The organism is Paracoccus zeaxanthinifaciens ATCC 21588 (assembly GCF_000420145.1).
GTDB classification, from domain to species: Bacteria; Pseudomonadota; Alphaproteobacteria; order Rhodobacterales; family Rhodobacteraceae; genus Paracoccus; species Paracoccus zeaxanthinifaciens.
Window position 1 is genome coordinate 1 of sequence record NZ_ATUJ01000016.1, and the last position, 52,531, is coordinate 52,531.

67 protein-coding genes and 3 tRNA genes are annotated in these 52,531 nt (G+C 66.0%); 49 read left to right on the forward strand and 21 right to left on the reverse strand.

All coding sequences use genetic code 11. The annotated features are described in order from the left end of the window. The 21 genes from F804_RS16525 to rpmD all read left to right on the forward strand — a co-directional run. The coding region (locus F804_RS16525; protein ID WP_022708207.1) for an EF-Tu C-terminal domain-related protein at positions 1-234 on the forward strand (234 nt) is incomplete at its 5' end. 269 nt (positions 235-503) lie between these two features. Beyond that, on the forward strand, positions 504-812 hold the full coding sequence (gene rpsJ / locus F804_RS0113130) for a 30S ribosomal protein S10 (RefSeq protein ID WP_022708208.1): 309 nt from the start codon (positions 504-506) through the stop codon (positions 810-812). 10 nt (positions 813-822) lie between these two features. Continuing rightward, positions 823-1,683: a 50S ribosomal protein L3 gene (rplC, locus tag F804_RS0113135; protein ID WP_022708209.1), complete on the forward strand. Its 861-nt coding sequence runs from the start codon at positions 823-825 to the stop codon at positions 1,681-1,683. After that, positions 1,683-2,303: a 50S ribosomal protein L4 gene (gene rplD / locus F804_RS0113140; protein WP_022708210.1), complete on the forward strand. Its 621-nt coding sequence runs from the start codon at positions 1,683-1,685 to the stop codon at positions 2,301-2,303. The genes rplC and rplD overlap by 1 nt, the downstream gene beginning before the upstream one ends. After that, a complete protein-coding gene (locus F804_RS0113145) occupies positions 2,300-2,596 on the forward strand; it encodes a 50S ribosomal protein L23 (RefSeq protein WP_022708211.1) in 297 nt (98 codons plus the stop codon). The genes rplD and F804_RS0113145 overlap by 4 nt, the downstream gene beginning before the upstream one ends. Positions 2,597-2,692: 96 nt before the next feature. After that, positions 2,693-3,529: a 50S ribosomal protein L2 gene (rplB, locus tag F804_RS0113150; RefSeq protein WP_022708212.1), complete on the forward strand. Its 837-nt coding sequence runs from the start codon at positions 2,693-2,695 to the stop codon at positions 3,527-3,529. A 3-nt stretch (positions 3,530-3,532) separates the two neighbouring features. Then, a complete protein-coding gene (gene rpsS, locus F804_RS0113155; protein ID WP_022708213.1) occupies positions 3,533-3,811 on the forward strand; it encodes a 30S ribosomal protein S19 in 279 nt (92 codons plus the stop codon). Between the two features lie 5 nt (positions 3,812-3,816). After that, on the forward strand, positions 3,817-4,197 hold the full coding sequence (rplV, locus tag F804_RS0113160; RefSeq protein WP_022708214.1) for a 50S ribosomal protein L22: 381 nt from the start codon (positions 3,817-3,819) through the stop codon (positions 4,195-4,197). Further along, positions 4,197-4,913 (forward strand): 30S ribosomal protein S3, encoded by a 717-nt coding sequence (rpsC, locus tag F804_RS0113165; RefSeq protein WP_022708215.1) that lies wholly within the window; start codon positions 4,197-4,199, stop codon positions 4,911-4,913. Before rplV ends, rpsC begins: the two co-directional genes overlap by 1 nt. Positions 4,914-4,925: 12 nt before the next feature. Continuing rightward, complete coding sequence (rplP, locus tag F804_RS0113170) at positions 4,926-5,339, forward strand: 50S ribosomal protein L16 (protein ID WP_022708216.1); 414 nt, start codon at positions 4,926-4,928, stop codon at positions 5,337-5,339. Between the two features lie 192 nt (positions 5,340-5,531). Beyond that, positions 5,532-5,738: a 50S ribosomal protein L29 gene (rpmC, locus tag F804_RS0113175; RefSeq protein ID WP_022708217.1), complete on the forward strand. Its 207-nt coding sequence runs from the start codon at positions 5,532-5,534 to the stop codon at positions 5,736-5,738. Positions 5,739-5,749: 11 nt separating this feature from the next. Next, positions 5,750-5,995, forward strand: coding sequence for a 30S ribosomal protein S17 (gene rpsQ, locus F804_RS0113180; protein WP_022708218.1), 246 nt, complete (start codon positions 5,750-5,752; stop codon positions 5,993-5,995). A gap of 77 nt (positions 5,996-6,072) precedes the next feature. Next, positions 6,073-6,441, forward strand: a complete 369-nt coding sequence (gene rplN / locus F804_RS0113185) for a 50S ribosomal protein L14 (protein WP_022708219.1) — start codon at positions 6,073-6,075, stop codon at positions 6,439-6,441. Continuing rightward, positions 6,441-6,746, forward strand: a complete 306-nt coding sequence (gene rplX, locus F804_RS0113190; protein WP_022708220.1) for a 50S ribosomal protein L24 — start codon at positions 6,441-6,443, stop codon at positions 6,744-6,746. The genes rplN and rplX overlap by 1 nt, the downstream gene beginning before the upstream one ends. Next, complete coding sequence (gene rplE, locus F804_RS0113195; protein ID WP_022708221.1) at positions 6,746-7,306, forward strand: 50S ribosomal protein L5; 561 nt, start codon at positions 6,746-6,748, stop codon at positions 7,304-7,306. The genes rplX and rplE overlap by 1 nt, the downstream gene beginning before the upstream one ends. A 19-nt stretch (positions 7,307-7,325) precedes the next feature. After that, positions 7,326-7,631, forward strand: a complete 306-nt coding sequence (gene rpsN / locus F804_RS0113200) for a 30S ribosomal protein S14 (RefSeq protein WP_022708222.1) — start codon at positions 7,326-7,328, stop codon at positions 7,629-7,631. Positions 7,632-7,639: 8 nt separating this feature from the next. Further along, a complete protein-coding gene (rpsH, locus tag F804_RS0113205; RefSeq protein ID WP_028725974.1) occupies positions 7,640-8,038 on the forward strand; it encodes a 30S ribosomal protein S8 in 399 nt (132 codons plus the stop codon). Between the two features lie 10 nt (positions 8,039-8,048). Then, the gene (gene rplF / locus F804_RS0113210) at positions 8,049-8,582 is read left to right on the forward strand and encodes a 50S ribosomal protein L6 (RefSeq protein WP_022708224.1); all 534 of its coding nucleotides are present in this window, start codon (positions 8,049-8,051) and stop codon (positions 8,580-8,582) included. A 12-nt stretch (positions 8,583-8,594) separates the two neighbouring features. Beyond that, on the forward strand, positions 8,595-8,954 hold the full coding sequence (gene rplR, locus F804_RS0113215; RefSeq protein WP_022708225.1) for a 50S ribosomal protein L18: 360 nt from the start codon (positions 8,595-8,597) through the stop codon (positions 8,952-8,954). Positions 8,955-9,077: 123 nt separating this feature from the next. Then, positions 9,078-9,674 carry a 30S ribosomal protein S5 gene (gene rpsE, locus F804_RS0113220; RefSeq protein ID WP_022708226.1) on the forward strand — a complete coding sequence of 199 codons (597 nt, stop codon included), beginning with the start codon at positions 9,078-9,080 and terminating at the stop codon, positions 9,672-9,674. A gap of 10 nt (positions 9,675-9,684) precedes the next feature. Next, the gene (gene rpmD / locus F804_RS0113225) at positions 9,685-9,870 is read left to right on the forward strand and encodes a 50S ribosomal protein L30 (RefSeq protein WP_022708227.1); all 186 of its coding nucleotides are present in this window, start codon (positions 9,685-9,687) and stop codon (positions 9,868-9,870) included. Positions 9,871-9,937: 67 nt separating this feature from the next. Here rpmD and F804_RS0113230 read toward each other — a convergent pair whose 3' ends face one another. After that, positions 9,938-10,534: a hypothetical protein gene (locus tag F804_RS0113230; RefSeq protein ID WP_022708228.1), complete on the reverse strand. Its 597-nt coding sequence runs from the start codon at positions 10,532-10,534 to the stop codon at positions 9,938-9,940. A gap of 212 nt (positions 10,535-10,746) precedes the next feature. Between F804_RS0113230 and rplO the strand changes: the two genes are divergently transcribed. From rplO to F804_RS0113320, 18 genes are all read left to right on the forward strand, one after another. After that, positions 10,747-11,223, forward strand: coding sequence for a 50S ribosomal protein L15 (gene rplO / locus F804_RS0113235; protein ID WP_022708229.1), 477 nt, complete (start codon positions 10,747-10,749; stop codon positions 11,221-11,223). A 108-nt stretch (positions 11,224-11,331) separates the two neighbouring features. Continuing rightward, positions 11,332-12,702, forward strand: a complete 1,371-nt coding sequence (gene secY / locus F804_RS0113240) for a preprotein translocase subunit SecY (RefSeq protein ID WP_028725975.1) — start codon at positions 11,332-11,334, stop codon at positions 12,700-12,702. A gap of 99 nt (positions 12,703-12,801) precedes the next feature. After that, positions 12,802-13,392: an adenylate kinase gene (locus F804_RS0113245; RefSeq protein ID WP_028725976.1), complete on the forward strand. Its 591-nt coding sequence runs from the start codon at positions 12,802-12,804 to the stop codon at positions 13,390-13,392. Positions 13,393-13,547: 155 nt separating this feature from the next. Beyond that, entirely contained in the window at positions 13,548-13,916 is a 369-nt protein-coding gene (gene rpsM, locus F804_RS0113250) for a 30S ribosomal protein S13 (RefSeq protein ID WP_022708232.1), read from the forward strand. Between the two features lie 12 nt (positions 13,917-13,928). Beyond that, positions 13,929-14,318: a 30S ribosomal protein S11 gene (gene rpsK / locus F804_RS0113255; RefSeq protein ID WP_022708233.1), complete on the forward strand. Its 390-nt coding sequence runs from the start codon at positions 13,929-13,931 to the stop codon at positions 14,316-14,318. 115 nt (positions 14,319-14,433) lie between these two features. After that, positions 14,434-15,450 (forward strand): DNA-directed RNA polymerase subunit alpha, encoded by a 1,017-nt coding sequence (locus tag F804_RS0113260; RefSeq protein WP_022708234.1) that lies wholly within the window; start codon positions 14,434-14,436, stop codon positions 15,448-15,450. 118 nt (positions 15,451-15,568) lie between these two features. Beyond that, positions 15,569-15,982 (forward strand): 50S ribosomal protein L17, encoded by a 414-nt coding sequence (gene rplQ, locus F804_RS0113265; RefSeq protein WP_022708235.1) that lies wholly within the window; start codon positions 15,569-15,571, stop codon positions 15,980-15,982. Positions 15,983-16,304: 322 nt separating this feature from the next. Continuing rightward, the gene (locus F804_RS0113270) at positions 16,305-16,916 is read left to right on the forward strand and encodes a helix-turn-helix transcriptional regulator (RefSeq protein WP_022708236.1); all 612 of its coding nucleotides are present in this window, start codon (positions 16,305-16,307) and stop codon (positions 16,914-16,916) included. Between the two features lie 62 nt (positions 16,917-16,978). Next, on the forward strand, positions 16,979-17,569 hold the full coding sequence (locus F804_RS0113275) for an acyl-homoserine-lactone synthase (protein ID WP_022708237.1): 591 nt from the start codon (positions 16,979-16,981) through the stop codon (positions 17,567-17,569). 51 nt (positions 17,570-17,620) lie between these two features. Then, complete coding sequence (locus F804_RS0113280; RefSeq protein WP_022708238.1) at positions 17,621-18,937, forward strand: replication-associated recombination protein A; 1,317 nt, start codon at positions 17,621-17,623, stop codon at positions 18,935-18,937. Between the two features lie 31 nt (positions 18,938-18,968). Continuing rightward, complete coding sequence (gene crcB, locus F804_RS0113285; protein WP_022708239.1) at positions 18,969-19,343, forward strand: fluoride efflux transporter CrcB; 375 nt, start codon at positions 18,969-18,971, stop codon at positions 19,341-19,343. Next, positions 19,340-20,389, forward strand: coding sequence for an RluA family pseudouridine synthase (locus F804_RS0113290; RefSeq protein WP_022708240.1), 1,050 nt, complete (start codon positions 19,340-19,342; stop codon positions 20,387-20,389). The genes crcB and F804_RS0113290 overlap by 4 nt, the downstream gene beginning before the upstream one ends. Further along, the gene (locus F804_RS0113295) at positions 20,386-21,042 is read left to right on the forward strand and encodes an HAD-IA family hydrolase (RefSeq protein WP_022708241.1); all 657 of its coding nucleotides are present in this window, start codon (positions 20,386-20,388) and stop codon (positions 21,040-21,042) included. The genes F804_RS0113290 and F804_RS0113295 overlap by 4 nt, the downstream gene beginning before the upstream one ends. Next, a complete protein-coding gene (locus F804_RS0113300; protein WP_022708242.1) occupies positions 21,039-21,752 on the forward strand; it encodes an ATP12 family chaperone protein in 714 nt (237 codons plus the stop codon). Before F804_RS0113295 ends, F804_RS0113300 begins: the two co-directional genes overlap by 4 nt. Positions 21,753-21,921: 169 nt before the next feature. Further along, a complete protein-coding gene (locus F804_RS0113305) occupies positions 21,922-22,947 on the forward strand; it encodes an amino acid ABC transporter substrate-binding protein (RefSeq protein ID WP_022708243.1) in 1,026 nt (341 codons plus the stop codon). Between the two features lie 132 nt (positions 22,948-23,079). Continuing rightward, entirely contained in the window at positions 23,080-24,336 is a 1,257-nt protein-coding gene (locus tag F804_RS0113310) for an amino acid ABC transporter permease (protein ID WP_022708244.1), read from the forward strand. 1 nt (position 24,337) lies between these two features. After that, positions 24,338-25,792 (forward strand): amino acid ABC transporter permease, encoded by a 1,455-nt coding sequence (locus tag F804_RS0113315; RefSeq protein WP_022708245.1) that lies wholly within the window; start codon positions 24,338-24,340, stop codon positions 25,790-25,792. Positions 25,793-25,802: 10 nt separating this feature from the next. Continuing rightward, complete coding sequence (locus F804_RS0113320; protein WP_022708246.1) at positions 25,803-26,591, forward strand: amino acid ABC transporter ATP-binding protein; 789 nt, start codon at positions 25,803-25,805, stop codon at positions 26,589-26,591. A gap of 67 nt (positions 26,592-26,658) precedes the next feature. Here the strand turns inward: F804_RS0113320 and F804_RS0113325 are convergent, their stop codons facing one another. From F804_RS0113325 to rpmH, 10 genes are all read right to left on the reverse strand, one after another. Beyond that, on the reverse strand, positions 26,659-27,177 hold the full coding sequence (locus tag F804_RS0113325; RefSeq protein ID WP_022708247.1) for a SixA phosphatase family protein: 519 nt from the start codon (positions 27,175-27,177) through the stop codon (positions 26,659-26,661). 72 nt (positions 27,178-27,249) lie between these two features. Continuing rightward, positions 27,250-28,149 carry an acetylglutamate kinase gene (gene argB, locus F804_RS0113330; protein ID WP_028725977.1) on the reverse strand — a complete coding sequence of 300 codons (900 nt, stop codon included), beginning with the start codon at positions 28,147-28,149 and terminating at the stop codon, positions 27,250-27,252. Between the two features lie 62 nt (positions 28,150-28,211). Next, on the reverse strand, positions 28,212-28,862 hold the full coding sequence (gene yihA, locus F804_RS0113335; protein WP_022708249.1) for a ribosome biogenesis GTP-binding protein YihA/YsxC: 651 nt from the start codon (positions 28,860-28,862) through the stop codon (positions 28,212-28,214). After that, entirely contained in the window at positions 28,859-29,617 is a 759-nt protein-coding gene (locus F804_RS0113340; protein WP_022708250.1) for an MOSC domain-containing protein, read from the reverse strand. Before F804_RS0113340 ends, yihA begins: the two co-directional genes overlap by 4 nt. Next, positions 29,617-31,449 (reverse strand): membrane protein insertase YidC, encoded by a 1,833-nt coding sequence (gene yidC / locus F804_RS0113345; protein WP_022708251.1) that lies wholly within the window; start codon positions 31,447-31,449, stop codon positions 29,617-29,619. The genes F804_RS0113340 and yidC overlap by 1 nt, the downstream gene beginning before the upstream one ends. A gap of 120 nt (positions 31,450-31,569) precedes the next feature. Continuing rightward, the gene (locus F804_RS17030; protein WP_022708252.1) at positions 31,570-32,862 is read right to left on the reverse strand and encodes an EAL domain-containing protein; all 1,293 of its coding nucleotides are present in this window, start codon (positions 32,860-32,862) and stop codon (positions 31,570-31,572) included. Between the two features lie 58 nt (positions 32,863-32,920). After that, positions 32,921-33,808: a tRNA 2-thiocytidine(32) synthetase TtcA gene (gene ttcA / locus F804_RS0113355; RefSeq protein WP_022708253.1), complete on the reverse strand. Its 888-nt coding sequence runs from the start codon at positions 33,806-33,808 to the stop codon at positions 32,921-32,923. Then, complete coding sequence (gene yidD / locus F804_RS0113360) at positions 33,792-34,058, reverse strand: membrane protein insertion efficiency factor YidD (protein WP_022708254.1); 267 nt, start codon at positions 34,056-34,058, stop codon at positions 33,792-33,794. The genes ttcA and yidD overlap by 17 nt, the downstream gene beginning before the upstream one ends. Beyond that, on the reverse strand, positions 34,055-34,396 hold the full coding sequence (gene rnpA / locus F804_RS0113365) for a ribonuclease P protein component (RefSeq protein WP_028725979.1): 342 nt from the start codon (positions 34,394-34,396) through the stop codon (positions 34,055-34,057). Before rnpA ends, yidD begins: the two co-directional genes overlap by 4 nt. Positions 34,397-34,509: 113 nt before the next feature. After that, a complete protein-coding gene (rpmH, locus tag F804_RS0113370; protein ID WP_028725980.1) occupies positions 34,510-34,644 on the reverse strand; it encodes a 50S ribosomal protein L34 in 135 nt (44 codons plus the stop codon). A gap of 253 nt (positions 34,645-34,897) precedes the next feature. On the opposite strand from rpmH, the gene F804_RS0113375 reads away from it, so the two are divergent. The 3 genes from F804_RS0113375 (at position 34,898) to F804_RS0113385 (ending at position 36,764) form a co-directional block, all read left to right on the forward strand. Continuing rightward, entirely contained in the window at positions 34,898-36,316 is a 1,419-nt protein-coding gene (locus F804_RS0113375; RefSeq protein WP_022708257.1) for a sensor histidine kinase, read from the forward strand. A 97-nt stretch (positions 36,317-36,413) separates the two neighbouring features. Further along, positions 36,414-36,490 (forward strand) — tRNA-Arg (locus F804_RS0113380). 197 nt (positions 36,491-36,687) lie between these two features. After that, positions 36,688-36,764 (forward strand) — tRNA-Arg (locus F804_RS0113385). 118 nt (positions 36,765-36,882) lie between these two features. On the opposite strand, the gene F804_RS0113390 is transcribed toward F804_RS0113385, so the two are convergent. The 3 genes from F804_RS0113390 to F804_RS0113400 form a co-directional block, all read right to left on the reverse strand. Beyond that, complete coding sequence (locus tag F804_RS0113390) at positions 36,883-37,824, reverse strand: class I SAM-dependent DNA methyltransferase (RefSeq protein ID WP_028725981.1); 942 nt, start codon at positions 37,822-37,824, stop codon at positions 36,883-36,885. A gap of 99 nt (positions 37,825-37,923) precedes the next feature. Continuing rightward, positions 37,924-38,013 (reverse strand) — tRNA-Ser (locus F804_RS0113395). Positions 38,014-38,054: 41 nt separating this feature from the next. Then, the gene (locus tag F804_RS0113400) at positions 38,055-38,558 is read right to left on the reverse strand and encodes a hypothetical protein (RefSeq protein ID WP_022708259.1); all 504 of its coding nucleotides are present in this window, start codon (positions 38,556-38,558) and stop codon (positions 38,055-38,057) included. 115 nt (positions 38,559-38,673) lie between these two features. Here F804_RS0113400 and F804_RS0113405 point away from each other — a divergent pair, with 115 nt between their 5' ends. Continuing rightward, positions 38,674-39,084, forward strand: a complete 411-nt coding sequence (locus tag F804_RS0113405) for a SufE family protein (RefSeq protein ID WP_022708260.1) — start codon at positions 38,674-38,676, stop codon at positions 39,082-39,084. Here the strand turns inward: F804_RS0113405 and mnmA are convergent. Further along, positions 39,056-40,228 (reverse strand): tRNA 2-thiouridine(34) synthase MnmA, encoded by a 1,173-nt coding sequence (gene mnmA, locus F804_RS0113410; RefSeq protein WP_022708261.1) that lies wholly within the window; start codon positions 40,226-40,228, stop codon positions 39,056-39,058. The two genes, F804_RS0113405 and mnmA, sit on opposite strands and share 29 nt — an antisense overlap. Positions 40,229-40,385: 157 nt before the next feature. Between mnmA and sciP the strand changes: the two genes are divergently transcribed. The 4 genes from sciP to recG all read left to right on the forward strand — a co-directional run bounded on the left by sciP (position 40,386) and on the right by recG (position 45,832). Continuing rightward, positions 40,386-40,682 (forward strand): CtrA inhibitor SciP, encoded by a 297-nt coding sequence (sciP, locus tag F804_RS0113415; RefSeq protein WP_022708262.1) that lies wholly within the window; start codon positions 40,386-40,388, stop codon positions 40,680-40,682. Positions 40,683-40,762: 80 nt separating this feature from the next. Further along, complete coding sequence (gene ctrA, locus F804_RS0113420) at positions 40,763-41,473, forward strand: response regulator transcription factor CtrA (protein ID WP_022708263.1); 711 nt, start codon at positions 40,763-40,765, stop codon at positions 41,471-41,473. A gap of 85 nt (positions 41,474-41,558) precedes the next feature. After that, positions 41,559-43,739: an NAD-dependent DNA ligase LigA gene (gene ligA / locus F804_RS0113425; RefSeq protein WP_022708264.1), complete on the forward strand. Its 2,181-nt coding sequence runs from the start codon at positions 41,559-41,561 to the stop codon at positions 43,737-43,739. Then, positions 43,736-45,832 (forward strand): ATP-dependent DNA helicase RecG, encoded by a 2,097-nt coding sequence (gene recG, locus F804_RS0113430; protein WP_040596050.1) that lies wholly within the window; start codon positions 43,736-43,738, stop codon positions 45,830-45,832. The genes ligA and recG overlap by 4 nt, the downstream gene beginning before the upstream one ends. Before the next feature lie 297 nt (positions 45,833-46,129). Here the strand turns inward: recG and F804_RS0113440 are convergent, their stop codons facing one another. Then, entirely contained in the window at positions 46,130-46,567 is a 438-nt protein-coding gene (locus F804_RS0113440; RefSeq protein ID WP_022708267.1) for an iron-sulfur cluster assembly scaffold protein, read from the reverse strand. Between the two features lie 90 nt (positions 46,568-46,657). Here F804_RS0113440 and hisI point away from each other — a divergent pair, with 90 nt between their 5' ends. Further along, positions 46,658-47,014: a phosphoribosyl-AMP cyclohydrolase gene (hisI, locus tag F804_RS0113445; protein ID WP_022708268.1), complete on the forward strand. Its 357-nt coding sequence runs from the start codon at positions 46,658-46,660 to the stop codon at positions 47,012-47,014. On the opposite strand, the gene gluQRS is transcribed toward hisI, so the two are convergent. From gluQRS to F804_RS0113460, 3 genes are all read right to left on the reverse strand, one after another. Next, positions 47,011-47,838 (reverse strand): tRNA glutamyl-Q(34) synthetase GluQRS, encoded by an 828-nt coding sequence (gene gluQRS / locus F804_RS0113450; protein WP_022708269.1) that lies wholly within the window; start codon positions 47,836-47,838, stop codon positions 47,011-47,013. The two genes, hisI and gluQRS, sit on opposite strands and share 4 nt — an antisense overlap. After that, positions 47,820-49,157: a methylenetetrahydrofolate--tRNA-(uracil(54)-C(5))-methyltransferase (FADH(2)-oxidizing) TrmFO gene (gene trmFO, locus F804_RS0113455; RefSeq protein WP_022708270.1), complete on the reverse strand. Its 1,338-nt coding sequence runs from the start codon at positions 49,155-49,157 to the stop codon at positions 47,820-47,822. Before trmFO ends, gluQRS begins: the two co-directional genes overlap by 19 nt. Before the next feature lie 122 nt (positions 49,158-49,279). Then, positions 49,280-49,909 (reverse strand): 50S ribosomal protein L25/general stress protein Ctc, encoded by a 630-nt coding sequence (locus tag F804_RS0113460; RefSeq protein ID WP_022708271.1) that lies wholly within the window; start codon positions 49,907-49,909, stop codon positions 49,280-49,282. A gap of 244 nt (positions 49,910-50,153) precedes the next feature. Between F804_RS0113460 and F804_RS0113465 the strand changes: the two genes are divergently transcribed. Next, entirely contained in the window at positions 50,154-51,062 is a 909-nt protein-coding gene (locus tag F804_RS0113465; RefSeq protein ID WP_022708272.1) for an acyltransferase family protein, read from the forward strand. On the opposite strand, the gene F804_RS0113470 is transcribed toward F804_RS0113465, so the two are convergent. Both F804_RS0113470 and F804_RS16535 read right to left on the reverse strand, forming a co-directional pair. After that, positions 51,059-52,228, reverse strand: a complete 1,170-nt coding sequence (locus tag F804_RS0113470; protein WP_022708273.1) for an alpha-hydroxy acid oxidase — start codon at positions 52,226-52,228, stop codon at positions 51,059-51,061. The genes F804_RS0113465 and F804_RS0113470 overlap by 4 nt on opposite strands. Positions 52,229-52,258: 30 nt before the next feature. Next, positions 52,259-52,507 carry a hypothetical protein gene (locus F804_RS16535; RefSeq protein WP_022708274.1) on the reverse strand — a complete coding sequence of 83 codons (249 nt, stop codon included), beginning with the start codon at positions 52,505-52,507 and terminating at the stop codon, positions 52,259-52,261. Positions 52,508-52,531: the final 24 nt, after the last annotated feature.

The window sequence follows — 52,531 nt, forward strand, 5'->3', positions numbered from 1 at the left end:
GGCCGCCACACGCCGTTCTTCGCGAACTACCGTCCGCAGTTCTACTTCCGCACGACGGACGTGACCGGCACCGTGACGCTGCCCTCGGGCACCGAGATGGTGATGCCGGGCGACAACCTGAAGTTCGAAGTCGAACTGATCGCCCCGATCGCGATGGAAGAGAAGCTGCGCTTCGCCATCCGCGAAGGCGGCCGCACCGTCGGCGCAGGCGTGGTCTCGAAGATCCTCGCCTGATCCCGACCGGGACATCGCGTTACAGGGGGCCGTCCGAAAGGGCGGCCCTTCTGCATTCGACCACCCCCGCGGGGACTTGACCGGAAGGGGCGGGGCCTGTAATGGGGCTCATCTCTGTCATCGGTCTTTCCGAAAGGCCGAATCGGTAGATTTATGTCGGGCCGCCATCCTACGGGGCGGCCTGCATTTTTTATATACGGTCCGAAGCTGGCGCCGCATGGTGCGCCGTCAGCCTCTCGACTGGAACTCCCTGCAAGAGGGATGTGACGATGCAAAATCAGAATATCCGCATCCGGCTCAAGGCCTTCGATTACCGGGTTCTGGACGCCAGCACCCAGGAAATCGTGAACACGGCCAAGCGCACCGGTGCGACTGTTCGTGGCCCGATTCCGCTGCCGAACAAGATCGAGAAATTCACGGTTCTCCGTGGTCCGCACATCGACAAGAAGTCGCGCGACCAGTGGGAGATCCGCACGCACAAGCGTCTTCTCGACATCGTCGACCCCACCCCGCAGACCGTGGACGCGCTGATGAAGCTCGACCTGGCTGCCGGCGTGGATGTCGAGATCAAGGTGTAAGGAGGCAATCATGCTGCGTACTGGTGTTATCGCCAAGAAACTGGGCATGACGCGTCTCTTCCTGGAAGATGGCCGTCAGGTTCCCGTCACCGTCCTGCAACTGGACGGACTGCAGGTCGTGGCTCAGCGTACCGCCGATCGCGACGGTTATACCGCCGTTCAGCTGGGCGCCGGTGAAGCCAAGGCCAAGCGCACGACCGCCGCGATGCGCGGTCACTTCGCGAAGGCCTCGGTCGCGCCCAAGCGCAAGATCGCGGAATTCCGCGTCGCCGAGGAAAACCTGATCAACGTCGGTGAAGAGATCACTGCTGACCACTATTTCGAAGGTCAGTTCGTGGACATCGCCGGCACCTCGATCGGTAAGGGTTTCGCGGGTGCGATGAAGCGCCACAACTTCGGTGGTCTGCGCGCCTCGCACGGCGTGTCGATCAGCCACCGTTCGCACGGTTCGACCGGCCAGTGCCAGGACCCCGGCAAGGTGTTCAAGGGCAAGAAGATGGCAGGTCACCTGGGTGCCGTTCGCGTCACCACGCAGAACCTGCAGGTCGTCCGCACGGATGCCGACCGTGGCCTGATCATGGTCAAGGGCTCGGTCCCGGGCTCGAAGGGTGGCTGGGTCACCGTCAAGGATGCCGTCAAGAAGGCCATCCCCGAGAACGTGATCTATCCCGCCGCGCTGAAGTCGGCTGCGGATGAAGCGAAGCGTCTGGCCGAGGAAGCCGCCGTTCAGGCAGCAGCCGAGGAAGAAGCCGCCCGCAAGGCCGCCGAGGCCGAGGCAGCTGCTGCCGAGGAAGCCGCGCTGAAGGAAGCCGAAGCCTCGATCGAGGCCGACAAGGCTGACGGCGACGCCGCGCCCGAAGGAGACAAGTGATGAAACTCGATGTGATCAAGCTGGACTCCGGCAAGGCCGGGTCGATCGAGCTGGCCGACGAGATCTTCGGGCTGGCGCCGCGCGGCGACATCCTGCAGCGCGTCGTCCGCTGGCAGCGCAACAAGGCGCAGCAGGGGACCCACTCGGTCCTCGGCAAGTCGGACGTCAGCTACTCGACCAAGAAGATCTATCGCCAGAAGGGCACCGGCGGCGCACGCCACGGTTCCAAGAAGGCCCCGATCTTCCGTCACGGTGGTGTCTACAAGGGTCCGACCCCGCGTTCGCACGCCTTCGATCTGCCGAAGAAGGTCCGCGCCCTGGGTCTGAAGCACGCCCTGTCGGCGAAAGCCACCGCAGGCGAGCTGGTCGTCGTCGAGGACCTGAACCTCGCCGAAGCCAAGGCCAAGGCCGTCGCCAAGACCGTCAAGGAAAACGGTTGGAAGCGCGTCCTGGTCATCGACGGTGCCGAGGTGAACGAGGGCTTTGCCCGCGCCGCCCGCAACGTCGATGGTGTGGACGTCCTGCCGTCGATCGGCGCCAATGTGTATGACATCCTCAAGCGTGATACGCTGGTGATCACGCGCGCGGGTGTCGAAGCTCTGGAGGCTCGCCTGAAATGAGCGCGAAACCCGAACAGTACGACGTGATCGTCAAGCCGATCATCACCGAAAAGGCCACGCTGACCTCGGAGAACAACGGTGTTGTCTTCCAGGTCGCGAAGGACGCGAGCAAGCCGCAGATCAAGGATGCGGTCGAAGCTCTGTTCGGCGTGAAGGTGAAGGCGGTCAACACGACCATTACCAAGGGCAAGACGAAGCGCTTCCGCGGCCAGCCCGGCCGTCGCAGCGACGTCAAGAAGGCCTATGTCACCCTCGAAGAGGGTAACACTATCGACGTGTCCACCGGACTCTGATAGTAGGTCGCGAATCTGCGGCCCCGGCATTGTCCGGGGCCGTCGATCTTTTGGACGAAACGGACCACCAGGTCCAAAGCAACGGAAGACAGAAAGATGGCATTGAAGTCGTACAAGCCGACTACGCCTGGCCAGCGCGGGCTGGTTCTGATCGACCGTTCGGAGCTTTGGAAAGGTCGCCCCGTCAAATCCCTCACCGAGGGTCTGACGAAGAAGGGCGGCCGGAACAACACCGGACGTGTCACCATGCGCCGCAAGGGCGGCGGGGCGAAGCGCCTTTACCGCATCGTCGATTTCAAGCGCACCAAGCTGGATGTCGCTGCGGTGGTCGAGCGTATCGAATACGATCCCAACCGCACCGCGTTCATCGCGCTGATCAAGTATGAAGACGGCGAGCAGGCCTACATCCTGGCACCTCAGCGTCTTGCAGTCGGCGAGAAGGTCGTCGCCGGCAAGAAGGTCGACGTGAAGCCGGGCAACGCCATGCCCTTCAGCGGCATGCCGATCGGTACCATCGTCCACAACGTCGAACTGAAGCCCGGCAAGGGCGGTCAGATCGCGCGTTCGGCAGGTACCTACGCACAGTTCGTCGGTCGTGACGGTGGCTACGCACAGATCCGCCTGTCCTCGGGCGAGCTGCGCATGGTCCGTCAGGAATGCATGGCCACCATCGGTGCCGTGTCGAATGCCGACCACTCGAACCAGAACCTGGGCAAGGCTGGCCGCAACCGTCACAAGGGCATCCGCCCGAGCGTCCGCGGCGTCGCCATGAACCCGATCGACCACCCGCATGGTGGTGGTGAGGGCCGTACCTCGGGCGGCCGTACGCCGGTCACTCCCTGGGGTAAGGACACCAAGGGCAAGAAGACCCGTTCGAACAAGTCGACCGACAAGTACATTGTCCGGTCGCGTCACCAGAAGAAGGGGCGCTAATCTATGGCACGTTCTGTTTGGAAGGGCCCCTTTGTTGACGCCTATGTGCTCAAGAAGGCGGAAAAGGCTCGTGAGTCGGGCAAGTCCGACGTCATCAAGATCTGGTCGCGTCGTTCGACCATCCTGCCGCAATTCGTCGGCCTGACCTTCGGCGTCTACAACGGGCACAAGCACATCCCCGTTGCGGTCAGCGAAGAGATGATCGGCCAGAAGTTCGGTGAATACTCGCCCACGCGCACCTATTACGGTCACGCGGCGGACAAGAAAGCCAAGAGGAAGTAATCGTCATGGGTAAGGAAAACAATCCGCGCCGCGTGGCGGAGAACGAGGCCTTCGCCAAGACGAAGATGCTTCGCACCTCGCCGCAGAAGCTGAACCTCGTGGCTCAGCTGATCCGTGGCAAGAAGGTCGACAAGGCCCTGGCCGATCTGACCTTCTCGCACAAGCGCATCGCGATCGACGTGAAGAAATGCCTTCAGTCGGCCATCGCGAACGCCGAGAACAACCACGGCCTCGACGTCGACAACCTGATCGTCGCCGAAGCCTGGGTCGGCAAGAACCTGGTGATGAAGCGTGGCCGTCCGCGGGCACGTGGTCGTTTCGGCAAGATCATGAAGCCGTTTTCGGAAATCACCATCAAGGTGCGCCAAGTCGAGGAGCAAGCGTAATGGGTCAGAAGGTTAATCCGATTGGCATGCGCCTCCAGGTCAACCGCACCTGGGACAGCCGCTGGTACGCCGACGACAAGGAATACGGTAACCTGCTTCTTGAAGACCTGAAGATCCGGGACTTCATCAAGAAGGAAGCCAAGCAGGCCGGCATCAGCCGCGTCATCATCGAGCGTCCCCACAAGAAGTGCCGCGTGACCATTCACGCAGCGCGTCCGGGTGTGATCATCGGCAAGAAAGGCGCGGACATCGAAGTCCTGCGCAAGAAGCTGTCGAACTTCACCAGCAGCGACGTGAACCTGAACATCGTCGAAGTCCGCAAGCCGGAAGTCGATGCTGCCCTGGTCGCGGAATCGATCGCTCAGCAGCTCGAGCGTCGTGTCTCGTTCCGTCGCGCCATGAAGCGCTCGGTCCAGAACGCGATGCGCATGGGCGCCCTGGGCATCCGCGTGAACGTCGCCGGCCGTCTGGGCGGTGCCGAGATCGCACGCACCGAGTGGTATCGCGAAGGCCGTGTGCCCCTGCACACCCTGCGCGCCGACATCGACTATGCACTGGCCGAAGCCTCGACCCCTTACGGGATCATCGGCGTCAAGGTGTGGATCTTCAAGGGCGAGATCATGGAACATGATCCCTCGGCCCGCGAGCGCCGCGCTGCCGAGGCTCAGGAAGGTCCGGCACCCCGCGGTCCGCGCCGTGATCGCGACGCCCGGTAAGGAGTAACGAACATGCTGCAACCGAAACGGACCAAGTTCCGCAAACAGCACAAGGGCCGTATCCACGGCGCTGCGAAGGGTGGTTTCGACCTGAACTTCGGCTCGTTTGCGCTGAAGGCCATCGAACCCGAGCGTGTGACCGCGCGTCAGATCGAAGCGGCCCGCCGCGCGATCACGCGTCACATGAAGCGTCAGGGTCGTGTCTGGATCCGCATCTTCCCGGACCTGCCGGTTTCGTCGAAGCCGACCGAAGTCCGTATGGGTAAGGGCAAGGGCTCGATCGATTTCTGGGCTGCCCGCGTCCACCCGGGCCGGATCATGTTCGAGATCGACGGCGTGAGCGATTCCATCGCGAAGGAGGCCCTGCGCCTCGGCTCGATGAAGCTGCCGATCAAGACCCGCATCGTCGCGCGCGAAGACTGGTAATCCGGGTTCCGCGAACGAAAGGGATGGCCCCGCCGAGCGATCGGTGGGGCTTTCTTCTGCCCGGCCGCCCTTAGGGGGTTGTCAAAAGGGCATTCGGCCTGTATGCGCAGGCCTTCATCACGAAACTCCACCGGAATCAGGGTGGCCCTGGATGCCAGGGGCTCTCCGGTGATGTTGAAAGGAAGAAGCGTCATGGACGCCAATGAACTGAGCACGAAGACGCCCGATCAGCTGCAGGAACAGCTGGTTGCGCTGAAGAAGGAAGCGTTCAACCTGCGCTTCCAGCAGGCCACCGGCCAGCTCGAGAACACTGCCCGCATGCGCACCGTCCGTCGCGACGTCGCACGCGTGAAGACCATTCTGAACCAGAAAGCGGCTGACGCCGCGGCCTCGAACTAAGGAGCCGATCCATGCCCAAACGCATCCTGCAAGGCAAGGTCGTCTCGGACAAGAACGACCAGACCGTGACCGTTCTCGTCGAGCGCCGCTTCAAGCACCCGCTGCTGCACAAGACCGTGCGTCTGTCGAAGAAGTACCGCGCGCATGACGCGGAAAACCAGTTCAAGGTCGGTGACACCGTTCGCATCGTCGAATGTGCCCCGGTCTCGAAAACCAAGCGTTGGGCCGTCCTTACGGACGAAGCCGTTTCGGCGTAAGGTCCATCCGTACTGATCAGTCATGATCGAAACCCTGGGGCCGGCAAGGCCGGTCCCCAAAGGTCGGGAGAAACCAAATGATCCAGATGCAGACCAATCTGGATGTTGCTGACAACTCCGGCGCCCGCCGGGTTCAGTGCATCAAGGTCCTGGGTGGTTCGCACCGTCGCTATGCGTCGGTGGGCGACATCATCGTGGTGTCCGTCAAGGAAGCCATCCCGCGGGGCCGGGTCAAGAAGGGCGACGTCCGCAAGGCCGTGGTCGTTCGGACCGCCAAGGAAGTGAATCGCGAAGACGGCACCTCGATCCGCTTCGACCGCAACGCCGCCGTCATCCTGAACAACCAGGGTGAGCCGGTCGGTACCCGTATCTTCGGGCCGGTCGTCCGCGAGCTGCGCGCGAAGAACTTCATGAAGATCATCTCGCTTGCGCCGGAGGTGCTGTAATGGCTGCCAAGCTGAAGAAGGGCGACAAGGTCGTCGTGCTTGCCGGCAAGGACAAGGGCAAGCAGGGTGAAGTGACCGCGGTGTTCCCGAAAGAGAACAAGGCGATCGTGGACGGCGTCAACATGGCCATCCGTCACCAGCGCCAGACCCAGGCCAGCCAGGGCGGTCGCGTGTCGAAGGCCATGCCTATCGACCTGTCGAACCTGTCGCTGATGGACGCGAACGGCAAGGCAACCCGCGTCGGCTTCCGCGAGGAAGACGGCAAGAAGGTGCGCTTCGCCAAGACCACGGGAGACGTGATCTGATGCTCGACGCAACCAAGTACACGCCGCGTCTGCGCCAGCAGTTCCGCGACACCGTCCGTGCCGCTCTCAAGGAAGAGTTCGGCTACAAGAACGACATGCAGATCCCGCGTCTGGACAAGATCGTCCTGAACATGGGCGTCGGCGAGGCCGTCAAGGACACGAAGAAGGTCAAGCAGGCCGCCGAGGAGCTGTCGCTCATCGCGGGTCAGAAGGCCGTCGTGACCAAGGCGAAGAAGTCGATCGCAGGTTTCCGCGTTCGTGAGGAAATGCCGCTCGGCACGAAAGTGACCCTGCGCGGCGACCGCATGTACGAATTCCTGGATCGCCTGATCAACATCGCAATGCCCCGCGTCCGCGACTTCCGCGGCGTGAAAGGCACGTCGTTCGACGGCCGCGGCAACTATGCGATGGGCCTCAAGGAGCACATCGTTTTCCCGGAGATCAACTTCGACAAGGTCGACGAAGTTCTGGGGATGGACATCATCATCTGCACCACCGCGAAGACCGACGCGGAAGCGAAATCGCTGCTGAAGCATTTCAACATGCCGTTCACCAGCTGAGTCGCGGAGGGAAAGAGATATGGCTAAGAAATCCATGATCGAGCGCGAGAAGAAGCGCGAGCGTCTGGTTCAGAAGTACGCCGGCAAGCGTGCTGCCCTGAAAGAGGTCATCAATGACCAGTCCCTGCCGATGGAAGAGCGTTTCAAGGCTTCGCTGAAGCTGGCTGAACTGCCGCGTAACTCCTCGGCGACGCGTCTGCACAACCGGTGCCAGCTCACCGGCCGTCCGCACGCGTATTACCGCAAACTGAAACTGTCGCGGATCATGCTGCGCGAGCTCGGCTCGAACGGTCAGATCCCCGGCCTGGTCAAGTCCAGCTGGTAAGGGGCAAAGTGATGATGAACGATCCTCTCGGCGATATGCTGACCCGCATCCGCAATGCGCAGATGCGTGGCAAATCGACCGTCCGCACCCCGGCCAGCAAGCTGCGCGCCTGGGTCCTGGATGTCCTTCAGGGTGAAGGCTACATCCGCGGCTATGAAGAAGTGACGACCGAAACCGGCCACAAGGAGCTGGAAATCGGTCTGAAGTACCACGACGGCACCCCGGTCATCCGGGAACTGTCGCGCGTCTCGAAGCCTGGCCGTCGCGTTTACACCGGCGCCAAGGAAATCCCGCAGGTCCGTCAGGGTCTGGGCGTCTCCATCGTCTCGACCCCCAAGGGCGTCATGTCGGATGCAGCGGCTCGCAACGCCAATGTTGGCGGCGAAGTCCTCTGCACCGTATTCTAAGGAGGGCGGAATGTCTCGGATTGGTAAGAAACCGGTCGAACTGCCCAAGGGTGTGACGGCCGAAGTCAAGGGCCAGACGGTCGAAGTGAAGGGCCCGAAGGGCACCCGCAGCTTCACCGCGACGGACGACGTGACCGTTGCCCTGGAAGAGGGTGCCGTCCGCGTCACCCCGCGCGGCCTGTCGAAGCGTGCTCGTCAGCAGTGGGGCATGACCCGCTCGATGATCGAGAACCTGACGGTCGGCGTCTCGGAAGGCTTCAAGAAGGAGCTCGAGATCCAGGGTGTCGGTTACCGCGCGCAGATGCAGGGCAAGACCCTGAAGCTGTCGCTCGGCTATTCGCACGAGGTGAACTTCGAGACGCCGGAAGGTGTCACGATCACCGCGCCGAAGCAGACCGAGATCGTCGTCGAAGGCATCGACCAGCAGCTGGTCGGCCAGGTTGCGTCGGACATCCGCGAGTGGCGCCGCCCCGAGCCCTACAAGGGCAAGGGCATCCGCTATAAGGGCGAGTATGTCTTCCGCAAGGAAGGCAAGAAGAAGTAAGGGGCGCGAGAAATGGCACTGAAAAAGCAAGAGCTGTTCCAGAAGCGCCGCCTGCGCGTTCGGAACAAACTTCGTGCGATGTCGAACGGCCGTCCGCGGCTGTCGGTCCATCGTTCGTCCAAGAACATCTCGGTGCAGGTCATCGACGACGTTCGCGGCGTGACCCTGGCCTCGGCCAGCACGCTGGAGAAGGACTTCGGCCTGTTCGGCAAGAACAACGTCGAGGCTGCGGCCAAGATCGGTTCCGCGATCGCCGAGCGTGCGAAAGCCGCCGGCATCGAGGAAGTCGTCTTCGACCGTGGCGGCTTCATCTTCCACGGCAAGATCAAGGCCCTGGCCGATGCTGCCCGTGAAGGTGGTCTGAAGTTCTGATTTTGCGGGCGGCGCGGGGTCTTCCTCGCGCCGTCCCGATGATCCGGGGGCCGCGCCGTCATGGGGCGGCCCACCTGGATTGAAACCAACGGCGCCTTTGCGCCAGCTGATAAGGAAAGCCTTATGGCAGAACGTGAAAACCGCCGGGGCCGTCGCGAAGATCGCGAAGAGACTCCGGAATTCGCCGATCGCCTTGTTGCGATCAATCGTGTGTCGAAGACGGTCAAGGGCGGTAAGCGCTTTGGCTTCGCGGCTCTGGTCGTCGTCGGTGACCAGCGCGGCCGTGTCGGCTTCGGCAAGGGCAAGGCCAAGGAAGTCCCCGAGGCGATCCGCAAGGCGACCGAGCAGGCCAAGCGCAACATGATCCGCGTCCCGCTGCGCGACGGTCGCACGCTGCATCACGATATCGAGGGCCGTCACGGCGCCGGTAAGGTGATCATGCGCACCGCCGTTCCGGGTACCGGGATCATCGCGGGCGGCCCGATGCGTGCCGTCTTCGAGATGCTGGGCGTCCAGGACGTCGTCGCGAAGTCGCAGGGTTCGCAGAACCCCTACAACATGATCCGTGCAACCCTGGATGGCCTGAAAAAGGAAGCCAGCCCCCGTTCGGTCGCGCAGCGTCGCGGCAAGAAGGTGGCCGACATTCTGCCGACCCAGGAAAAGGCACCCGAGGCGACCGCTGGCACCGATGCCACCGTGACCTCGGCAGCCGACGCATAAGGAGCGCAGCATGGCCACGATCGTCGTCAAGCAGATCGGTTCGCCGATCCGTCGCCCCGCCATTCAGCGCGAGACGCTGAAAGGCCTGGGTCTGAACAAGATGAACCGCACGCGCGAGCTGGAAGATACCCCGGCAGTGCGCGGCATGGTCGCCAAGATCCCGCATCTGGTCACCATCATCGAAGAAAAGAAGTGATCCTTCGGGATTGCCAAGCGAAGCGCCCCGCCATGTGCGGGGCGTTTTGCGTTTCGGGGCCGCGCCGTCAGTCGGGCCTGCAGGCATAGACGGTCCCGCCGACCGCCACGACCGACACCGCCGCGCCCGTCAGCAGGACAGGCGATGCCGCGACCGTCGCCGCGGCCCCGCCCATCGCCGCCAGCGCCGAGGATATCGCCCCGCTGCCACCGCTGAGAATGACCGCGCCCGATCCATCGGGCAGCCGGTCGACGCCCGCCGCGGCCCCCCGTGCGGCGGCGCCCGTGATCGCGCCCGCCGCGCCGGTTGCGGCATTCACGCGTTCGCAGACCGAACGCGACGGTCGCGCGCAGCGACCGCGACCGTCGCGCGGTCCAAGGTCGATGCCCAGGATGTCGCCGCGATCCTCGCGCAGGCAGAAGGGGGTGCGTTCCTCCTCGGTCAGGTTCGGGGTCAGCGCGCGCAGGGTCACATGGGCGGGGCAGGCGTCCCGGCCCAGTTTCGCGGACAGCCTCTCGCGCCGGGTCGAATTCGGGTCCGAGGGGTCGTGCGCCAGCACCACGTCCTGCCCCTCGATACGGGCCGAGCAGAAGACCGCATCGGCGGCAAGGGCAGGGGCGGCGGGCGCAAGCGACAGAATCAGGGCGGGCAGCAGGCGTTTCATGGGGGCGGTCCTTGGATCGAATGAGATCTGCTTGACGCCAGAGCCGCGCGATCCTCAAGACACAAGCTGGTGAGAGCGGAACGGATGCTTGAAAGCCGCAAGCATTGCGCGTATACGCCCCCGGTGCCCGTGGGCACGACATGCAACAAGCAAGAAAAGCCGCGTCCGTCCCGTCATCGCTTCGGGGACGCGTCCGGCATAGGAGAAGCGAAATGAAACTGCACGAGATTCGTGACAACGAAGGCGCAAACCGCAGCAAGAAGCGCGTCGCGCGCGGCCCGGGTTCGGGCAAGGGCAAGACCGCCGGCCGTGGTATCAAGGGCCAGAAGTCGCGTTCGGGCGTCGCGCTGAACGGTTACGAAGGCGGCCAGATGCCGCTGTACCGCCGCCTGCCGAAGCGCGGCTTCACCGCGCCGAACGCCAAGAAATTCGCCGTCGTGAACCTGGGCCAGATCCAGTCGTTCATCGATGCCGGCAAGATCGACGGCTCGGCCGAGCTGACCGAGGACGGTCTGGTCGCTTCGGGCCTGGTGCGCCGCAAGCTGGACGGCATCCGTCTGCTGGCCAAGGGCGAGCTGAAGGCCGGTCTGACCATCGCCGTGACCGGTGCCTCGAAGGCGGCCGTCGAGGCTGTCGAGAAGGCCGGCGGCAAGGTCTCGCTGCCCGCAGAAGCCGCGGCAGCCGAATAAGCTGTTGATCGGGGCAGTTCGGCCCCATAGATAGCATTCAGGTTTTCTGGCGCCGCCGGCCCCCGAAATACGGGTCGGCGGCGCTGTCATGACACGGGACGGATACTCATGGCGTCAGCCGCAGAACAGATGGCCGCGAACCTTTCCTGGGCTCAGCTGGGCAAGGCCACCGAACTTCGCCAGCGGATCTGGTTCACGATCGGCGTGCTGATCATGTACCGCATCGGGACCTACATCCCGGTGCCGGGCATCGACGGCGCGGCACTTCGCAACTTCATGGAACAGGCACAGTCCGGGATCGGCGGCATGCTGTCGATGTTCACCGGCGGCGCCCTGGGCCGCATGGGCGTCTTCGCCCTCGGCATCATGCCCTACATCTCGGCCTCGATCATCGTCCAGCTGCTGACCTCGATGGTCCCGGCGCTGGAGCAGCTGAAGAAAGAGGGCGAGCAGGGCCGCAAGAAGATCAACCAGTACACCCGCTATGGCACGGTCGCGCTGGCGCTGTTCCAGGCATACGGCCTGGCACGCAGCCTCGAGGCGGGCGGCCTTGCTCATGATCCGGGCCTGTTCTTCCAGGCCGCCGTGGTCATCACGCTGGTCGGCGGCACGATGTTCCTGATGTGGCTGGGCGAGCAGATCACCGCCCGCGGCATCGGCAACGGCATCAGCCTGATCATCTTCGTGGGCATCCTGGCCGAGATCCCGGCCGCGATCGCCAACTTCTTCCAGCAGGGCCGCACCGGCGCGATCTCGACCGGGACCATCCTGTTCGTCATCGTGATGCTGATCGCGGTCATCGGCTTCGTGGTCTTCATGGAGCGCGCGCTGCGCAAGATCCGCATCCAGTACCCGCGGCGCCAGGTCGGCATGAAGGTCTATGACGGCCAATCCAGCCACCTGCCGGTGAAGGTCAACCCCGCCGGCGTGATCCCCGCGATCTTCGCAAGCTCGCTGCTGCTGCTGCCGGTGACGATCTCGACCTTCTCGGGCGGCGAGACCGGCCCGGTCATGTCGGTGATCCTGGCCTATTTCGGGCCCGGCCAGCCGCTCTATCTGCTGTTCTTCGCGGCGATGATCGTGTTCTTCACGTATTTCTACACGCAGAACGTCTCGTTCAAGACCGACGACGTGGCCGACAACCTGAAGAACCAGGGCGGCTTCATTCCGGGCATCCGTCCGGGCAAGCGCACGCAGGAGTACCTCGATTACGTGGTCAACCGCGTGCTGGTCATCGGCTCGGCCTACCTGGCGCTCGTCTGCCTCATGCCCGAGATCCTGCGCACGCAGCTGTCGATCCCGGTCTATCTGGGCGGCACCTCGGTCCTGATCGTTGTCTCGGTGACGATGGACACGATCAACCAGGTCCAGAGCCATCTGCTGGCCCATCAGTACGAGGGCCTGATCGAGAAGTCGCAGCTGCGCGGGAAACGGAAACCCGGTTCCGCCAAGCCGCGCCGCGCGCCGGCGCGTCGCTGAGCCGCAAGAGAAACGCTGCGGGCGCATCACTGCGCCCGTTTGCATGACTGGAAAAGGCCGAAGCAAGATCGCGGCCAGTGGGGGACAAACGCCATGACCATCAACATCATCCTTCTTGGCCCTCCGGGCGCGGGCAAGGGAACCCAGGCACGCCGTCTCGTGGAAGAGCGTGGCATGGTCCAGCTGTCGACCGGCGACATGCTGCGTGCCGCGCGCAGCTCGGGCACCGAGATGGGCAAGCTGGTTGCCGACGTGATGGATCGCGGCCAGCTGGTCACCGACGAGATCGTCATCGGCCTCATCCGCGAGAAGCTGGAAGAGGGCGGCAAGGGCTTCATCTTCGACGGCTTCCCCCGGACGCTGGCGCAGGCCGACGCACTGGGCAAGCTGCTGGCCGAGATGGGCATGAAGCTGGACGCCGCGATCGAGCTGAAGGTCGATGACGAGGCGCTGGTCGCCCGCATCGTGAAGCGCGCCGAGGAATCGCTGGCCGCGGGCGAGCCGGTCCGCAAGGACGACACCCCCGAGGTCTTCGCCGACCGCCTGCGCGAATACTACAAGAAGACCGCACCGCTGCTGGGCTACTACTATGCCACGGGCGATCTGCGTCAGGTCGACGGCATGGCCGCGATGGACGAGGTTGCCGCGCAGATCGCGGCTGCCCTGGGCACGGAGACCGCTCAGGCTTGACCTTGATCGAGTGTGTCGCTACAGCACGACATCTCGTGAGAGAATCACCTGCCTTGGCGGGTGGATCAAAGTACGGCCCGAAGGCATGGCTTTCGGGCCTTGCGTTGTGAAAAAAGGTTCCGGGGCTACGGAACCGCAACAGAAAAGGAAAACGCGTGGCACGTATCGCTGGCGTCAACATTCCGACGGGGAAACGCGTCCCCATCGCACTGACCTATATCCACGGCATCGGTTCGATGTTCGCAGACCAGATCTGCGAAGCAGTCGGCATCGATCGCACCCGTCGCGTGAACGAACTGTCGGACGCCGAAGTCCTGCAGATGCGTGAATACATCGACGCCAACCTGACCGTCGAAGGCGACCTGCGCCGCGAAGTTCAGATGAACGTCAAGCGCATGATGGATCTCGGTTCCTATCGTGGCCTGCGCCACCGTCGCGGCCTGCCGGTCCGCGGTCAGCGCACCCATACCAATGCCCGCACCCGCAAGGGCCCGGCCAAGCCGATCGCCGGCAAGAAGAAGTAAGGGGGCACCGATATGGCACGTGATAAAACTCGCATGAAGCGTAAAGAGCGCAAGAACATCGCCGCTGGCGTTGCTCACGTGAACTCGAGCTTCAACAACACCAAGATCCTGATCTCGGACGTCCAGGGCAACGCGATCTCGTGGTCGTCGGCTGGCACCATGGGCTTCAAGGGTTCGCGCAAGTCGACCCCCTACGCCGCCCAGATGGCTGCCGAGGATGCGGGCCGCAAGGCTCAGGAACACGGCGTCCGCACGCTGGAAGTCGAAGTCCAGGGCCCGGGTTCGGGCCGTGAATCGGCTCTGCGCGCACTGGCTGCTGCCGGCTTCAACATCACGGCCATCCGTGACGTGACGCCGATCGCCCATAACGGCTGCCGCCCGCCGAAGCGCCGCCGCGTCTGATTTCGGATCATCACTACCCTGTCCGCACGGGCTTCGTGCGGGCAGGTGTTTCGCATTTCACCTCGGGCGTTTCCGGCCTTGGTCATGGGTCGGGAACAGGTATGGAGGCTAGTCCATGATCCACAAGAATTGGGCCGAACTGATCAAGCCGACGCAGCTGGTCGTCAAGCCGGGCGCTGATGCGACCCGCACCGCGACGCTGGTCGCGGAGCCGCTGGAGCGTGGTTTCGGCCTGACGCTCGGCAACGCGCTGCGCCGCGTGCTTCTGTCGTCGCTGCAGGGCGCGGCCATCACCTCGGTCCAGATCGACAACGTGCTGCACGAGTTCAGCAGCGTGGCGGGCGTCCGCGAGGACGTGACCGACATCGTGCTGAACCTCAAGGGTGTCACGCTGAAGATGGAAGTCGAGGGCCCCAAGCGCCTGACGCTGCAGGCCAAGGGTCCGGGCGAGGTCAAGGCCGGCGACATCCAGGAAACGAACGGCATCACTATCCTGAACCGCGATCACGTGATCTGCCATCTGGATGACGGCGCCGAGCTGAACGTGGAACTGACGGTCACCACCGGCAAGGGCTATGTCGCGGCGGACAAGAACCGCCCCGAGGACGCCCCCATCGGCCTGATCCCGATCGACGCGATCTTCTCGCCGGTCAAGCGCGTCAGCTACGAGGTTCAGCCGACCCGCGAAGGTCAGGTGCTGGACTATGACAAGCTGACCATGAAGATCGAGACGGACGGTTCGCTGACCCCCGAGGACGCGGTCGCATTCGCCGCCCGCATCGTCCAGGACCAGCTGTCGGTCTTCGTCAACTTCGACGAGCCCGAGGCCGCAAGCCGCCAGGACAACGACGACGGCCTGGAGTTCGATCCGCGCCTTCTGAAGAAGGTCGACGAGCTGGAGCTGTCGGTCCGTTCGGCGAACTGCCTCAAGAACGACAACATCGTCTATATCGGCGATCTGATCCAGAAGACCGAAGCCGAGATGCTGCGCACCCCGAACTTCGGCCGCAAGTCGCTGAACGAGATCAAGGAAGTGCTCTCGGGCATGGGCCTGCACCTGGGCATGGATGTCGTGGATTGGCCGCCGGAGAACATCGAGGACCTGGCCAAGCGTTTCGACGACCAGTTCTGACGAATTCGGCCGGGGACCCCCGCGGTCCCCGGTCAGATACCGGGCATGAAGCCCCAAGGAGAGCGGTCCGCACGCATGGGCCGCCGGACAAAGCAAAAGACGTCAAAGGAGATACATCATGCGTCACGCACGTGGTTACCGCCGCCTCAACCGCACCCATGAGCACCGCAAGGCGCTCTTCGCCAACATGGCCGGCTCGCTGATCGAGCACGAACAGATCAAGACGACCCTGCCCAAGGCGAAGGAACTTCGCCCGATCATCGAGAAGCTGATCACGCTGGCGAAGCGCGGCGATCTGCACGCCCGCCGTCAGGCTGCCTCGCAGCTGAAGCAGGACCAGTATGTCGCCAAGCTGTTCGACGTCCTGGGCGAGCGCTACAAGGACCGTCAGGGCGGCTATGTTCGCGTCATGAAGGCCGGCTTCCGCTATGGCGACATGGCGCCCATGGCCATCATCGAGTTCGTCGACCGCGACACCTCGGCCAAGGGTGCTGCCGACCGTGCCCGCCTCGAGGCCGAAGTCGAAGAATAAGCGGATCGCGCATCAGCGCATCGCGATGGGCCCCGAGGCGTAGCTTCGGGGCCTTTTTCATTGGCGGGGTAGGGTATTCCGGCAAGTCGACGCTACGTAAGGGAATGTGAACGCCAGAGACTCAGCTTTTACGAGAGGGCTTCGGCGTATATCATGGCGCGATTGGGGAGAGCGCGCCACGGACTTGGCGAAGCAGGGGCGTCGATCGGAGGACATGGATGGAAACCTGTCGGAGACGGATTGGGTTAACCAATTCGCAACAGTATTCGCCGAAAGTATTTCTGGCGATTGACCGAAACGCATTCAACTTGTCTAAAAAGCCATGTCATCACGTGCAGACATAAATGCCGGACTTCAGAAGCTGGGGCGGATCGCCCCGGCAGGGTATTTCGTTGGCCTGCACATCCGCTTCGCCGCGCCGTTGATGCAGTTCCAGACCTATGCCGAGGAATGGGCCGACTTCTATTCGCGCAACGGCTATGCCCTTCGCGACCCCACCATCGCCTGGGGTTTCTCGACCACGGGTGCGTGCCGCTGGTCGGCCCTGCCGATCCCCGATCCGTTCAACATCCTCCAGGATGCGGCGGATCACGGGTTGATCTTCGGTCTGACCGTCTCGCACGGGCCGATCGCATCGCGGACCATCGCAAGCTTTGCGCGCGACGACCGCGAATTCACGGATGTCGAGATCGAACAGGTCTCGTCAACGGTCAGGCAGCTCCACGATATCACCGAGCCGCCTGAGAGCCTGACCAAGGCTCAGAAAGATGCCCTTCGTTGTATTGCGGAAGGCGACCGTCATGCAGCGGCCGCGGCCAAGCTGGGAATCACCGAGAGCGCGTTCAAGGCGAGGCTGATCTCCGTGAGGGAGCGTCTGAAGGCGCGGACCACGGCAGAGGCCCTGCAGCGCGCCAAGGAATACAGGCTGCTGTAGGATGTGTCGTCTGGGGGGTCCGCAATCGGCGGGGGGTCGATTATCACCTCAGGAGCGCCAAGATGCAGACCACCACTTTGTCCTTTTCCAATCTTCACAACCATGGCGAGTTGTTCGCCAACCTTTTTCGCGCACGTAAGCAGAGCTTCATCGTCCAGAAGAACTGGGATCTGCCCGAAGCCGACGACATGGAGTTCGACCAGTACGACACTCCGCAAAGCCGCTGGATCGCGATCCACGACCATACCGAGGTGCTGGCGGGCATCCGCCTGACGCCGACGACGGCGCGCTGCGGCATCTACAGCTACATGATCCGGGACGCGCAGGAAGGCGTGCTGGGCGGGTCGATCCCGCAGAACCTGCTGGATGACAAGGCGCCGGTCGATCCCAATGTCTGGGAATGTTCGCGCGTGTTCGTCAGCCATGCCATCCCCCAGAGCGCGCGTCGCCGGGTGCATTTCAAGATGGTCGAGGCGATGACCGGCTCCGCCCGCGAACTGGGCGCGACGCAGCTGATCGCGCTGACCGGTGCTAACTGGGAACGCTGGTATGGTCGCTGCGGCCTGGATGCGCATGCGCTCGGGCCGGTGATGTGGATCGACGACGGCGAATTCCAATGCGTGTCCATCGACCTCAGCGTCAAGATGCACTGATGACGGACGGGGCTGTTGCAGCCCGCGCGTCGTGCTTAGATTGGGGCCATCATGGCCGATCTGTTCGACAGCAAAGACGACCCGCAGCCCCCGACACGTTCGGGGGGCCGACCACTTGCCGACCGCATCCGGCCTGCCAACCTGTCCGAGGTGATCGGGCAGGCGCATGTCCTGGGCGATGACGGCCCCCTGGGCAGCATGCTTGCGGCGGGCAGCCTGTCCTCGGTCATCTTCTGGGGCCCGCCGGGGGTCGGCAAGACCACCATCGCGCGGCTTCTGGCGGACGAGACCGACCTGACCTTCGTCCAGATCAGCGCGATCTTCTCGGGGGTGCCGGAGCTGCGCAAGGTCTTCGACGCCGCCAAGATGCGGCGCGGGCAGGGGCAGGGCACGCTGCTGTTCGTCGACGAGATCCATCGCTTCAACAAGGCGCAGCAGGACAGCTTTCTTCCCCACATGGAGGACGGCACGATCCTTCTGGTCGGCGCCACCACCGAGAACCCCTCGTTCGAGCTGAACGCCGCGCTTCTGTCGCGCGCGCAGGTCATCGTCCTGCAGCGCCTGTCCCTGGCCGAGCTGGAGCTGCTGGCGCAGCGCGCCGAACGCGACCTGGGCCGCAAGCTGCCCCTGACCGCGCAGGCCCGCGACGGGCTGCTGGAAATGGCGGATGGCGACGGGCGGGCCGCGCTGAACCTGATCGAGCAGGTCGCGGCCTGGCGGACGGATGCGCCGCTTGGGCCCGACGAGATGGCACGCCGCCTGCAACGCCGGGCGATGAAATACGACAAGTCCGGCGACGAGCATTACAACCTCATCTCCGCGCTGCACAAATCGGTGCGCGGCAGCGATCCCGACGCGGCGCTGTACTGGCTGGGCCGCATGCTGGAGGGGGGCGAGGATCCGCGTTACCTTGCCCGACGCATCACCCGCATGGCGGTCGAGGATATCGGCCTTGCCGATCCCGCGGCGCAGCGCCACTGCCTGGATGCCTGGGCGCTGTATGAACGCCTGGGCAGCCCCGAGGGCGAGCTGGCGCTGGCGCAGGCCGTGATCTATCTCGCGCTCGCGCCGAAATCGAACGCCGGATATGCCGCCTACAAGGCCGCGCGGGCCGAGGCGAAACGCACCGGCAGCCTGATGCCGCCCGCCCACATCCTGAACGCGCCGACCAGGCTGATGAAGGAACAGGGCTACGGTTCGGGCTATGCCTATGACCACGACGCCGAGGACGGCTTCAGCGGGCAGAACTATTTCCCCGACGGGATGAAGCGGCCCGTTCTCTATACCCCGGTCGAGCGGGGGTTCGAGCGGGAACTGAAACGCCGCCTGGACTGGTTCGTCAGCCAGCGTCTGAAGCGCGGCGGTTGACTTTGGCGGCCAAGGGGAACAGAGCCACGTGATGATGAACCCTTACCTTCAGGTGGCGATCGGCGGTGCGACGGGCGCGGTGATGCGCCTTGCCGTCACGCGGCTGATGCCGTGGCACGGTCCGCATTTCCCTGTCGCGACGTTGACGGTGAACGTGCTGGGCAGCCTTGCCATGGGCGTCCTTGCGGCGGCCTTCGCACATCGCTTCGGCAACCAGTTCGCGCCGATGCTGCTGACGGGCCTTCTGGGCGGGTTCACGACATTCTCGGCCTTCTCGCTGGATGCGCTGACGCTATACGAGCGTGGGCAGCATCTGGGGGCGGCCATTTACGTGCTGGCCTCGGTCACGCTGTCGCTTGTGGCAGTGATCGCGGGGCTGGCAGCCGGACGAGGGTTATTCGCATGAGCGGCGTTCAGACGATCCGCATCGGCCAGGACGAGGGCGACCAGCGCCTCGACCGCTGGCTGAAGAAGAAGTTTCCGCAGCTGACGCAGGGCGCGGTCGAGAAGATGTGCCGCACCGGCCAGCTTCGCGTCGATGGCGGTCGCGTGAAGGCCGCGACGCGGCTGGAGGAGGGGCAGGAGGTCCGCATCCCGCCGCTGCCCGACGACCGTCCCGCGCCCTCGCAGGCTGCGGGCCCGCGCGTGGGCGATGCCGACGCGCAGATGATCCAGGCCGCGGTCCTGTGGAAGGACGAGCACATCATCGCGCTGAACAAGCCGCCGGGACTGCCCAGCCAGGGCGGCAGCGGGCAGGGGAACCGTCACGTCGACGGCCTGACCACGGCGCTGATGTTCGGCTACAAGGATCGGCCCAAGCTGGTGCACCGTTTGGACAAGGACACCTCGGGGATCCTGCTGCTGGCGCGTACCGACCGTGTCGCCCGCGCCCTGTCCGAGGCGTTCCGCAACCGCACCACGCGCAAGATCTACTGGGCTGCGGTCGCGGGCACGCCGCATCCGCGCATGGGCACGGTCCGCTACGGCCTGGTCAAGGCGCCCGGCCATGGGCGCGGCGGCGAGGGCGAGAAGATGATGGCGATCCATCCCCGCGACATCGACGCGACCGAGGGCGCGAAGCGTGCGACGACCGATTACGCCGTTCTCGATGCGCTTGGCACGCGGGCCAGCTGGTGTGCACTGGTGCCCATCACCGGGCGCACCCACCAGCTGCGCGCGCATATGGCCGAGCTTGGCCATCCGATCGTGGGCGACGGCAAGTATGGCGGCTCGGGTCAGGAGAACCTGGGCGACGGCTGGGGTGCGCAGCTGGGCGGAGAGATCAGCCGCAAGCTGCATCTGCATGCCCGCAGCCTGTCCTTCGACCACCCGATCACCAAGAAGCGCATCACGCTGACCGCGCCCTTGCCCGATCACATGGCGCGGACCTGGAAGACGCTCGGCTGGAACGAGGCCGACGTTCCGGCGGATCCCTTCGCGGACGACGAATGAGGCTGGTCGTCTTCGACGTGGACGGCACGCTGATAGACAGCCAGGCGCTGATCCATCACGCGATGTCCGAGGCATTCGAGGGCGAGGGTCTGGCCGCGCTGCCCAAGGCGCAGGTCCTGTCCATCGTGGGGCTGTCGCTGCCGGTCGCCGTCGCGCGGCTGGTGCCGGACCTGCCCGGTGACATGCAGGGCCGCATCGTCGAGGGCTACAAGCGGGCCTTCATGGCGGGCCGCAAGGCGCAGCCCGCGCCGCTCTATCCCGGTGCGCGGGCGTGCCTCGACCGGCTGGGGGCGCGCGACGACCTGATGCTGGCGGTCGCCACGGGCAAGTCCCGCCGAGGCCTGAATGCGATGATCGCGCATCACGGGCTGGAGCACCGCTTCCTCAGCCTGCAGACGGCGGACGGTCATCCGTCCAAGCCCCATCCCGCGATGCTGCAGGCCGCCATGTCCGAATGCGGGGCCGAACCCGCGCGCACGGTGATGATCGGCGACACCAGTTTCGACATGGAGATGGCGCGCGGGGCAGGGGCCACGGGCCTGGGCGTCGCCTGGGGCTATCACGACAGCGAGATGCTGTGGCAGGCGGGCGCGTCACGGATCGCGCCCGATTTCGCGGAACTTGAACGGATGATCGAGGAGTGGGCGGCATGAGCGAGTGGAAAGCGCGCCGGTTCTGGAAGGTGGCGGATATAAGGACCGCCGATGCCGGATGGGAGGTCGTGCTGGACGACCGCCCCCTGCGCACCCCCGGCAAGCAGGCGCTGATCCTGCCGACCGAGGGGCTGGCCCGCGCTGTCGCCGCCGAATGGGACGCGCAGGAACAGGAGATTCGCCCCCAGACCATGCCGCTGACCCGCGCCGCGAACTCGGCCATCGAAAAGGTGCGTCCGCAATTCGCGGGCGTGGCGGCCATGCTTGCCGAATATGCGGGCACGGACCTGCTGTCCTATCGGGCAACCGACCCGCAAGAGCTTGTCGATCTTCAGGCACAGGGCTGGGACCCGATCATCGACTGGGCCGCCGAACGCCATGACGCGCGGCTGGCGGTGACCGCGGGGGTGATGCCCGTGGCGCAGGACCCTGCCGTGCTGGGGCGGCTGCACGACCGGGTGGCGGGGCTGGACCTGTTCGGCCTGACCGCGCTGCACGACCTTGTGACGCTGCCCGGATCGCTGATCCTAGGCCTTGCCGTCATCGAAGGACGGCTGGATGCCGAGGGCGCCTTCGCCCTGTCGCGCATCGACGAGGAATACCAGATTCGCCAATGGGGCGAGGACGAGGAGGCGCAGGAGGCAGCCGCCGCAAGGCTGGTCGCGATGCGCGATGCGGAACGTCTCTGGCAGTTGACCCGCACCGATTGAAAGCGCGCGCCTGTCCAAGGCGGCGCTTGACGCAGCAACTTGTATCGGCACAATACCGCCTATTGGGGCGGCAATTCGTGGCCCCAGAACGATAAGGATCGCCAATGCGGTCCATTCCGCGTCCGGACGGGGTCTGACGTCGCCCGGAAGCTCCAACACAGAGGTAGAAATGAAAAAATCGGTTTTCCTGGGCACGGCAGCCGCGGCGACGCTGATCGCGGGCATGGGTGTGGCGCAAGAGGGATCGACCCTGGCCCAAGTGCAGGAACGTGACGAGCTGAACTGCGGCGTGAACACCGGCCTCGTCGGCTTCGCGGCACCGGATGCGAACGGCAACTGGACCGGCTTCGATGTCGCGCTGTGCCGTGCGGTCGCCGCCGCCGTGCTCAGCGATTCGTCGAAGGTGAAATTCGTGCCGACCACGGGTCAGACCCGCTTCACGGCGCTCAGCTCGGGCGAAGTCGACGTGCTGGCGCGCAACTCGACCTGGACCTATTCGCGCGACACCGACCTCAAGCTCGATTTCGCGGGCGTGAACTACTATGACGGCCAGGGCTTCATGGTCCGCAAGGATCTGGGCGTGACCTCGGCCAAGGAACTGGACGGCGCGACCATCTGCATCCAGACCGGCACCACGACCGAGCTGAACCTCGCCGACTATTTCCGCGCGAACCAGATGGACTACACCCCGGTCAACATCGACAGCAACGCCGAGGGCGAGCAGCAGTACATGGCGGGCGCCTGCGACGCCTATACCACCGACGCCTCGGGGCTGGCCGCGACCCGCGCCGCCTTCGCGGATCCGGAAAACCACATCATCCTGCCCGAGATCATCTCGAAGGAGCCGCTTGGCCCGGCAGTCCGCCACGGCGACAACAACTGGGGCGACATCGTGGGCTGGACGCTGAACGCACTGGTCGCGGCCGAGGAATACGGCGTCACCTCGAAGAATATCGAGGAGCTGTCGAAATCCTCGAACAACCCCGAGGTCCAGCGCCTTCTGGGTTCGACCGACGAGCTGGGTGCCATGCTGGGCCTGGACGCCGAATGGGCCAAGCGCGCCATCCAGGCGGGCGGCAACTATGGCGAGATCTTCGCCGCCAATATCGGTGAGCAGACGCCGATCGGCCTGGCCCGTGGCCTGAACGCGCAGTGGACCCAGGGCGGCCTGCTCTACGCGCCCCCGTTCCGCTGATCCGGGACAGGGCCGGTCCCGTTCGGGGACCGGTCCGACCCTCGCGCCCGCGCGGGGGTCACTTTCAACGATAAGCCCGCCGCCTTATCAAAACGGCGCAAAGCCGATGGCGGGTGACAGGGGAAAATTTCTATGACGGACCTTCCGGCGCCGGCGAATCCGCCGTTCCGACCGAGCATGCTGATCAACGATCGGCGATATCGGTCGCTGACCTTCCAGGTCGTCGTGTTCATCCTGGTCATGGCTGCGGCCTGGTGGCTGGTGGATAACACGATCCGCAACCTTGCGGCACTGGGCAAGACCTTCGATTTCGGCTTTCTCTGGAACCGCGCGGGATACGACATCCCGCAGACTCCGATCCCCTATACCGCGGACGACACGCATTTCCGTGCCGCCGCCGTGGGCCTTCTGAACACGCTGATCGTCTCGATCCTGGGCTGCATCGCGGCCACGGTCGTCGGCATCGCCGTCGGCGTCGCGCGCCTGTCCAACAACTGGCTGTTCGCGCGGCTGATGACCGTCTTCGTCGAGATCTTCCGCAACATGCCGCTGCTGCTGTGGATCCTGATCATCTATGCGATCTTCACCGAGATCCTGCCCGCGCCGAACGCCTATCGCGGCGAGGACCCGGCATGGTCGATGATCCTGTGGGACAATGTCGCGCTGACGAACCGCTACACCGCGATCCCCACCCTGGGGATGACGAACGACCCGGGCAGCCTGGATCTGGGCGCGCGCATCACGATCAGCTGGGCCACCATCGCGATCGTCGCGGCGCTGGTCCTTGGCTGGATCGTGCGCGGCCGCATCCGCGATCACGCGCAGAAGGTGCAGGACAAGACGGGCACGCGCCCGACCACCTGGTGGAAGTCGCTGGCCGTCATGACCGTGCCGACGCTGCTGCTGATCTGGTATTTCGGCCTGCACCTGGTTCCCCCCTCGCTCAAGGGGTTCAACTTCTCGGGCGGCCTGAACGTCGCGAACGCGCTGGTCGCGCTGTGGCTGGCGCTGACGCTCTATACCGCGGCGTTCATCGCCGAGATCGTGCGCGCGGGCATCCTGGCCGTCAGCAAGGGCCAGTCCGAGGCGGCCTTCGCCCTGGGCATGCGTCCCAAGCGGACGATGAACCTGGTGATCCTGCCGCAGGCGCTGCGGGTCATCATTCCGCCGCTGATCTCGCAATACCTGAACCTGACCAAGAACAGCTCTCTGGCGATCGCGGTCGGCTACATGGACCTGCGCGGCACGCTTGGCGGGACCACCCTCAACCAGACCGGCCGAGAGCTGGAGGCCATCCTTCTGATGATGCTGACCTACCTGGCGCTCAGCCTGATCATCTCGGCGGGGATGAACGTCTTCAATTCCCGCGTGAAGCTGAAGGAGCGGTGAGATGAGCGATACCCACGCCCAGACCGTCGCCTTCGTGCGCGACACCATGCTGCCCGCCGCCCCGCCGCCCGCCCAGCAGGCCGGCGCGGTCCGCTGGCTGCGAGAGAACCTGTTCTCGGGGCCGGTGAACACGGTGCTGACCCTGCTGGGTCTGGCCATCATCTGGTTCCTCTATGTCGCCTTCGGGGACTGGTTCGCCCATTCCGTCTGGAATGCGGACAGCCTGCCCGAATGCCGCGACATCATCGCCCAGACCTGGGGCGAGGGCGCGCGCGGCGCCTGCTTCGCCGTCATCCGCGAACGCTGGAACCAGTATGTCTTCGGCTTCTATCCGCCCGAGCTGTACTGGCGGCCGGTGATGACCTTCGGCCTGCTGATGGTCGCGCTGATGCCCGTCCTGTTCGGCGCATCGCTGTCGATCCGGCGGATCGTGCTGTCGGCAACGGTCGCGCTGACGCTGCTGGCGATGATCGCGCTTGGCGCGCCCATCGTGTGGCTGGTCTTCGCCGTCGCGATCATGGCCTTCGCCTTCTACGCCTCCGAGACCGAGATCACGCGGCTTCTGCCCTTCTCGGCGCTGTTCCCGCTTCTGGGGGTCTGGCTTCTGTGGGGCGGATCGCTCTGGGGTCCGATCTTCGTGCTGGTGGGGCCGGTCCTCGGCTGGATCACCTGGCGCGTGCTGTCGCCGCGCTCGGCGATGCTGGCCACGATCATGGCGGCGCTGGTGACGGTGGTCTTCTGGCTGTTCGTCGCGGGCGACGCGGCGGGCGATGCGCAGAACCTGCTGCCGATGGGGATCCCCGCGGTCGCCTCCAGCAGCTTCGGCGGGTTCCTGCTGTCGATCACCATCGGCGTGGCGGGCATCGCCCTGTCGCTGCCCCTGGGGATCGTGCTGGCGCTGGCGCGGCGTTCGGACATGTTCCTGATCACGACCTTGGCCGTCGTCTTCATCGAGTTCATCCGCGGCGTGCCCCTGATCACGCTGCTGTTCGTGGCGTCGCTTCTGCTGAACTACTTCCTGCCGCCGGGGACCAGCTTCGACATCATCCTGCGCGTCATCATCATGGTGACGGTCTTCGCCGCGGCCTACATGGCCGAGGTGATCCGCGGGGGCCTGGCCGCGCTGCCCAAGGGCCAGTACGAGGCCGCGGACGCGCTCGGGCTGGACTACTGGAAGGCGCAGCGGCTGATCGTGCTGCCGCAGGCGCTGAAGATCTCGATCCCGGGGATCGTCTCGACCTTCATCGGCATGTTCAAGGACACGACGCTGGTCACCTTCGTGGGTCTGTACGATCCGCTGAAATCCATGTCCGACGCGGTGCGCGCAAGCACGTCCTGGAAGGGTATCTACTGGGAACCCTACATCTTCGTCGGCTTCATCTTCTTCCTCATCTGCTTCGGCATGTCGCGGTACTCGATGTACCTGGAACGCCGTCTGCAGCGTGGTCACCGTTAAGGACAGGATCATGAACGAAACCATCACCCGCCAGATCGACCGGAGCCACATGACGGTCAGCGACGAGGTCGCGATCGAGATCCGGAACATGAACAAGTGGTACGGCACCTTCCACGTGCTGCGCGACATCGACCTGACCGTGCATCGCGGCGAACGCATCGTCATCGCGGGCCCCTCGGGGTCCGGGAAATCGACGCTGATCCGCTGCATCAACCGGCTGGAGGAACATCAGGCCGGCCATATCGTCGTGGACGGGGTCGAGCTGACCAGCGACATCAAGAACATCGACAAGGTGCGGTCCGAAGTCGGCATGGTGTTCCAGCACTTCAACCTGTTCCCGCACCTGACCGTGCTGGAGAACTGCACGCTTGCGCCGATCTGGGTGCGCAAGGTTCCCAAGAAGCAGGCCGAGGAGACGGCCATGCACTTCCTGTCCAAGGTCAAGATCCCCGACCAGGCCCACAAGTATCCGGGCCAGCTGTCGGGCGGGCAGCAGCAGCGGGTCGCCATCGCGCGGTCGCTGTGCATGCAGCCGCGCATCATGCTGTTCGACGAGCCGACCAGCGCGCTGGACCCCGAGATGATCAAGGAGGTCCTGGACACCATGATCGAGCTGGCCGAGGAGGGGATGACCATGCTGTGCGTCACCCACGAGATGGGCTTCGCCCAGGCCGTGGCGAACCGCGTGATCTTCATGGATCAGGGCCAGATCGTGGAGCAGAACGAACCGGTCGAGTTCTTCAACAACCCCAAATCCGAGCGGACGAAGCTGTTCCTCAGCCAGATCCTCGGGCACTGAACGGGGCCACAAGATGCGCAAAGGCGGGGAGCGATCCCCGCCTTTCGTCGTTTCGGGGCCTGCCTTGTCAGCTGCGCCCGTCGAAACGGATGAAATCCATCACGCTGCCATTGCCGGGGGCGATGTCGGCCCAGCTCTCGACCTCGAAATCGACGACGAGGGTCGCCGCGGTCGGATAGCTGCGGAACTCGGGGTCCAGCGGCGCGCGCGCAGGCAGCATCGCCGCGAATTCCGAGATGCCGGGATTGTGCCCGATCATCATCACCGTGGGCTGGGTGGCCGAACGCAGCACCGCCAGCATCCGGTCCGGCCCCGCATGATAGAGGGATTTCTCGAAGCGCATCACGGGCCGCACTTCCAGCGGTGCGCCGGACACCACGTCCCAGGTCTGGCGCGTGCGCGTCGCGGTCGAGCACAGAACCTCTTCGGGTTCGTAGCCGCGGCTTGCCATCCAGTCGCCAAGCGCGCGGGCGGAACGGCGTCCGCGTTCGTTCAGGGGCCGGTCGTGATCGTCCAGCGTCGGATCGTCCCACGCCGATTTCGCGTGTCGCGTCAGGATCAGTCGGCGATGTCCAAGCGGGGTCATGTTCGGGTCAGCCCTTTCGTGCCGTGGCAGGAATCGCAGCCTGCCACAGCCCGTCTTGTCCCCGCAAGCGCGTTACAGGCCGCTTGCGCCCTGCCGCAGGCCGCGCGGCTTGACGCGCGGTTCGGTCGTGCGGATCAGCGAGCCCGCGCCATGCTCGGTGAACAGCTCCAGCAGGCAGGCGTTCTGGACGCGACCGTCCAGGATGACGACCGCGCGGACGCCGTCCTCGATCGCCTTCAGCGCGGTCTCGGTCTTGGGAATCATGCCGCCCGCGATCTGGCCGTCGGCGATCATGTCGCGCACCTGGTCCGGGGTCAGCTGGGTCACGACCTCGCCCGAGGCGTCCTTGACCCCCGCCACGTCGGTCAGCAGCAGCAGGCGATCGGCCTGCAGCGCACCGGCGATGGCGCCCGCGGCGGTGTCGCCGTTGACGTTGAAGGTCTCGTTGTCCTCCATCCCCGTGGCGACGGGGGCGATGACCGGGATCATCCCCGCGCCATAGAGGTCGCGGATGATCTGGACGTTCATCTCGACGGGGCGGCCGACGAAGCCCAGTTCGGGATCGTCCGCCTCGCAGACCATCATGTCGTCATCCTTGCCGGAGATCCCGACCGCGCGGCCTCCGGCATCGTTGATCGCCTGGACGATGCGCTTGTTCACCAGGCCCGAGAGCACCATCTCGACGACCTCGACGGTCTCCTTGGTGGTGACGCGCTTGCCGCGGACGAAATTGCTCTCGATGCCCAGCTTGCCCAGCAGTTCGTTGATCATCGGGCCGCCGCCATGGCAGACGATGGGGTTCATGCCGACCTGCTTCATCAGCACGATGTCGCGGGCGAATTCCGCCATCGCATCGTCGTCGCCCATGGCGTTGCCGCCGAACTTGACCACGACCACCGCGCCTGAATAGCGCTGCAGATAGGGCAGGGCTTCCGAAAGCGTGCGTGCGGTGGCGATCCAGTCCCGGTTCATGTTCTGCTTTCTCATCCCTTGATCCCCGTGATTAGGGGCGGACCCTAGGACGCGCGGGCGGTTCAGTCCAGCCCGGCGATGATGGCGCGAAGCGTGGCGATCCCGTCGGCCTTCTCGGACGAGGTGACGACCAGCTCGGGGAAGGCGGCGGGGTGCTTCTGCAGCTCTTCCTCGCATTGGGCGATGACCGGCTTGATCGCGTTCGGGCCCAGCTTGTCGGCCTTGGTCAGCACGACCTGGAAGGGCACGGCAGAGCGGTCCAGCAGGGTCATGATCTCGTGGTCGACGGGCTTGATGCCGTGGCGCGAATCGATCAGGCAGAAGGCGCGGCGCAGCGTCGGCCGCCCCGCCAGATAGGATTTCAGCAGCGTCTGCCATTTCTGGACGACCGGCAGCGGCGCCTTGGCAAAGCCATAGCCCGGAAGGTCGACCATGAAGGCGCGCTCGCCCAGCTTGAAATAGTTGATTTCCTGCGTGCGGCCCGGCGTGTTCGAGGCGCGGGCGATGCCCTTGCGGCCGGTCAGCGCGTTGATCAGGCTGGACTTGCCCACGTTGCTGCGGCCCGCGAAGCAGATCTCGGGGCGGTCGGCGGGGGGCAGGCCGTCCATGGCGACGACACCCTTGAGGAAATCGACCGGACCCGCGAACAGCTGGCGCGCGGCTTCGGCGACATGGGCTTCGGGTTCGGGGGCGACGGGGAAAGAGACCTTCATGCGGTAACCTGATCCTGAAGGCGGATCGTGCCGCCGGTGACGACCTCGGCAAAGACGCCGAAATCGGTATGTCCATAATTCTGGCGCAGCGCGTCCAGCATGTCGATGTCGCGCTGGCCGGTGGTCGTGTCGATGCTGGTGGCCTCGCAGCGGGTCACATGGTCGGTGACGCGCAGCTCGACCTCGCCCAGGCGGATGACGCGGCCGATCCAGTCGCGCTCCTCGAAGGGGGCGAGGCCCTCGATCCACAGGTTGCCGCGCCAGCGACGATGGCCCGCGACAAGGCCCGTGCGGGCCTCGAGGTCGCGCAGGCTGTCCAGCGACAGGATCGACAGCCAGGGCCATTTCTGGTCGGTCCAGATCGCCGCGCCGCGGAGAAGGCGCGTCGGCGCGGGGCCGTGCCACAGCGGGCGCAGCCAGTCGATCAGGCGCGGCCCCTCGGTTTCGGGATCCAGCGTGATGGTGCCCGCGCGGGGATGTGCAAGGTGCAGAAGCCCGTCGCGCCAGCCGCCGTCGATGGCCTGCAGATCGGCCGAGGCGACGCCGCGCAGAAAGGCGGATTTGGGCAGCCAGCGATCCGGCTGCCCTTCGGTTTCACTGGCAATGGCCAGCCGCTCGCCCGCCTCGGTCAGAACCGCCCATTCGCGGTCGCCCGGCATGCGGGTGGCGGGCTGCAGGCGCACCGCGTCCAGCCCCTCGCCTCCGATCGACTTGACCGGATGGCGACGGATCATGGCCAGACGCGGCGCGCCCATCACTTGCCCTTGCCGCGCGACGGCAGCGAGGCGCGGATGTTGCCGAACAGGTCGGGCCGGTGGCCGTGCATCGACATGATCGTGTACTGCTGGATGATCGTGATCGTGTTGTTCGTGATCCAGTACAGGACCAGCCCCGAGGCGAAGCCGCCCAGCATGAACATGAAGATCCAGGGCATCAGCGCGAAGATCATCTTCTGCGACGGGTCCTGCGGCGTCGGGTTCAGACGCTGCTGCATCCACATGCTGACACCCAGCAGGATCGCCAGCGCCGGCAGCGACAGCGAGTGCAGAAGCGTGCCTTGCGCCGGTGCCGCGAAGGGCAGGACGCCGAACAGGTTCAGCAGGCTGGAGGGGTCCGGCGCCGAGAGGTCGCGGATCCAGCCGATCCAGGGCGCGTGGCGCAGTTCGATCGTGACGAAGATCACCTTGTAGAGCGAGAAGAAGATCGGGATCTGCAGCAGGATCGGAAGGCAGCCCGCGGCGGGGTTCACCTTCTCGCGCTTGTACAGCTCCATCACCTCTTTCTGGAACTTCATCCGGTCGTCGCCGGTGCGGGTCTTGATCTCCTCCATCTGGGGCTGCAGTTCCTTCATCTTCGCCATCGAGATGTAGGATTTGCGCGCCAGCGGGAAGACCAGCATCTTCAGCACGACGGTCAGCGCGATGATCGCCCAGCCCATGTTGCCGATGATGCCGTGCAGGAAGTGCAGCAGGCGGAAGATCGGCTTGGTCAGGAAGTAGAACCAGCCCCAGTCGATCGAGTCGACGAAGCCCTGGATGCCCAGGTCGTCCTCGTAGCCCTTGATGACCTCCCAGACCTTGGCGCCGGCAAAGAGATAGCTGTCCGAGGATGCGGTCGCGCCCGGCTGGACGGTCTGCATCGGGAAGCGGGCCTCGGTCTGGTAGATGTCGGCGCCGTCGGCGTATTTCACGACCGCGGTGAAGGCCTGGCCCGGTGCGGGTGCCAGCGTCGTCATCCAGTACTTGTCGGTGAAGCCGATCCAGCCGTTCTCTTCGACCTCGAAGATCTCGGCGCGGCCCTCGCGGGGCTGTTGTTCGAAATCGGGCAGGTCGTCGTAATCCTGTTCGATCAGGGTGCCGTCCTGCATGCCGACGACGCCCTCGTGCAGCACGAAGAAGTTCTGCGTGTCGGGTTCGCCGTGGCGGGCGATGATGCCATAGGGGGCGGCGGCGAAGGCCTGGTCGCCGTTGTTCTCGACGCTCTGGCTGACGGTGAACAGATAGTTGTCGTCAAGCGCGAAGGTGCGGCGGAAGACCTGGCCCGCGCCGTTGTCCCATGCCAGCGTGACCGGGTTGCCGGGCGACAGGGTCTCGCCCTGTTCCAGCGTCCAGACGGTCGCGGGGTTCGGGACCAGCGACGGGTCCGTGCCCGCGCCGGGGGTCCAGCCATAGACGGCGTAATAGGGCTTCGAGACGCCGGATTCGATCGCGGCCTCGGCCGTGGCGGAAGAGGGCGACAGAAGGCGCACATTGGGCGAGCTGTCGTCGTTCTCTTCGCGGTAGCGCAGCAGCAGCAGGTCGTCCACGCGACCGCCGGCCAGCGAGATCGAGCCTTCCAGCGCGGGCGAGTCGATCGCCACGCGGCCCACGGGCTCGTCGCCCGCGGTCTCGGGGGTCTCGGCCAGGTCGGCGCCGTTGCCCGCGGTCGTGGCGGGGGCAAGGGGCTGGTCGGGCATGCTCTGCTCGGCCACGGGCTGTCCCGAGGGTTGATCCGTGGCAGGTTCCGGTGCGAACACCGTGTACCAGACCATGATCACCAGGAACGACAGCACGGTCGCCAGGATCAGATTGCGGTTGTTGTCGTCCATTCCGTCACCACCGTCATCGCGTCAGTCGCGCCGGTTCAACAGAACGGACCCCGAAAGGTCAAGCGGAATTGGGCTTTCGCGGCCCTTGGCGGGGCTGCGCGGCCCGTGAAAACGTGGCGTTCAGCCCCGTTTCGCGATCTGCGGCAGCTGCGATGCGGCGGTCGCCTGCGCGGTCAGGAAATCATGCGTCGCCGACAGCGGCATGGGTCGCGCGATGGCATAGCCCTGAACCTCGTCGCAGCCCATCTGCGCGAGGAAGGCGTATTCCTCGCGGGTCTCGACGCCCTCGGCCAGGGCGGCGATGCCCAGCCGCTCGGCCAGGGCCAGGATCGCAAGGATCATCCGCTGCTGGCCCGCATCCACGTCGCAGGCGGTCACGAAGCTGCGGTCGATCTTGATGCGGTGGATGCCGAACTGCCGGATCGCGTCCAGGCTGGCATAGCCCGTGCCGAAATCGTCCAGGTCGATACAACAGCCGGCCTTGGCCAGCTTGCCCAGGTTCACCCGCGTTTCGGCATTGCTGGTCACGGGCCCCACGCTCTCCAGAACCTCGACCACCAGCCGGGCGGGCGCGATCTCGTGGCGGTCCAGTTCCCACAGCAGGCAATCGGCGAAGCCGCGGCTGGACAGTTCGCAGTTCGAGATGTTGATCGAGACGGTCGGCACGTCGAAGCCCGCCCGGTCCCATGCCTTCAGCGCCTGCATGGACTGCGCCAGCATCACCAGCGTCAGGCTGTTGTGATCGGCATCGCCCATCTGCGGCATGAAGGCGCCGGGGGGCAGAAGCCCGCGCTGCGGGTGGTTCCAGCGGGCCAGCGCCTCGAAGCCGGTGATGCGGCCCGAATGGCAGCATTGCTGGGGCTGGAAGAAGGCCTCGAACTCTCCGGCGCGGATGGCGTCGGAAACGGTGGCGGCCAGGTCGCCCGAGGCAAGCGCGGGATCGTGGGCATACATCGTCATCCGCCCAAGCGCGCTGTCGGGCAGCCCGCGCATCCGGCGCAGCGCGTTGTCGGTCATCAGCGTGACATCGGGCAGGTCGGGCGCGTCGGCATGGACCAGCACGCCCGTCAGCACCGGCGTCACGTTGCGCCCGCCAAGGGGGATGGTCCGCTGGCCCAGCTGGTGCAGCCTGCGCCCCACCTGCATCGCGTCGCGTTCGGACCGGTCGCGCAGCACCACCGCGAACAAGCCCGGCCCCACGATCTGCAGCGGGTCGCAGGGCCTGACCGCCCCCCCGAGCGTCATGGACAGCTGCACGATCAGGTGGCTGACCGCCGTCTTGTCGAGGATCTGGGACAGGCTCTCGATATTCTCGAGCCGCAGAAGAAGCACGCTGCGCGCAAGGTCCTGCGGATCGGCCGGTTTCGTCAGCCTGCGGAACGGCGAGAGGATGCGATCGAGTTTCTTGGACATGCCGGACCTTTCACGGAATCACCGACACGAGCATTAGACCCGATTGCTTGTCGTTCCGTTAATGTTCCTGCGTTCCACGCCCCAGATCGGGCACCGGATCGGCATTTTCGGCCGGATCGCCCGGGAAAAGTCCCGAAAAATCGAACAGTTTCGGATCCAGCAGATGCGAGGGGCGCACGTTCATCAGCGACCGGAACATCACCTGCCGGCGTCCGGGGGTGCGTGCCTCCCATTCGTCCAGCATGCGCTTGACCTGGACGCGCTGCAGGCCCTCCTGGCTGCCGCAGAGATCGCAGGGAATGATGGGATAGTTCATGGCCCGCGCGAAGCGGTCGCAATCGTCCTCGGCCACATAGGCCAAGGGGCGCAGGACCGTCAGGTCGCCATCCTCGTTCAGCAGCTTGGGCGGCATGGTGGCCAGCCGCCCGCCGTGGAACAGGTTCATGAAGAAGGTTTCCAGCATGTCGTCGCGGTGGTGGCCCAGCACCACGGCGGAACAGCCTTCCTCGCGCGCGATGCGATAGAGATTGCCGCGACGCAGCCGCGAACACAGCGCGCAATAGGTCCGGCCGGCGGGCACCTTCTCCTTCACGATGGAATAGGTGTCCTGGTATTCGATCCGGTGCGGAACGCCGCGTTCCTTCAGGAAGGCCGGCAGCACCGTCGCCGGAAAGTTCGGCTGCCCCTGGTCCAGGTTGCAGGCCAGCAGCTCGACCGGCAGAACGCCGCGCCACTGCAACTCGTGCAGGATCGCCAGCAGGGTATAGCTGTCCTTGCCGCCCGACAGGCAGACCAGCCAGCGGTCGCCGGGGCGGACCATGCCGTAATCCTCGATCGCGGCGCGGGTCTCGCGCACCAGGCGCTTGCGCAGCTTGCGGAACTCGGTCGAGGAGGGGGCGCCCGCGAAGAGCGGGTGGATATCGGAATCGTCAGCGTCGTCCAGCATCGCGAACCTTCTGGTCGTGGTCCGGGTCGGCGCCCGGCACGGGGTCATAACCTTGGCCGCCCCAGGGGTGGCAGCGACCGATGCGGCGCAGCGTCAGCAATCCGCCCCGCCATGCACCGTGACGTTCGAGGGCCTGCAGCGCATAGGCCGAGCAGGTCGGCTGGAACCGGCAGCCGTGACCGACCCAGGGGGATGCGACAAGCCTGTAGGCACGGACGGGCAGGGCCGCGATCCGTGCAAGGGGGCTCATCTGTGCACCTTGCGCAGGGCGCGGCGCAGTTCGTCCTGCATCTGGGCGAAATCGCGGGTCGCGGTGGCCTCGGGGCGGCCGACCAGCACATAGTCCCAGCCCCGGCGGCCGTCCTGCGGCAGCACGAGGCGCGCGATCTCGCGCAGGCGGCGCTTGGCGCGGTTGCGCGCCACGGCATTGCCCAGCTTCTTCGAGCAGGTGAAGCCGATGCGCAATTCCCCGTCATCCCCGCGATCGCGGGCCTGAAGCAGGAAGGCTGGCATCGGCGTGCGCGACGCCTTGGCGCAAAGAAGGAAATCGGCGCGTTTCGCGATCACCTTCGGCATGGACGCAGACATGCGAAATGCCGCCCGGTCTGCATCCGGCGACGTATCGTCTGCGGGATGGGGCAGGGGCGGCATCTCGAGTAGTCTTGCAGGCAGCAAAGCCGCCGACAGGATCGCCTAGGCGATCACGCCGACAGACGCTTGCGGCCCTTGGCGCGACGGGCGTTCAGCACGCGACGGCCGCCTTTGGTGGCCATGCGGGCGCGGAAGCCGTGACGGCGCGCACGAACGAGGTTCGAGGGTTGGAAGGTGCGCTTCATGGTCATACTCCGGTGTCGTATCTTGCGGATGGTCACCGTACGGGGCAGGTTGCAGAAAACTGCCCCGCGCCACGGCGCCGGTCATTCGAAGCCCGCTCATTAGTGAAGAACCTTCCGCGCGTCAACCATGCAAAACGGGTTCGACGATGCCCAAATAGACGTGGAACTTCGGTTCAATCACATTCGTTTGATGTGCAATCCATGACGGATCCATCCCAAAAGCGGCTGCCTGCGAAGAAAAGACCACGATAACATGAGACTGAACACGATCTCTGGCCGATTCGCCGCCTTGACGATGATGTTCGTCCTGCTGGCCGAGCTGTTCATCCTGCTGCCGTCGCTGGCGGGATTCCGGCTGGACTACCTCGAATCGCGGCTGGAACGAGCGCAGATCGCAAGCCTTGCGCTGCTGGCCACCGACGAGACGCTGGCCTCCGACCTGGAATCGGAGCTGCTGCAGAACGCTGGCGTGTTCAACGTGGTCCTGCGGCGCGACGACATCCGCCAGCTGGTCCTGTCCTCGCCGATTCCCGGCCCGGTCGTCGCGACATACGACCTGCGCGAGGATGGCGTGATGCAGACCATCGACGATTCGCTGATCGCCATCGCCGATTCCGAGAACCGCGTGATCCGGGTGATCGGCTCTCCCGTGAACCAGGCGGGCCAGCTGATCGAGATCACGATGGAGACCCTGCCCCTGCGGCAGGCGATGGTGGAATATGTCCTGCGGCTTCTGGCGGTGTCGGCGCTGTTCTCGATCCTGACGGCGGTGCTGCTGTTCCTTGCGGCGCAGCGCATGATCCTTGCGCCGATTCGGCGGGTGATCACGCATATGTCCGCCTATGCCGGCGCCCCCGAGGATGCGCGCAGCATCATCATCCCCGATGCCCGGCTGGAGGAGCTGCGCGAGGCCGAGACCGCGCTTCAGACCATGCAGCAGACCGTGACCTCGTCGCTGAAACAGAAAGAGCGCATGGCCCAGCTGGGGCAGGCGGTCGCCAAGATCAGCCACGACCTGCGCAACATCCTGACCACGGCGCAGATCTTCGCCGACCGGCTGGAGGACAGCGCCGACCCCAAGGTGCGGCGGGCCGCGCCCAAGCTGGTGAACTCGATCACGCGGGCGGTGAACCTGTGCGAGACGACGCTGGCCTTCGGCAAGGCCGAGGAACCCGCGCCCACGCTGTCGCGCTTCAACCTGGCCCAGCTGGCACAGGAGGTCGTCGAGGCCGAGACCCTTGCGGGCGAGGCTGCGGGCAAGGTCGATTTCCTGACCGACATTCCCGGCGGCATGATCCTGCGCGCGGATCGCGACCAGCTGTATCGCGTGCTGTCGAACCTGGTGCGCAACGCGCGGCAGGCGATCGAGGGGACGGGCCAGAACGGCACGATCGAGCTGAGCGCGGGCGAGGGCGAATCCGACTGGTGGATCCGCGTGGGCGACAGCGGGCCGGGGCTGCCCGAAAAGGCGCGGGAATACCTGTTCAAGCCCTTCTCGGGCAGCACGCGCCGCGGAGGGACCGGGCTTGGCCTGACCATCGCCGCCGACCTCGTGCGTGGGCACGGGGGCAGCCTGAACCTGATGCGCAGCGACGAGGACGGGTCGGAATTCTGCATCAAGCTGCCGCGCGACCTGGCGCAGATGCCAGCGCGCGAGGGTGCCCCCGCCTGACGCCGCGTTCCTGGCGTTGCCTGCGAAAAGTTTCGACACCCCGACGAATGGGCCTTGCGTCCCCCCGCACCCACGGTTAGTAACCGCCCTCACAGACGGACCCGTAGCTCAGCTGGATAGAGCACCAGACTACGAATCTGGGGGTCGGGCGTTCGAATCGCTCCGGGTCCGCCATTTCCCCATAATCCAAATCGACGCATCGCCAGTGCCCTGGGGCATATTGCGCGTCCTTCGGTTCGATTCGATGCCATCGGCAGCGTGGGGACCGTTCAAGAAGTGTGTCCGAAAATATCCCGCCGAATTCGTCACATACTTGTCGGAATGCCCCTTGCAGCCGCCGGCGACCGCGGTTAGTAACCGCCCACACAGACGGACCCGTAGCTCAGCTGGATAGAGCACCAGACTACGAATCTGGGGGTCGGGCGTTCGAATCGCTCCGGGTCCGCCATTTCCCCATCATCGGAAGACCAGCAAGGCGGCGACCGTTTCGGTCGGGGCCCTTCACGTCGTTCCCGAAGGCTTGCGGCTGCCGGTCGCGACGGCAGCCGATTCTGTCCTGCGCCGGATCAGGCCAGTGGCACCAGCCGGTCGCGATCCGCATCCTGGCGCGCGTCAAGGGCGCCGCGGCGGACGGCCTGCACGACCAGCCCGTGAATCGGCATGCCCCGATCCTGTCGCAGCACCGCAGGCGTCAGGCACGCGTCGAAGCCCGCGTGATCCAGCAGCGTCGCAAGATGCGGCGCGGCATGGGCGAAGCGACGGCTGGGGCGCAGGACATAGGCCTCGGTCCCGTCATGCGCCTCGACCGTGAAGGCGAAGCGGCCGCCGGGGCGCAGCGCCTGCGCGACCCAGGCCACGATCTGCTCCAACGCGCCAAGATAGGCGAAGACGTCGGCGGCGGTGACCAGATCCCACCGGCCCGCCTGCGGGGTCAGCGCCGAGAGGTCGGCCTTGGACAGCCGGTCATAGATGCCCTTGGCCCCGGCCTCGCGCAGCATCTCGGCCGAGATGTCCCACCCCTCCAGCCAGTCCGCGCGGTCGCGCAGATGCGTGCCCATCAGTCCGGTGCCGCAGCCGAGGTCGAGAACGCGCCCAAGCGGACCTGCAAGGCCGGATGCGATCAGTTCCGGCGCGCGATAGTCCAGCTTCTCGACCAGCGATTCCTCGAAGCCAGCGGCATATTGGTCGAACAGCGTCTCGACGAAGGCCGAGGGCATGGCATCGGCCAACGAGCGGTCCCGCAGCAGATCGAGGCACAGCGCCGCGCCCAGCCGGTCCTCGGGGTCCAGATCGAGCGCGCGGCGGAAGGCGTCATCGGCCAGGGGCAGGCCCGCCGCCATGCGGATCTCGCCCAGGCGGAACCAGCCCGCGACCCAGTCGGGCCGCAGTTCCAGCGCCTGGAGATAGATCTCGGATGCGGCATTCGCGTCGCCGGGCAGCATCGCCTCGGCATATTCGGCGCGACGATCCGCAATCAGATCGCCCGACGACAGGGAGAGTATCGACATGTTCAGCTTCTGGGAAAGAAGCGGTCGCCATCCGACCGCAAGCGCCATCTATGCCGATGCGGGGCGGCGTCAAGATGCGACGGTGGGGAAGGGCGGTTCTGGCGGAGGCGGTGGGATTCGAACCCACGGTGGGCTCTCACCCACGTCGGTTTTCAAGACCGGTGCATTAAACCACTCTGCCACGCCTCCGACCGTTGCGGAGTAGCGGGTCGCAGGCGCGACCGCAAGGCTCAGCGAGAGAGGGTGACGCTGTTCGTCGCGCCGCTGACCTCGACCCCGCGGATGCGGGCAAGCTGGCGATAGTTCAGCGGCAGGCCCACGGTGATCGGATCGGTCACGGGGTTCGCGGGCAGGGCGCGGGCGGGGTTGTCGGCGACGGGCGGCAGGGCCACGAAACGCAGGCGCAGGATGCCGTCGGCATCGGGTTCCAGCTTGCCGCGGGGTTGCGGGCGGACGGGAACCAGCGCGGCCTGACGATAGCCCTTGACCGGGGCCGCGCCCTGCACGACCAGCAGGCGGCCTTCGCCCAGGGGCTCCCAGCTGGCGGCGACGATCTGCGGCACGCCGGGGCGTTCGTCGGCCGCGGTGACATATCCGCCCTCGGGGGCGATGCTGGGGGCCGTGCGTTCGGGTTCGGGCAGCCATCCGAGCGGGTTCAGCCGGCTGTCGCCGAACCGTCCGCAACCGGCGATCGCGGTGGCGCCGATCAGCAGCGGCAGGATGAATTTCGCCATGGCAGGTCCCCCTTGTTCCTTGGCCCTTGTGATAGGGGAAAGCGGCTGCGCGGAAAAGCCTCTTTGACCTTCGGGGCAGGCCACGCTAGGCCATGCGCATCTGAAGGAGATGAGCATGGCGACCGCAGCATTCGAAGAGATCGCAGAAACCTTCGACTTCCTCGACGACTGGGAGGATCGCTATCGCCACGTGATCGAGCTGGGCAAGGCGATGCCGCCGCTGGATCCCGCGCTGCAGGTACCCGCGAACAAGGTCGACGGCTGTGCAAGCCAGGTGTGGATCCACCCGCAGATCGCGGATGGACGCTTCGATTTCCACGGAGAGAGCGACGCGCTGATCGTGCGCGGCCTGATCGCGGTGCTGCACGCGCTGTATTCGGGCGTGCCGGTCGGGCAGGTGGGCCAGATCGACGCGCAGGCCGAGCTGTCGCGGCTGGGCCTGGACGAGCACCTGTCGGCGCAGCGCTCGAACGGGCTGCGCGCGATGGTGGAACGGATCAGGCTGCTTTCCGCCGCCGCAAGCTGATCCAGCCGCCGCCCAGCACCCGGCTGCTGTCGTTCTGGTAGAAGACGCAGGCCTGGCCGGGGCTGACGCCTTCCTCGGGGTCCAGCAGTTCGACCTCGGCGCGGCGACCGGGCAGGGGGCGCAGGATCGCGGGCCGCGGCGGGCGGGTCGAGCGGATGCGGACCATGACCGGGATCTCTCCCTCGAACGCCTCGTCGCCCAGCCAGTTCACCTCGCTGACATTGACGGTCTGCGTCGACAGGGCGGCGCGCGGTCCGACGACGACGCGGCGCGTCTCGGGCTCCAGCCGCACCACATAGAGCGGGTCGCCCAAGCCGCCGATTCCCAGACCCCGACGCTGGCCGATCGTGTAGTGGATCACGCCGCGATGCTGGCCCAGCACGTTGCCGTCCATGTCCACGATCTCGCCCGGATCGGCGGCACCGGGGCGCAGCTTCTCGATGACCGAGGCGTAATCGCCATTCGGCACGAAGCAGATGTCCTGGCTGTCGGGCTTGTCCGCGACCGACAGGCCGTATTCGGCGGCCAGCGCGCGGGTCTCGGCCTTGCTCTCCAGGTGGCCCAGGGGGAAGCGCAGGAAGTCCAGCTGTTCCTGCGTGGTCGAGAACAGGAAATAGCTCTGGTCGCGGTTCTGGTCGGCTGCCATGTGCAGCTCGGCCCGGCTGTCCCCCTGCTTGCGCTGGATATAGTGGCCGGTCGCCATGCAGTCGGCATCCAGATCGCGCGCGGTTTCCAGCAGGTCGCGGAACTTCACGCGTTCATTGCAGCGGATGCAGGGCACGGGGGTCGCCCCGGCCAGGTAGGCATCGGCGAATTCGTCGATCACGGATTCGCGGAACTTGTTCTCGTAATCCAAGACATAATGGGGAAAGCCCATGCGCTCGGCCACGCGGCGGGCATCGTGGATGTCCTGACCCGCGCAGCAGGCGCCCTTCTTGGCCAGGGCCGCCCCGTGATCATAGAGCTGCAGCGTCACGCCCACCACGTCATAGCCTTCGGCATGCAACTTGGCCGCCACGACCGAGCTGTCGACGCCGCCCGACATGGCGACCACGACGCGCGTCTGCGACGGCGGCTTGGCGAAGCCGAGGCTGTTCAATTCGGTGTCGCGCGCCGTCGCGCGGATGCTGGTGTCGAGGCTCATGGATGGTCTTTCACGGGTCTTGGCGCGGCCGCAGCCGACGAAACTCGATCAAAATATAGGAGAATGCCGCATATTCTCAACCCCGCCGGGGCGTTCCGGCTAACGCGGTCTTAAGTCGTGGGGGTGCATACCGGCCCCAACAAGCCGGAGGCAGTTCATGTTCGTGAAGAAAACCAATGGTCCGCGGACCGTCACGCTGGCCGATGGGCGCATCCTCAGCATCGCGGACCTGCCGTCCGCCGACACGCGCTGGGTGGCCAGCCGCAAGCAGACGGTGGTGCTGGCGGTGGCCCACGGGCTGATCGCGCGGGACGAGGCCATCGCGCGCTATGGCCTGTCGGACGAGGAGTTCGACGGCTGGTGCGCCGCGGTCGCCCGCCATGGCAAGGCCGCGCTGAAGGTGACGTCGCTGCAACGCTATAGACAGCCGCAGGTTGAGCATCGTAACGGTTAATCGCGGCAGGTAACCTCGTGTTAACCGGTTCGTCTCAATGTTCAGGTTCGAAGAATTCGACGAATCGGGGGATACCAAGAATGCGAATCCTACTTGTGGAAGACGACCCCAGCACGGCCCGCGCGATCGAGCTGATGCTGACCTCGGCCAGCTACAACGTGTTCCGGACGGATCTGGGCGAGGAAGGCATCGATCTTGCCAAGCTCTATGATTACGACCTGATCCTGCTGGACCTGGACCTGCCCGACATGAACGGGATGGAGGTGCTGCGCCACCTGCGCATGTCGCGCATCGACACCCCGATCCTGATCCTGACCGGCAGCGACGACACCGAAAGCAAGCTGCGCGGTTTCGGCTTCGGGGCGGACGACTACATGACCAAGCCCTTCAACCGCGAGGAACTGCAGGCCCGCATCCAGGCCATCATCCGCCGCTCCAAGGGGCATTCGCAGGCGCTGATCCACACGGGCGAGATCACGGTGAACCTCGACGCGCGCTCGGTCGAGGTGGGCGGCAAGCCGGTGAACCTGACGGGCAAGGAATACCAGATCCTGGAATTGCTGAGCCTGCGCAAGGGCACGACCCTGACCAAGGAGATGTTCCTGAACCACCTCTATGGCGGCATGGACGAACCCGAGCTGAAGATCATCGACGTGTTCATCTGCAAGCTGCGCAAGAAGCTGTCCGAGGCGCTGCAGGGCCGCAACTATATCGAGACGGTATGGGGCCGCGGCTACGTGCTGCGCGATCCCGGTCCCGCGGATCAGGAACGGCTGGCCATCGGCGCCTGAGCGCGTCTGGACGACGCGCGCGGCATGGGCGATACCCGGTCCGAAGGGCGGCACGGCGCCGCCCCGGGAAGGCAGGGGTTTGGCAATGGCACAGGAAATCGCGGATCGCATACCGGTCGAGGCGCTGGACAAGGACGCCGCCCGCACCGAGATCGCCGAACTGTCACAGCGGATGTCGGATGCCGACACCGCCTATCACCGCGACGATGCGCCGGTCATCGCGGATGCGGAATACGACGCGATCAAGGCGCGGCTTCTGGCGCTGGAACAGGCCTTCCCCGACCTTGTCCGGGCGGACAGCCCGACCGCGAAGGTCGGTGCCGCCCCCGCCGAGGGCTTTGGCAAGATCACCCATGCGCAGCGGATGATGTCGCTGTCGAACGGGTTCGACGATGCCGATGTTCAGGATTTCCTGGCCCGCGTCCGGAATTTCCTGGGGCTGAAGGCCGACGACCCGCTGGCCGTGACCGCCGAACCCAAGATCGACGGCCTGTCCCTGTCCCTGCGGTACGAGGATGGCGAACTGATCCAGGCCGCCACGCGCGGCGACGGGGCCGTGGGCGAGAACGTGACCGCCAACGCCCGCACCATCGCCGACATTCCCCACCGGCTGGAGGGCGATGTCCCGGCCATCCTCGAGGTCCGCGGAGAGGTCTACATGACCCACGCCGATTTCGAGGCGCTGAACGCCTCGGGCGACGGGCGCGTCTTTGCCAACCCGCGCAATGCCGCCGCCGGTTCGCTGCGCCAGCTGGATCCCGCGATCACCGCGCGCCGCCCCCTGCGTTTCTTCGCCTATGCCTGGGGCGAGGTGTCGGCGCCGCTGGCCGACACGCAAATGGGCGCGGTCGAACGCCTTGCCGCGCTGGGCTTCCAGACGAACCCGCTGATGCAGCTCTGCGACGACGCGAAGGGCATGATCGCCACCTGGGCCGGGATCGAGCAGCAGCGTGCCACGCTGGGCTATGACATTGACGGCGTCGTCTACAAGGTGAACGATCTCGGCTATCAGGCGCGGCTCGGCTTCCGCTCGACCACCCCGCGCTGGGCGCTGGCGCACAAGTTCCCGGCCGAGCTGGCATGGACGCGGCTGGACCGGATCGAGATCCAGGTCGGGCGGACCGGCGCACTGTCGCCCGTCGCGCGGCTGGAGCCCGTGACGGTGGGCGGGGTCGTCGTCTCGAACGCGACGCTTCACAACGAGGATTACATCGCGGGCATCGACAATGCCGGCCAGCCGATCCGCGAGGGGCGCGACATCCGCGAGGGCGACTGGGTCCAGATCTATCGCGCGGGCGACGTGATCCCCAAGATCGCGGATGTGGACCTGTCGCGCAGGCCCGAAGACAGCGTGCCCTTCGCGTTCCCGAGGCTGTGCCCCGAATGCGGCTCGGACGCGATCCGCGAACCCGGCGACAGCGTGCGCCGCTGCACCGGCGGGATGATCTGCCCCGCCCAGGCGGTCGAGAAGCTGAAGCATTTCGTCGGCCGACAGGCCTTCGACATCGAGGGGCTGGGCGCCAAGCAGGTCGAGATGTTCTTTGCCGACACCACGCTGCCCATCCGCGAGCCCGCCGACATCTTCACGCTGGCCGAACGCGATGCGGCGAACCTCGCCAAGCTGAAGAACCGCGACGGCTTCGGCGCCCGCTCGGCCGAGAAGCTGTTCGCCGCGATCGAGGAGCGCCGCCGCATCCCGCTGGCCCGCCTGGTCTTCGCGCTTGGCATCCGCCATGTCGGAGAGGTCGCGGCCCAGACCCTCGCCCGTCATTTCGGGACCTGGGACGCGCTGCTGACCGCCATCGACGGCGCGGCGCAGGAACCCGCATTCGCCGCCACCGACGACAAGCTGCGCCGCGCTGCGCTGCCCGACAGCCCGCATTGGGCCGAACTGACGGGGATCGACGGGATCGGCGGGGTGCTGGTGAACTCGCTCGTGACCACCTTCGCGCAGCCCGCCGAACGTCGCGGCATCGACCGCCTGGTCGAACAGCTCGATATCCAGCCCGCCCAGGCCGCCAGCACGACGCAGACCGAGATCACCGGCAAGACGCTGGTCTTCACCGGCACGCTGGAACGCATGTCGCGTGCCGAAGCCAAAGCCAAGGCCGAGGCGATGGGCGCCAAGGTCGCAGGTTCCGTCAGCGCCAAGACCGACCTGCTGATCGCCGGGCCAGGCGCGGGGTCCAAGGCCACCAAGGCCGCCGACTTGGGCGTCAAGGTCATCGACGAGGACGAATGGCTGCGCATCGCGGGGTCCGCATGACCGAGACGAAGGGCCGCCCCCCGGCTCTGTTCCCTCTGTTCGCGGGGATCGAGACGCTGCCGGGGATCGGCCCGAAGGGTCGCGCGGCGCTGGCGCAGATGGGCATCGAGCGCCCGCGCGACCTTGCGCTGACCCTGCCCACGGGCGGCATCGCGCGCCGCAGCCTGTCGCGGATCGCCGATGCCCGCCCGCCCGAGATCGTGACGATCCCCGTCACTGTGCTGCGCCATCACCAGCCGACGGCCAAGGGTCGGCCCTGGCGGGTCCATTGCTCGGACGGCGGAGGCGATCTGACGCTGGTCTTCTTCCACCCCCGCGCCAAGTGGATCGAGGCGCAGCTGCCCGTCGGCGCGCGCCGCATCGTCAGCGGCAAGGTCGAGCTGTTCGACGCAAGCTGGCAGATGGTCCATCCCGACCACATCCTGCCCGAAGGCGACCCGCTGCCCCCCGCGTTCGAGCCGACCTATCCGCTGTCGGCAGGGCTGACGCAGCGCGTGATGGCCAAGGCCGCAAGCGCCGCGCTGGCGCTGCTGCCCCGTGCCGACGAATGGATCGACGCGCAGCTGATGCGCGATCGCGGCTGGCCCGGCTTTGCCGAGGCGCTGCACCAGGCCCACGCCCCCGAGGCGGCCCGCGCGCTGTCGCCCGACAGCCCCGCGCGGGCGCGGCTTGCCTATGATGAGCTGCTGGCCCACCAGATGACCCTTGCGCTGGTTCGCCGCGAAAGGCGCCGGTTGCGGGGTCGCGCCAGTCCGGGCGACGGCCGCCTGCGCCAGCGCGTTCTGGACAGCCTGCCCTGGCCGCCGACGGGCGCGCAGTCCCGCGCCGTGACCGAGATTACCGCCGACATGGCCAGCGACCGCCGCATGAACCGCCTGCTGCAGGGCGATGTGGGGGCGGGCAAGACGCTGGTCGCCATGCTGTCCGCGCTTGCCGCGGTCGAGGCCGGGGGCCAGGCCGTGCTGATGGCCCCGACCGAGATCCTCGCCCGCCAGCATTTCCGCGCGTTGGAGCCTCTGGCGCAGGCCGCGGGTATCCGGCTGGCCGCGCTGACCGGTCGCGACAAGGGCGAGGGGCGTGCCCGGACCCTGGCCGATCTGGCCGATGGCGGCATCGACATCCTGGTGGGCACCCATGCCGTCTTCCAGAAGGACGTGCATTTCCACGACCTCCGCCTTGCGATCATCGACGAACAGCACCGCTTCGGCGTGGGCCAGCGTCTGGAACTGGCCGCCAAGGGCGAGGTGCCGCCCGACATGCTGATCATGACCGCGACGCCCATCCCGCGATCGCTGGCCCTGTCGCAATATGGCGATCTGGACCTGTCGGTGCTGGACGAGAAACCGCCGGGGCGTCAGCCGATCACGACCGTCATGATCGGCGATCAGCGCATGGACGAGGTGGTCGAACGCCTGCGCCGTGCCCTGGCGCAAGGGGCGCGGGCCTATTGGGTCTGCCCGCTGGTCGATGAAAGCGAGGTCACCGACCTGACCGCCGCCGAGGCGCGGTTCACCGCGCTGCGCGCGCAGTTCGGCGACATGGTACGCATGGTCCACGGCCAGATGCCCGCCGATCAGCGCGACGCGGCCATGTCGGATTTCGCCAGCGGTCGCGCGCAGCTTCTGGTCGCCACCACCGTGATCGAGGTGGGCGTCGATGTCCCCGAGGCCACGATCATGGTCATCGAACGCGCCGAGAGCTTCGGCCTTGCCCAGTTGCACCAGCTGCGCGGGCGCGTCGGGCGCGGGGCAGGGGCCTCGACCTGCCTGCTGATGTATCACGCCCCCCTGAACGAGACCGGGCAGCGCCGCCTGACGACGCTGCGCGACACCGAGGACGGCTTCCGCATCGCCGAGGTCGATCTGGAGATGCGCGGCGCGGGCGATGTCATCGGAACCGCGCAATCGGGCCTTCCGCGCTTTCGCATCGCGGACCTGGAACACCAGGCCCCGCTGATGGCCGTGGCCCGCCAGGATGCCCGCGCGCTGCTGGAAATCGATCCCCTACTGGAGGGCGAACGCGGCCGCGCGATCCGCATGCTGATGTGGCTGATGGAGCAGGATCGCGCGATTCGGATGATCCAGATCGGCTGACAAGCACGAATGTTCTTAAAAAGTTCTTTACCGAATCGTCCTCATATGAGAACAAAGCGGCAACAGAGAGGAGTTGCTGCCCATGACCCGCGAATTCGTCTGTGATGTGATCGGTATCGCCGCGCTGACCGCCACCACGCTGGTGGTCCTTTACCTGCCGGTGATCCTGCAAGCCTGAGATCTGCCCCGCGTCGCTGATACGGTGCCCACGCCTGTGCACCGCCTCTGTCCAAGCACGCGCAACTGGACCGGTCCTGGCAGGGACCGGTCCTTTTTTCTTCCGCGATTCCGGTGGGTTCAGGCCGCGGCCTTGTCCATCGCCTCCAGCGTGGCGTCCCATGCCAGCAGGATCGAGGCGTGGCGGTTCGGATATTCCCGCGCGGGCAGCAGGGCCTCGAGCTCGGCGAAGGGGCCGTCGGGGGCCGGCCCGTCCTGTTTCAGCATCGCCGACAGCCGGTCGCGCGCGGCCGCGATCGTTGCGCGGTCCATGCCGATCACCGCAGATCCCAGCACGGATGCCGAGGCCTGGCCCAGGGCGCAGGCGCGCACCTCCTGGCCGAAGCGAGCGATGCGCCCGTCCTGCAGGCCCAGATGCACCGTCACCGACGATCCGCAATGCGGCGAACGGCGCATCGCGCTGGCATCGGGGGCCTCGATCGTGCCCAGATGCGGGATCGTCGTGGTCAGCGCCAGGATGCGCCGAGAGTAGAGCTGCATGAGGTCGGCTTCGGCCATGGATCGATCCTTGCGGTATTCCCGGTGCCGGGGCTTTCGCGCCCGGTCCTGGGGTTCTAGATAGGAACGCGGATTGCGAAAGGAAACCCGATGTTCGACCCTGCCGGCCTGAAATACGACACGAACGGTCTGATCCCCGCCATCGCGCAGGATGCGACCACCGGCGAGGTGCTGATGATGGCGTGGATGAATGCCGAGGCCGTCGCCCGGACGCTGGAAACCGGTCGCGTGACCTATTGGTCGCGGTCGCGCCAGTCCTTCTGGATCAAGGGCGAAAGCTCGGGGAACGTGCAGGAGCTGGTGGATTTCCGCGTCGATTGCGATGCCGACTGCCTGCTGGTCATGGTGAACCAGACCGGCCCCGCCTGCCACACGAACCGCCGCAGCTGCTTCTATACCGCCATCCGCGACGGCGAACCGGTCGAGCTGATGCAGCCGATGGCCTAGAGCCCGACCATCCGCAGGATGTCCTGCGGTTCCGCGCCCTGATCCCGGAAGGCACGGATGGCCCGGGCATCGTCGCGCTTGGCCAGCCTGCGCCCCTCGTGGTCGCGGATCAGCCGGTGATGCAGGTAGTCCGGAACCCGCAGGTCCAGAAGGCGCTGCAGCAGCACGTGGATGAAGGTCGAATCGAACAGGTCGCGCCCTCGCGTCACCAGAGTGACGCCCTGCGCCGCGTCATCCACGACCACCGCCAGGTGATAGGACGTGCCCATGCCCCGGCGCGACAGGATCACGTCGCCGATATCCGACAGGAACTGCGCGCGCGTCATGACATGGTCCTGCCCGCCGTCGCGAAACCCGATGCGGTCGGTCGCCAGTGCGTCGAAGGCGCGCGCGACGTCCAGCCGGATCACGTCGTCGGGGCCTGCATCGCGCATGTCGCGCCCGCGGCAGGTGCCGGGATAGATCAGTCCGTCCGGCCCGGCGGGCAGCGCGCCCTCTTGCGGGGCGGACATCGCGGCGCGGATGTCGCCGCGACGGCAGCGGCAGGGATAGGTCAGGTCGGCCAGCCGCGTCAGCGCGTCCATGTATGCGGGCATCCGGTCCGACTGGCGCAGGACGGGGCTTTCCCATTCCAGCCCCAGCCATGACAGGTCCTGCAGGATCGCGGCCTCGTATTCCGGGCGGCAGCGGTCGCGGTCGATATCCTCGATCCGCAGAAGGAATCGCGCCCCGGCCCTTGCCGCGACGATCGCGGAAAAGGCGTGCCCAAGGTGCAGAAGCCCCGTGGGCGAGGGCGCGAAGCGGGTTACTGCGCCGCCAGCCATGCCTGGAAATCGTCCTTGGCGCGCTGCGTATAGGCCGGATAGCGGTCCTTGCGGCCGCGCCGCCCGCCGCGCATTTCCGGCAGGGGCGGGAACAGGCCGAAATTCACGTTCATCGGCTGGAAGGTCTTGGCCTCGGCCCCGCCGGTGATGTGGTTGACCAGCGCGCCCATCGCGGTGGTGAAGGGCGGCGGCCCCAGATCGCGGCCAAGCGCCTGCGCGGCGGCCATGCGCCCCGCCAGAAGCCCCATGGCCGAGCTTTCGACATAACCCTCGACGCCCGTCACCTGGCCCGCGAAGCGCAGGTTCGGCCGCAGGCGCAGGCGCATGCGGTCGTCCAGCAGCGTGGGCGAGTTCAGGAAGCTGTTGCGGTGGATGCCGCCCAGCCGCGCAAAGCCCGCATCCTGCAGGCCGGGGATCATGCGGAACACCTCGGTCTGGGCGCCGTATTTCATCTTCGTCTGGAAGCCGACGATATTGTACAGCGTGCCCAGGGCGTTGTCGCGGCGCAGCTGCACCACGGCATAGGCCTTTTCCTCGGGCTTGTGGGCGTTCGTCAGGCCGACGGGCTTCATCGGGCCGTGGCGCAGGGTCTCGCGGCCGCGCTCGGCCATGACCTCGATCGGCAGGCAGCCGTCGAAATAGCCGGCGGTCTCGCCCTCGTGGAACTCGGTCTTGTCGGCGGCCAGAAGCGCGTCGATGAAGGCCTCGTACTGCTCCTTGTTCATGGGGCAGTTGATATAGGCCTTCTGCTCGGCCTCGGTCTCGCCCTTGTCGTAGCGGCTCTGTTCCCAGGCCACCGACATGTCGATCGTGTCGGCATGGACGATGGGGGCGATCGCGTCGAAGAACGCCAGCGCGTCGGCGCCGGTCACGTCGCGGATCGCATCGGCCAGCCCGTCCGAGGTCAGCGGCCCGGTCGCCACGATCCAGTTGCCGTCCTGGGGCAGCTCCGTGATCTCGGCGTCGCGGATCTCGATCAGCGGTTCGGCCCGCAGCGCCTCGGTCACTGCGGCGGAGAACGCATCGCGGTCCACGGCCAGCGCGCCGCCCGCGGGCAGGCGGTGGCGGTCGGCCATCGACATGATCAGGCCGCCCGCGGCCCGCATTTCCCAGTGCAGCAGGCCCACGGCGTTCATCACGTCGTCATCCGAACGGAAGCTGTTCGAGCAGACCATCTCGGCGCAATCGCCGGTGCGATGCGCGAAGGTGCCCTTCGAGGGGCGCATCTCGTGCAGGATGACGGGGACGCCCGCGCGGGCGATCTGCCAGGCGGCCTCGGACCCGGCCAGTCCGGCGCCGATGATGTTGACGGGTTCCATGCGGGCCTCCGAATGCTGCGGATGGGGCAGCAGCTAGCAATCCGCGGCCCCGAATGAAAGAGGCGGCGCCCGTTGGGGCACCGCCTGCGACGATTTGGGTGCATGCCCGATGGGGCAGGCGATCAGCCTTCGGCTGCTTCCTCGGCCTCTTCGCCTTCGGCCTCGGCCTCGTCCGAACGCAGGGCGGACGGAGCGGCGATGTTCGCGATGACGAAGTTGCGGTCGATGGTCGGCTTGGCGCCTTCGGGCAGCTTCACATCGTTGATGTGGATGCTGTCGCCGACTTCCAGACCGGCCAGATCGACGACGATCTGCTCGGGGATGTCACCGGCGGTGACGATCAGCTCGACCTCGTTGCGGACGTGGACGATCGTGCCGCCCTTGCGCAGACCCGGGCAGTTGTCCTCGTTCTCGAAGACGACCGGGATGAACAGGTTCACCTTCGAGGTGCGGCGCAGGCGCATGAAGTCGATGTGGATCGGCAGATCCTTCACGACATCGCGCTGGACGCCACGGCAGATGACGCGGACGTCGTCCTGGCCTTCGACCTTGAGGTTGAACAGGGTCGCCATGAAGCGGCCTGCGCGCAGCTTGGTCAGCAGCTTGTTGAAGTCGAACTGGATCGCAACGGGTTCCTTGTTGTCCCCATAGACGATGCCTGGCACCTTGCCTGCACGGCGAGCTTGGCGGGCGGCCCCCTTGCCCGTCCCCGCGCGAGGCTCGGCCACCAGATCCGGGATCTCTTTGGCCATATCTCTAATCCTTACATTTGTTGACGGCGCCATCCTCCAAGGGTGCATGGCGACCAAGCGGTGCCCTTAACGCAAACCCGATTGCATGTGAAGCCGGAAAAGCACATTCCCGCGCGCAAGGATGGCAGTGCTTGGCCCCTCGCGGCGGTTCGGTCATATTGCGCGGACGAATCCGCATCAGGCGGGCGAAGCATTGAGGCGGAACTTGAGGCAGGCAACGAATCGCCATGCGGCGACGGACTGGATGCGTCTTGCGATGGCGGCATTCGTCGTCATCGGACATTCGGGCGCGGCGCGTGATACCATCGGCATGGCGGATCTTGCCGCCGGCAACACGCTGCTGCGGGTGGCGGTGCCGGTCTTCACGTTGATCGCGGGGTTTTACGCGGAATCCATGCTCCGGCGTGGCGATCTGTCGAAATGGTCGGGCAGGCTGCTGGCGCAATATGGCGGCTGGTCGCTGATCTATCTGGTGTTCCTCGCGACCTATTTCCTCAACCGTTCGGGGGTCCGCACGTTCGAGGAACTTGTGCTGGGCTTCATGCACCTGTGGTTCCTGATGGGCCTTGCCCTGGCCGGGATGATGCTGGCCTTCTTCCGCCGGTTCGGTCCCTTCGGGGTGGCCGCGTCCGCGATCGGCTTTGCCGCGGCAGGGTTCTTCATCCAGCATGCGCGCATGGCATGGGGAATGGAGTTGGACCTCGAGCTGTATCGCAATGGTCCGTTCTACCTCTATCCCTATCTGGCCATGGGCTGGCTGCTGGCCAGGGTTCCGGCAGAGCGGCTGCCATCGACGCCGGTGCTGGGGATCGCCTTCGGGGTCGGTATGGCGCTTGCGATGTATCAGAGCGGGTACTGGCTGCAGCGCCTGGGCGAGGATCCGCTTCTGGAGATGCCGTTCGGCCATCTGTTGATGTGTCCGGCGCTGTTTCTGCTGGTGCTGAGGCTGCCATTGCCCGAGACCCGGCTGCCGCTTGGTCGCGCGGCGGCCGGGATCTATGTCATGCATGTGCTGGTGCTTCAGGGGCTGCCCTGGATTGGTATCGATACGGCGTGGATCCGCGCGGTGATCGCCTTTGCCGTGCCCTTCATGATCGTGGCGGTCACGGTGTCGCTCAGCGCGCGGATGCCGTTCCTGTCGCGGCTGTTCTAGGCGACGGGGTATTCCGACAGGAAGTCGCGCGGGATCAGCATGTTGTGGCGGCCCACATCGTCGATCCGGCGTTCGCCGCACAGCGCCATCGTGGTGTCCAGCTCGGCCCGGATGATCTCGAGTGCGCGGGTCACGCCCTGTTCGCCCATCGCGCCCAGCCCGTGCAGCCAGGCCCGCCCGATCCAGGTCGAATGGGCGCCCATCGCCAGCGCCTTCAGCACGTCCTGACCCGAGCGGATGCCGCTGTCCATGTGCACCTCGACCCGGTCGCCCACGGCATCCACGATATGCGGCAGCATCCGGATCGAGGACATCGCCCCGTCCAGCTGGCGTCCGCCATGGTTGCTGACAACGATCGCATCCGCCCCGAAATCCGCCGCGATCCGCGCATCCTCGGGGTCGAGGATGCCCTTCAGGATCAGCTTGCCGCCCCACATGTCGCGGATCGCCGCGATCTTGTCCCAGTCCAGCCTCTCGTCGAACTGCTCGGCCGTCCAGCTGGACAGGGAACTGGTGTCGCCGACCCCCTTGGCGTGGCCCACGATATTGCCGAAGAAGCGGCGCTTGGTGCGCATCATGCCCATGCCCCACCGCCAGCGGGTCGCAAGGTCCAGCATCGTGGGCAGGGTGAACTTGGGCGGGGCCGAGAGCCCGTTCTTCAGGTCCTTGTGCCGCTGGCCCAGGATCTGCAGGTCCAGCGTCAGGACCAGGGCGCTGCAATTCGCGGCCTTGGCGCGGTCGATGATGGCGGCCAGGAATTCCTGGTCCTTCATCACGTACAGCTGGAACATGAAGGGCTGCGAGACATTCTGCGCTACATCCTCGATCGAGCAGATCGACATGGTGGACAGGCAGAAGGGGACGCCGAACTTCTCGGCGGCGCGGGCGGCGTGGATCTCTCCGTCGGCATGCTGCATGCCGGTCAGGCCGACGGGCGCCAGCGCCACCGGCATGGTCGAGGGCAGGCCCACGATGTCGCGCGCGACGCTGCGGTCCGACATGTCCACGGCGACCTTCTGGCGCAGCTTCAGCTGGGCGAAATCGGTCGTGTTCTCGCGGAAGGTCTGTTCGGAATAGCTGCCCGATTCGGCATAGTCGTAGAACATCTTCGGCGTCCGCGCCTTGTGAAGGCGCTTCAGGTCCTCGATGCAGGTGGTGACTGGCACGGTTTCTCCCCCCTCAGGTATCCGGTCTGGTCAGTTGGCGGCGCGGGCCCTGATGTCGTCCTCGACCACGGGGCCGCGCAGGGCATCCGCCCTTGCCCGCAGGGCCGCCGCGCGTGCCTCGGCCCGTTCCTCGACCTGTTCGGGCGCTGCGGCCACGGGTTCGGCATGGGCGGGCAGGTCGGGTTCGGCCAGGATCTGGTCGGTCGGCAGAAGCCGGGGGAAATCCCCCCCTTCGGAACAGGCGGCCAGCAGCAGAAGCAGGGCGGGTGCGTATCTCATGGGCGGCACGTTACGCGCGGGTGC

What these genes read in the sequence shown, in the direction of transcription:
- rpsJ (WP_022708208.1), top strand. Translation starts at nt 504, where the DNA reads ATGCAAAATCAGAATATCCGCATCCGGCTCAAGGCCTTCGATTACCGG.
- rplC (WP_022708209.1), top strand. Translation starts at nt 823, where the DNA reads ATGCTGCGTACTGGTGTTATCGCCAAGAAACTGGGCATGACGCGTCTC.
- rplD (WP_022708210.1), top strand. Translation starts at nt 1,683, where the DNA reads ATGAAACTCGATGTGATCAAGCTGGACTCCGGCAAGGCCGGGTCGATC.
- F804_RS0113145 (WP_022708211.1), top strand. Translation starts at nt 2,300, where the DNA reads ATGAGCGCGAAACCCGAACAGTACGACGTGATCGTCAAGCCGATCATC.
- rplB (WP_022708212.1), top strand. Translation starts at nt 2,693, where the DNA reads ATGGCATTGAAGTCGTACAAGCCGACTACGCCTGGCCAGCGCGGGCTG.
- rpsS (WP_022708213.1), top strand. Translation starts at nt 3,533, where the DNA reads ATGGCACGTTCTGTTTGGAAGGGCCCCTTTGTTGACGCCTATGTGCTC.
- rplV (WP_022708214.1), top strand. Translation starts at nt 3,817, where the DNA reads ATGGGTAAGGAAAACAATCCGCGCCGCGTGGCGGAGAACGAGGCCTTC.
- rpsC (WP_022708215.1), top strand. Translation starts at nt 4,197, where the DNA reads ATGGGTCAGAAGGTTAATCCGATTGGCATGCGCCTCCAGGTCAACCGC.
- rplP (WP_022708216.1), top strand. Translation starts at nt 4,926, where the DNA reads ATGCTGCAACCGAAACGGACCAAGTTCCGCAAACAGCACAAGGGCCGT.
- rpmC (WP_022708217.1), top strand. Translation starts at nt 5,532, where the DNA reads ATGGACGCCAATGAACTGAGCACGAAGACGCCCGATCAGCTGCAGGAA.
- rpsQ (WP_022708218.1), top strand. Translation starts at nt 5,750, where the DNA reads ATGCCCAAACGCATCCTGCAAGGCAAGGTCGTCTCGGACAAGAACGAC.
- rplN (WP_022708219.1), top strand. Translation starts at nt 6,073, where the DNA reads ATGATCCAGATGCAGACCAATCTGGATGTTGCTGACAACTCCGGCGCC.
- rplX (WP_022708220.1), top strand. Translation starts at nt 6,441, where the DNA reads ATGGCTGCCAAGCTGAAGAAGGGCGACAAGGTCGTCGTGCTTGCCGGC.
- rplE (WP_022708221.1), top strand. Translation starts at nt 6,746, where the DNA reads ATGCTCGACGCAACCAAGTACACGCCGCGTCTGCGCCAGCAGTTCCGC.
- rpsN (WP_022708222.1), top strand. Translation starts at nt 7,326, where the DNA reads ATGGCTAAGAAATCCATGATCGAGCGCGAGAAGAAGCGCGAGCGTCTG.
- rplF (WP_022708224.1), top strand. Translation starts at nt 8,049, where the DNA reads ATGTCTCGGATTGGTAAGAAACCGGTCGAACTGCCCAAGGGTGTGACG.
- rplR (WP_022708225.1), top strand. Translation starts at nt 8,595, where the DNA reads ATGGCACTGAAAAAGCAAGAGCTGTTCCAGAAGCGCCGCCTGCGCGTT.
- rpsE (WP_022708226.1), top strand. Translation starts at nt 9,078, where the DNA reads ATGGCAGAACGTGAAAACCGCCGGGGCCGTCGCGAAGATCGCGAAGAG.
- rpmD (WP_022708227.1), top strand. Translation starts at nt 9,685, where the DNA reads ATGGCCACGATCGTCGTCAAGCAGATCGGTTCGCCGATCCGTCGCCCC.
- F804_RS0113230 (WP_022708228.1), bottom strand. Translation starts at nt 10,534, where the DNA reads ATGAAACGCCTGCTGCCCGCCCTGATTCTGTCGCTTGCGCCCGCCGCC.
- rplO (WP_022708229.1), top strand. Translation starts at nt 10,747, where the DNA reads ATGAAACTGCACGAGATTCGTGACAACGAAGGCGCAAACCGCAGCAAG.
- secY (WP_028725975.1), top strand. Translation starts at nt 11,332, where the DNA reads ATGGCGTCAGCCGCAGAACAGATGGCCGCGAACCTTTCCTGGGCTCAG.
- rpsK (WP_022708233.1), top strand. Translation starts at nt 13,929, where the DNA reads ATGGCACGTGATAAAACTCGCATGAAGCGTAAAGAGCGCAAGAACATC.
- F804_RS0113260 (WP_022708234.1), top strand. Translation starts at nt 14,434, where the DNA reads ATGATCCACAAGAATTGGGCCGAACTGATCAAGCCGACGCAGCTGGTC.
- rplQ (WP_022708235.1), top strand. Translation starts at nt 15,569, where the DNA reads ATGCGTCACGCACGTGGTTACCGCCGCCTCAACCGCACCCATGAGCAC.
- F804_RS0113270 (WP_022708236.1), top strand. Translation starts at nt 16,305, where the DNA reads ATGTCATCACGTGCAGACATAAATGCCGGACTTCAGAAGCTGGGGCGG.
- F804_RS0113275 (WP_022708237.1), top strand. Translation starts at nt 16,979, where the DNA reads ATGCAGACCACCACTTTGTCCTTTTCCAATCTTCACAACCATGGCGAG.
- F804_RS0113280 (WP_022708238.1), top strand. Translation starts at nt 17,621, where the DNA reads ATGGCCGATCTGTTCGACAGCAAAGACGACCCGCAGCCCCCGACACGT.
- crcB (WP_022708239.1), top strand. Translation starts at nt 18,969, where the DNA reads ATGATGAACCCTTACCTTCAGGTGGCGATCGGCGGTGCGACGGGCGCG.
- F804_RS0113290 (WP_022708240.1), top strand. Translation starts at nt 19,340, where the DNA reads ATGAGCGGCGTTCAGACGATCCGCATCGGCCAGGACGAGGGCGACCAG.
- F804_RS0113295 (WP_022708241.1), top strand. Translation starts at nt 20,386, where the DNA reads ATGAGGCTGGTCGTCTTCGACGTGGACGGCACGCTGATAGACAGCCAG.
- F804_RS0113300 (WP_022708242.1), top strand. Translation starts at nt 21,039, where the DNA reads ATGAGCGAGTGGAAAGCGCGCCGGTTCTGGAAGGTGGCGGATATAAGG.
- F804_RS0113305 (WP_022708243.1), top strand. Translation starts at nt 21,922, where the DNA reads ATGAAAAAATCGGTTTTCCTGGGCACGGCAGCCGCGGCGACGCTGATC.
- F804_RS0113310 (WP_022708244.1), top strand. Translation starts at nt 23,080, where the DNA reads ATGACGGACCTTCCGGCGCCGGCGAATCCGCCGTTCCGACCGAGCATG.
- F804_RS0113315 (WP_022708245.1), top strand. Translation starts at nt 24,338, where the DNA reads ATGAGCGATACCCACGCCCAGACCGTCGCCTTCGTGCGCGACACCATG.
- F804_RS0113320 (WP_022708246.1), top strand. Translation starts at nt 25,803, where the DNA reads ATGAACGAAACCATCACCCGCCAGATCGACCGGAGCCACATGACGGTC.
- F804_RS0113325 (WP_022708247.1), bottom strand. Translation starts at nt 27,177, where the DNA reads ATGACCCCGCTTGGACATCGCCGACTGATCCTGACGCGACACGCGAAA.
- argB (WP_028725977.1), bottom strand. Translation starts at nt 28,149, where the DNA reads ATGAACCGGGACTGGATCGCCACCGCACGCACGCTTTCGGAAGCCCTG.
- yihA (WP_022708249.1), bottom strand. Translation starts at nt 28,862, where the DNA reads ATGAAGGTCTCTTTCCCCGTCGCCCCCGAACCCGAAGCCCATGTCGCC.
- F804_RS0113340 (WP_022708250.1), bottom strand. Translation starts at nt 29,617, where the DNA reads ATGGGCGCGCCGCGTCTGGCCATGATCCGTCGCCATCCGGTCAAGTCG.
- yidC (WP_022708251.1), bottom strand. Translation starts at nt 31,449, where the DNA reads ATGGACGACAACAACCGCAATCTGATCCTGGCGACCGTGCTGTCGTTC.
- F804_RS17030 (WP_022708252.1), bottom strand. Translation starts at nt 32,862, where the DNA reads ATGTCCAAGAAACTCGATCGCATCCTCTCGCCGTTCCGCAGGCTGACG.
- ttcA (WP_022708253.1), bottom strand. Translation starts at nt 33,808, where the DNA reads ATGCTGGACGACGCTGACGATTCCGATATCCACCCGCTCTTCGCGGGC.
- yidD (WP_022708254.1), bottom strand. Translation starts at nt 34,058, where the DNA reads ATGAGCCCCCTTGCACGGATCGCGGCCCTGCCCGTCCGTGCCTACAGG.
- rnpA (WP_028725979.1), bottom strand. Translation starts at nt 34,396, where the DNA reads ATGTCTGCGTCCATGCCGAAGGTGATCGCGAAACGCGCCGATTTCCTT.
- rpmH (WP_028725980.1), bottom strand. Translation starts at nt 34,644, where the DNA reads ATGAAGCGCACCTTCCAACCCTCGAACCTCGTTCGTGCGCGCCGTCAC.
- F804_RS0113375 (WP_022708257.1), top strand. Translation starts at nt 34,898, where the DNA reads ATGAGACTGAACACGATCTCTGGCCGATTCGCCGCCTTGACGATGATG.
- F804_RS0113390 (WP_028725981.1), bottom strand. Translation starts at nt 37,824, where the DNA reads ATGTCGATACTCTCCCTGTCGTCGGGCGATCTGATTGCGGATCGTCGC.
- F804_RS0113400 (WP_022708259.1), bottom strand. Translation starts at nt 38,558, where the DNA reads ATGGCGAAATTCATCCTGCCGCTGCTGATCGGCGCCACCGCGATCGCC.
- F804_RS0113405 (WP_022708260.1), top strand. Translation starts at nt 38,674, where the DNA reads ATGGCGACCGCAGCATTCGAAGAGATCGCAGAAACCTTCGACTTCCTC.
- mnmA (WP_022708261.1), bottom strand. Translation starts at nt 40,228, where the DNA reads ATGAGCCTCGACACCAGCATCCGCGCGACGGCGCGCGACACCGAATTG.
- sciP (WP_022708262.1), top strand. Translation starts at nt 40,386, where the DNA reads ATGTTCGTGAAGAAAACCAATGGTCCGCGGACCGTCACGCTGGCCGAT.
- ctrA (WP_022708263.1), top strand. Translation starts at nt 40,763, where the DNA reads ATGCGAATCCTACTTGTGGAAGACGACCCCAGCACGGCCCGCGCGATC.
- ligA (WP_022708264.1), top strand. Translation starts at nt 41,559, where the DNA reads ATGGCACAGGAAATCGCGGATCGCATACCGGTCGAGGCGCTGGACAAG.
- recG (WP_040596050.1), top strand. Translation starts at nt 43,736, where the DNA reads ATGACCGAGACGAAGGGCCGCCCCCCGGCTCTGTTCCCTCTGTTCGCG.
- F804_RS0113440 (WP_022708267.1), bottom strand. Translation starts at nt 46,567, where the DNA reads ATGGCCGAAGCCGACCTCATGCAGCTCTACTCTCGGCGCATCCTGGCG.
- hisI (WP_022708268.1), top strand. Translation starts at nt 46,658, where the DNA reads ATGTTCGACCCTGCCGGCCTGAAATACGACACGAACGGTCTGATCCCC.
- gluQRS (WP_022708269.1), bottom strand. Translation starts at nt 47,838, where the DNA reads ATGGCTGGCGGCGCAGTAACCCGCTTCGCGCCCTCGCCCACGGGGCTT.
- trmFO (WP_022708270.1), bottom strand. Translation starts at nt 49,157, where the DNA reads ATGGAACCCGTCAACATCATCGGCGCCGGACTGGCCGGGTCCGAGGCC.
- F804_RS0113460 (WP_022708271.1), bottom strand. Translation starts at nt 49,909, where the DNA reads ATGGCCAAAGAGATCCCGGATCTGGTGGCCGAGCCTCGCGCGGGGACG.
- F804_RS0113465 (WP_022708272.1), top strand. Translation starts at nt 50,154, where the DNA reads ATGCGTCTTGCGATGGCGGCATTCGTCGTCATCGGACATTCGGGCGCG.
- F804_RS16535 (WP_022708274.1), bottom strand. Translation starts at nt 52,507, where the DNA reads ATGAGATACGCACCCGCCCTGCTTCTGCTGCTGGCCGCCTGTTCCGAA.